Source organism: Salinisphaera sp. (assembly GCF_002729955.1).
Taxonomy (GTDB): domain Bacteria; phylum Pseudomonadota; class Gammaproteobacteria; order Nevskiales; family Salinisphaeraceae; genus Salinisphaera.
The window spans coordinates 1-57,671 of the sequence record NZ_PBYA01000056.1 but is presented as its reverse complement, the minus strand read 5'-3'; the positions used below and the strand labels follow the sequence as shown (position 1 = coordinate 57,671).

Here is a 57,671-nt window from a genome sequence, read left to right as displayed (position 1 = left end):
GGAACGGAAAGCTGGGCTCCTATCCGGTTTCTCTCATTCGTGTCTGTCATGTAACCCCCGTACCAATACGCGCCCAAGCCACGACTTTTACGTCTTTCAGAAATAGTAGTCCTTTAGGCTTTAGGTTCGTCACCTAGACGTTTGGCTTATAGTCGAGCTCTCTGCGCCAGCAGAGATGAACCGAGTAGCCCTTTGGAATAGGCACTCAATACTCGACTTCCCCACGCAAGCGGGGCCGCGAGGGGAAGAGCTTCTTCCCCTCACTTCTCACCTGCTTCGTAAACAAGCCCCAGCGCCGGGTCCAGATAGAGCGACTGACCGCCCAGCTCACAACGCCCGGCGACCAGCGGCATTGGATAGAGATGGCGCAGAAGCGGATGCTCATCGAATGCCAGTGGCCGCTCCGCCTGTTGGCAATGGAGCACGACCGCCTTGCGCGACACGCGCAACTGGCGCGCGTAGAGTTGGCGTGCAATATCGTCGGACGGCACTTTCTGTGGATCGATGACGGTTCCATCGACAGTCCAGGCGCCGTCGATGACATCGATGGGTACGAGATTCACCGAGTCCGGACCGAGCCGGGTCACATTACGCATGCCCTGCTCGTCATCACCGCCGAACGGCTTGTTCTGGTAGGCCCGAGCCGGCTCATCCTCCGGGTCCAATGAAATATCGATCGCCTGCTGGTGCTTGCCCTTCTCGGTACCCAGATGGGCACCATAGGATTCGATTTCGATGAAATCGCGGATCTTCGCGTCTATCGAAGCCGACAATTCCGAAAAACTGTAGACATGCTGAACCAGCGCATCGATATCGCCCGGCAGGTTGAGCAGTTCGCGCTCGCGAAGACAGGCCCAGGTATGTCCGAGCACGAGCGGGTCGTAGACGTATTCCCAGGCGGTCTCCTTGAGCGACGGCAAGCGATCGTGATGCAACCCCGCGACCCACAGGCGCGCTTGCTCATGCGAGGCCGGGCGCTGTCGGTCGTGGCGGTGCATGCGCCCCGCTCGCTGCAGAAGCAGATCGATAGGCGCGAGATCGCTCAGCATGAAATCGAAGTCCAGATCGAGCGATTGCTCGGCCACCTGGGTCGCAATCAGCAAGCCTTTGGCGGGCCGCCCCTCGGCGTTGGCACCGCTCGATTCGCCGAAGATTGCGAGCACGCGCTTTTCGATGTCGGCGCGCTGATCTGCCGGAAATCGCGCATGAAACAGCACTGTTTCGATACCGTTTGCCTGCGTGTGCGGCTCGAGCAACCGAAACAGTTGTTGCGCGCGATCAACCGTATTGACGATCACGGCCCCGCAACCACCCTCCTCAAGCAAGGCGATCGCCTGTTCCTTGATCGCCTCCAAGGACTCGTCGAGCCCATGTACCGTAATCGGCGCCTGCGGCCGGTAGCCAACCGTCATGCCGCGGACCGAGCGCGCATCGATTTGTGTCAACCGCGGGTAGTCGCTTTGGGGCAGCTCCTGCGGATCGGCACCCCAGGCCCGAACCAGCCGATCCCGTTTGGCTTGCGGCAGCGTTGCACTCATGAGCACGACCGAACTGCCCATGGCTTTCAACCAACGTACGAGCGCCTCAATCAACACGCTGGTGTAGGTGTCGTACGCATGCACCTCATCCAGCACGACCACTCGGTTTGCCAAGCCCCACAACCGTACGAAATGGTGTTTGGCATTGAGTACACCGAGCAGTGCCTGATCTACCGTGCCCACCCCGTACGGCGACAGCAATGGCCGACGCCGCTGGGAAAACCAGACCGACGCCGACACGCTTTCCTCTTTATCGTGCGCGATACCGCGCAGATGACGCAGCTGGTCCGCCATTGCTGCACCGCCATGCACGAGTTTCACGGTCGTCGTTTCGTCGAAGGCGCGCAGAAACGCTCGAGTACGGTCGAAAAGCGCGTTGCCGGTCGCCTGGGTCGGCAAAGCGACATACAGTCCGCGATGCGCGTTCATGGCCTGCAGGCGAAGATAGGCCAGATAGGCCAACTCGGTCTTGCCCTCGCCCATCGGCGCTTCGACCAAGAGCAACGTCGGCCCTTGCGCGTCTTGCAGTAACGCCTCGCCGGCCTGCTGCAACGGGCGCGGCGTCGTGGGTTTGCCGCGGATGCGGCCAAGGAGAGCGTCCACCTGTAAAGGCTCGGACAGAAGTCGTCGAAACCGCGGCCAACCGGCATCCGACAACGCGGCGCTCGCCAGCTCGCGCGCCGACTGGTAGTACGCCTGCAAATCGTCATGTCGCTCGCCGAGAGCGAACCACGCCACGTTGGAGGCGATCCAATCCGCGGTACTGGTCAAGCCGGCCAGCCAGTTCACCGCGACCAGATCCAGATCTTCGTGGCTTGGACCGCCTTGCGGATCGAGCGTGCGCCAATACACATCGAGTATTTCGCGGCGTGCGCGCGCCCACTCGGCAGACTCACCGATCGGCCGACCATGGCGGGTTTCGTCCGCGCGGAAGTGACGGCCGTGATGCGCGGCGATCGCCTGCACGACGGCCAGCACCCAACTCCACGGGGCGCGAGTCAGCTCGCCGAGCGGCTCTGCAAGGAGTGCCGCGGTGGCCAACGAATGGTTGCCCCGCTCCTCGGCCTGATCTGGAAAATCAAGACCGGCGGCCTCGGCACGCGCATGACCCGTTGGCCACTTGATGACGAAACCCGGAATGGCTTTACCGAAATCGTGCAACCCAGCAATCGCGGCAATCCACCGCGTACAGCTTTCCCCCGGCAATCCGAGCGCGCGGCTGGCCCAATCCAGGCTTGTGCGTGGCTCATGTTGAAGCAGTGTTTCCACCACCGCCGACACGTCCAGCATATGCGCCAGCAAATTGTGGCCGGCGCTTTCTTCATCCGCTGCGCTTTTCGACCAGATCGACCGCGCCTGCGGACTTAACGCAGAAAATGTGGCTATGGATTGGTGTGGGCCTTCTCGTTCTGACATGCCCTTGCTCTCTTTCTAGCCCGCATCGTCAGCATGCAACACGCGGTGGGTCAATTCGTGACCCTGCGAGAACAAACGCTAGAAAAAAAGTACAAAGAACGACGGACCCGAGCGCGGCTTCGCCACTTGATATGCAGCCACAACAAAGACCGACGTTCCGGAAAACGCAGGGCGACTAATCCCATGATCGAAACTGCGAATTACCCAGTCACGAGTGCGCGAGCCTCGGTTGGCAGACGGTTCATGCGCGCGGGCGGAGACCGGGCTTCTGCCAGCCTTCCGGGTCATCCGAAAAGTGGTTCATCCCCGGGTGTGCGGGGAAAGGTCGGCGCGTTCCTTACGCGGATAGACGTTTTCCGGTTCATCCCCGCGCATGCGGGGAACGGGGTTTAGCTCGTCGATGCGCCCGCTCTCGTTCGGGTTCATCCCCGCGCATGCGGGGAACGGCCGACAGCCCCCGGGCAGCCGTGGCTGCAATGCGGTTCATCCCCGCGCATGCGGGGAACGGGTACGAAGAAAAGTACCAGCAGCGCCTCGAATCCGGTTCATCCCCGCGCATGCGGGGAACGGGCGCGACACGCTGCGATACGGCCGTGATCTGGCGGTTCATCCCCGCGCATGCGGGGAACGGGTCGATATGCAAGCCGGTGAGTTCGGCAAGGACGGTTCATCCCCGCGCAGGCGGGGAACGGGCTGCGATGAAGGCGGCGGTATTGATTACCACCGGTTCATCCCCGCGCAGGCGGGGAACGGCAGCGCGTGGCCGGCAAGGTCGCCGGTAAGCGCGGTTCATCCCCGCGCAGGCGGGGAACGGGGCGATTTCTGGGCCTATATCCAGGACATTGTCGGTTCATCCCCGCGCAGGCGGGGAACGGCCATGCGTAGAGGGTCAGGAGTTCGAGGTGCGGCGGTTCATCCCCGCGCAGGCGGGGAACGGGGGTTCGGCACCGTCACATACGTGGGGATGAGCGGTTCATCCCCGCGCAGGCGGGGAACGGCTCGCTAGCAGGAGTGGCTAGCCTAAGAGGTTCGGTTCATCCCCGCGCAGGCGGGGAACGGTCTAATCATAACTGCTTATTTTTAAAGAACGAATCAAGGGCTGAAAGATCCACCAAGCTGAACGATCTGTTCAGCTTGGAAAATGGGAGCCGCCATGCGCCGGACAATGGCGCTATTCGAAGCGTGAAACGGCTTATTCATCCGGCATCAAATCAGCTGACACGGTCAACTGTTTGCAAGGCCATTGCAAAACAAAACGCCGGCGTCTGTCGGTATTTCATTTGCCAGTGGCTTCACCCCTTCAACCGCAACACCCAAGCGCGCCTACGCGCATTATTAACCCGAAAACCCCGGTTTTATGCGGCTTCATAAAGCGACGCACAAAGCCACCGGAGCATTGGCCACATGCATGCGATTAACTGTTTATACAGACTTTACAAAGTTGACAGAATTCATGGGTGGACGGACTATACGACTGTCAGACGTCACAAGGAGTTTGCGTCATGGCATCCGAAAACGTGAGCGATCGAGGCCATGGATTGACTTCGTGGCTCGAAAGCGAGTTCGACAAACTCGATAGCGACCGGCAAAAACTGATCGGCCGGTTGGTCATGCGTCTTGCGGCTGACAATCTCAGTCACAAGCATGGTGCGTTCGTTAGCAGCACCAGCCATGCGAAACGGGCTCTTCGTCGCGGCCGGAACGACTTCATTACGGAGGTCATGCGGCTTGAAACGCTCATGAATCCGCCGGAGGACGAGGAAGTCGTTTACTTGGCGTCCACGAACGCGCCGGTTGACGCGTTCTTCGAGTCCGAGTTCGAGCGTGTACCTTTCGCCCACAGCGTCCGGCTACCCGACACTGGGTTTCAAGCACCCTCGCGTTCACAAACCGGTGAGCTGATTGAAGCGCTGAATGCTAGCGGCCCTGCGGCGCCGCCGGACAATGTGAAACCGGGCATTCTTACGTGCGAGCAGGCTCAGGCGAGGATGGCCGAGCGGACATTTGCGCCTGACCCGGCCCGCAGCCAAGGCGACGAGATGCTCTCCGCCCGGGCAATGGCCGACTACCTGAATGCATCGCACACCACGATCTACAACCGCTATAGAGACGGTCGAATTATCGGCTTGTCGCAAGAGGTCGGCGGCGTGGTGTTCCCCAAGACCCAGTTCGCCGAAGACGGTAGTCCGCGTGGCCCTGTCTGGTTGCCCGGCCTGGACAAGATCGTAGCCATCCACGGCAATGGCTGGCCCGCGTGGCTTTGGCTGAACGAACCTCGCGATGAGTTCGGCGGCGAGACTGCGCTGGATCGCTTGCATGCCGGGGATCATTCCTCCGTGATCGTGGCTCTCAACCGCGAGGAAGAAGGGAGCTTCGGGTAATGGCGTACAACGCGCGCGATCTCAGGGAGATTGTGTGCGACTATTTATTCGACGGACGCTTCGTACGTATCTCGCCAGCCAAATACAGCCAGTCGCCATTGACCTATGGCCGTACGCCGAGCCGTTTCAGCGGACCGCCGACACCCACAGACCCGACACTCGCGACGTTCGGCGCCCTTTATCTCGCTGCCACAGTCAAAACGGCCACCTGCGAAACACTCATTCATACGAAATCTCGCCAGCGAGTTGCGCAAATATCCACGGCCCTGCTGACGTCGCGTGTTCTGTTCGTCTACAAACGAACCACCCAATCACTCAAACTTCTCGATCTGCGTCAGGACTACCCGGTCATCGCTGGAGTCACCCCGGACGTCATCCACCAGAAAGAACACGACCTTGCCCAGGCTCTCTCAGCGTTCGTGCGGAACCACCTCCCGGAGCTGGATGGCATCATTTATCCGTCGTGGTATACCGGTGAAGATTGCCTGGCGCTCTACGAATCGGGCGTGGACAAGATCGATCACGATTACACGATCGCGTTGACCCAACACGAGGGGCTCTATCAGGCGCTGGACCGCTATCGCGTTCGGTTGATAGAGCCGGCTGGGTGAGCTACTTCGTCTCGTATTGATCGCACGAGACGATTGTTACAACACACACCGGGACGATACGCCATGCCGAAAAGCATGCTTGATCGGCACCTTGCATCCGCGCGGGTGCGGGGAACGGAAGGCGAGGCCGCCTGGAAGGACCGCGAGAACGGTTCATCCCCGCGTGTGCGGGGAACGGTCCGGCCCCGCGTACAGCTCGAGGTCGTCCGCACGGTTCATCCCCGCGTGTGCGGGGAACGAAACACCAGGTCATACGTCGCCGGGTCCATCGTCGGTTCATCCCCGCGTGTGCGGGGAACGGGCGCACGTCGCTGGGGCTGGCCGTCAGCGCATCGGTTCATCCCCGCGTGTGCGGGGAACGGTGAGTCGAGCTTGGCGTTGCACTGCTTCAACGCGGTTCATCCCCGCGTGTGCGGGGAACGGCCCGTCACGGTGCCGCCATAGATCGGCAGGTACGGTTCATCCCCGCGTGTGCGGGGAACGGGTCAGACCAGCCCGAATCGAACTCAAGCCGCCCCGGTTCATCCCCGCGTGTGCGGGGAACGGCGGCACCATCTTAGTTAGTGCAATTTCATGCACGGTTCATCCCCGCGTGTGCGGGGAACGGTTCCATCCCGACAGGATGATCTCGATTCGACCCGGTTCATCCCGCGTGTGCGGGGAACGGGTATCTACCGCACGAATGCGAAACGGATAGGACGGTTCATCCCCGCGTGTGCGGGGAACGGCTGGCGTAGGCGCACCCGCAGGCGTTCGTCGTCGGTTCATCCCCGCGTGTGCGGGGAACGGGCGACTGCGCGTGTGACGATTACAACCCAGCGCGGTTCATCCCCGCGTGTGCGGGGAACGGCCGGGCCCGGTGTTCGCGCCGTTGTCCGCGAGCGGTTCATCCCCGCGTGTGCGGGGAACGGCCAGAACGAATAAGGGCGGCTAAGAAGCCGCCCGGTTCATCCCCGCGTGTGCGGGGAACGGGGTTCGTTGCTTGGCCTTGCGCCGTACCTCGACGGTTCATCCCCGCGTGTGCGGGGAACGGGGAATCGATCATGTCCGATAGCGTGCTCGAGCCGGTTCATCCCCGCGTGTGCGGGGAACGGCAAGGGCTAGTCCTCCCGGTCGTTTGCTGGCCCGGTTCATCCCCGCGTGTGCGGGGAACGGGTGGGCATGTCCAGCGCGTGGCCGTCGATGCTCGGTTCATCCCCGCGTGTGCGGGGAACGGGCCCCGGATTTCCTCGATATCGAACACGCGGCCGGTTCATCCCCGCGTGTGCGGGGAACGGTCGTGATGATCAAGGAAGGCGTTCTCAACGGCGCGGTTCATCCCCGCGTGTGCGGGGAACGGCGCTTTCCGGCCGGTCGAGCTGACGTGACAGCCGGTTCATCCCCGCGTGTGCGGGGAACGGCTGGCCAGAACTCGCGCCCGAGTCCGCCCGATCGGTTCATCCCCGCGTGTGCGGGGAACGGTCTAATCATAACTGCTTATTTTTAAAGAACGAATAGCGGGCGCGGATTTCCACCAACCTGAACAGGCCGTTCAGGCTCTTGAAACAGGCCGAAGCATCCTTCCGGACAAACTGGAACACCACGCGCTCTTGAAGGCAAGAACGGGGCAGCATGCACGCGGACAATCGCCGTCGACTTGCGACTGAATTCGAGTGCTGCTATAAATTGAACACCGTTTAATTACTTCGGATCGCGACATGGCTTCCGGACAGTTCAGGCTTCTTGGCGAGCGACGGTTTTCGCCGTTCTTCTTTACCCAGTTTCTGGGTGCGTTCAACGACAATCTGTTCAAGAACGCGCTGGTGATCCTGATCGCCTTTCAGGGGTCGAGCTGGGCGATGACCGAGGGCGGCATGAGCACGAACGTGCTGGTGAACGTAGCGGCGGCGCTGTTCATTCTGCCCTTCTTTCTGTTCTCGGCCACCGCCGGCCAGATTGCCGACAAGTACGACAAGGCCACGCTCATGCGCTGGATCAAGGCGCTGGAGATCGTGATCATGGCCGGGGCGGCGGTGGCGTTTGCGCTGCACAGCCTGGTGCTGCTCATGCTGCTGTTGTTCCTGATGGGCGCGCAGAGCACCTTGTTCGGGCCGGTGAAGTACGGTTATCTGCCGGCGCATCTGGATAATCGCGAGCTGACCGGCGGCAACGGCATGGTGGAGCTGGGCACCTTTCTGGCCATTCTGCTGGGCACGATCGCGGGCGGCCAGCTGGTGCATACGGTAGGCGAGAACACGCTGGTGATCGGCATCAGCGTGCTGGTATTCGCGGTGCTGGGCTGGCTGGTGAGCCTGTTCATTCCGCGTACGGCGCCCAGCGCGCCGGACCTGAAGTTCAACTGGAACCCGGTGACAGAGACGGTTCGCATCGTTGGCTATGCGCGCGAGAACCGCACGATCTTTCTGTCGATCATGGGCATCAGCTGGTTCTGGGCGGTAGGCGCAATCTATCTGGCCCAGCTGCCCAACTATGTGCGCGTGGACCTGGGCGGTGACGAAACGGTGGTCACCCTGCTGCTGGCGTTGTTTTCATTTGGTATCGGCATCGGGTCGATGCTGTGCGACCGGCTTTCCGGCGGGCGTATCGAGCTGGGGCTGGTGCCGTTCGGCGCGGCGGGCCTGGTGTTGTTCGGGGTGGATCTGGGCTTTGCCGGCGTGGCCACGCCCGCCAATGAAGTGGGCCTGGGCGCGTTTCTGGCGTTGGACGGCAGCTGGCGGGTGCTCGCGGACCTGGGGCTGATCGGCCTGTTCGGCGGTTTCTATATCGTGCCGCTGTACGCGCTCATTCAGGAGCGTGCGCCGCGCGAGCGGTTGTCGCGCATCATCGCGGCCAACAGCATCATCAACGCGCTGTTCATGGTGCTGGCGTCGTTGTATGCGGTGGGCGCGCTTGCCCTGGGGCTGAGCATTCCGGGGCTGTTTCTGGCCACGGCCATCATGACGGCCGCGGTGGTGGTGTTCATCTTCACGCTGGTGCCGGAATTCACCATGCGTTTCATCATCTGGCTGTTGGTGAGCACGATCTATCGCGTTCGCAAGCGCGGCCTGGAGAACATTCCCGAAGAAGGCGGCGTGCTGCTGGTATGCAACCACGTGAGCTTCATGGACGGGCTGATTCTGGGCGGCTCGGTGCGCCGGCCGGCACGCTTCGTGATGTATCACACCATCTTCGATATTCCGGTGCTGTCGTTCATCTTCCGTACCGGCAAGGCCATTCCCATCGCGCCTGCCAAGGAAGACCCGAAGCGTCTGGAAGCGGCCTACGACGCCATTGCCCGCGAGCTGGAAGACGGCCAGGTGGTGTGTATTTTCCCGGAAGGTGCGATCACCCACGACGGCGAACTTCAGACGTTTCGTGAAGGCGTTGAGCGGGTGGTGCGACGCACGCCGGTGCCCGTGGTGCCCATGGCCCTGCGGGGCATGTGGGGCAGCTTCTTTTCGCGCAAGGGCGGCCCGGCGATGAAGCGGCTGCCGCAGCGGTTTCGTTCGCGTATCGAGCTGATCGCTGGCGAGCCGATCGCGCCGGATGCGGTGGACGCCACCGACCTGCAACAGCGCGTACAGGGCATGCTCGACAACGGCGAACCGGCGGTGGCGGCTAGCCGCGCGAAGTCGTCGGCGCTGCCCGGCTGACCAGCCCGGCCAGATAGTGGGTGATCAGGTCGTCGGTCAGGTGTTCGGTCGCCTGGCCGCCGACCGTATGCAGCTTGCCGGTGAGGGTGAGGATGCACACGCCGTGCACCCCGCTCCACAACGACTGGGCCGCGGCGTTGAGGGCTGCGCCTTGCGCGCCCGACACCCGGGCCAGCGGCGCCATAATGAGTTCCACTAGCTGGGCGATGCGGGCGTCGATGAAGTCCGGGCCGGCCACATCTTCCGGCAGGCGATGCTCGAAACAGGCCCGCCACAGATTGGGGTGGCTGCGTGCGAAATCGGCATATGCGCGTGCAGCGCCCAGCAGCTGCTGCTCGGGGTCGTCAGTCGCGGCCACCGCGGCCTGCATGGGTACGCGCAGCCGGTCGAGCGTGCGAGCGTTTACGTGCAGGATGAGTTCGTCGAGATTGGCGAACACCAGGTAGATGGTGCCCGGCGTATAGCCGATCTGGCGGGCGATGGCACGGGCGCTCAGCCCGGCCAGGCCCTTGTCGACGATCAGCTGCTCGGCGGCCTCGAGCATGAGATCGCGCAGCTGTTCGCGGGTGTGTTCACTGCGGCGTGCCATGGATAATCGTCCGGCCAAATAAAGCCAGCATAGCGCGATGGTGAACGGCGTTCATTATCTGCCCCGCATGAACACCAGGGCTCGGCCTCCTGGCTAGAGCGTGGACTGCAGGTGGCCGCCGTCGACCGTGATGGTGCTGCCGGTCATGTAGCGCCCGGCGTCCGAGGCCAGCAGCAGCAGCGGGCCGATCAGGTCGTCGACGTGGCCCAGATGACGCTGCGGAATACGCTTGAGCATCTTCTGCCCTGCCTCGGTCTCGAAAAAGCCGCGGTTGATATCGGTGGAGATATAGCCCGGCGCGATCGCGTTCACGCGGATGCCGTGGCGGGCCCATTCCAGCGCAAGGCTGCGGGTGAGCTGTTCCAGCGCGCTTTTCGAGGCGGCATAGGGCGCCAGGGCGGCCGCCACGCGATGGCCGAGAATCGACGTGATGTTGATCACGCTGCCCGGTTTGTCGGCCTTGCGCAGGCGACGGCCGGCTTCGGTGGCCACCCGCCAGCAGCCGTTGAGATTCACGTCGATGGTCTTCAGCCAGTCGGCCTCCTCCATGTCCATGGCCGGGGCGGCCACGGCCACGCCGGCATTGCAGACCACGATGTCCACCGTGCCGAAGGCTTGTTCCGCGGCATCGAAACCGGCCGCGACCGACTCCACATCGCTGACGTCCATGGGCACCACTGTGGCTTCGCCGCCGGCTTCGCGTACCGTATCCGCGGTGGTCACGAGCGGGCCTTCGCGACGCCCACAGAGCACGACCTTGGCCCCGGCCTCGGCCAGCGCGGTGGCAAAGCCGCTGCCCAGGCCGCCGCCCGCGCCCGTGACCAGCGCGATGCGGCCGGTCAGATCGAATCGATCGGTCATGAAACTCTCCTGTTGTTCTTTGAAATCGCGGCCGAGGCCTGCCCGGCCGTCAGCTTAAATGTTCGCGGGCGATGGCGATAATGCGTTCGCGCAGCCAGCGGTGGGCGACATCGTGATGATCGAGCGCGCCCCAGGTCATGCCGATATGAAACTCCGGCAATTCCATTGGCGGGTCGAGCACCGCCAGGCCCAGATGCCGGGCCTGATAGCGGGCGATACGTGCCGGCAAGGCAACGATCATGTTGCTGTTGGCCACGAGCTCGCGGGGCAGCTGGTAGTGGCGCGTAAGCACGCTGATCTGGCGCGAGCGGCCGGTATCGGCCAGCACTTCGTCGATGCGGCCCAGGCCCACGCCGGTCTGGGTGATCAGAATATGTTTTTCCGACAGGAACGTTTCCAGGGTGAGCTCGCCGTTGGCCTCGACCAGTGCCGGATGGTCCTTGCGGATCAGACAGGCCATGCGGTCGCTCCACAGCTGTTGCTGGTGGAAGTTGGCCGGTAGTTTGCCGAAGCGGTTGACCAGCACATCCGCCTCGCCGCGCTCGATCTGGTCGATGGCATCGCTGCCCGCGCTGAGAATATTGAGCGCGATATTCGGTGCCTCGCGTTCGAGCACGCCGACGACATGCGGCATGAGTACGGAGGCCGCATAGTCGGTGATGAGAATGGTGAACAGCCGCTCGGCGGTGGCCGGCTCGAAGGCGCGGTTGGGGGCGATCGCGCTTTCCAGCTGGGCCAGCGCGTTGCGTACCGGACGCTGAAGCTTGAGCGCGCGGTCGGTGGGCTGCATGCCGCTGGCGGTACGTACCAGCACCGGGTCGCCCAGGAGCTTGCGCAGGCGGCGCAGCGCGTTGCTCATCGCCGGCTGGCTCAGATCCATGGCCAGGGCGGCCTTGGTTACGCTGCGCTCTCGCAGCAGCGCATCGAGAAAGACGAGCAGGTTCAGGTCGATGTCCCGAACATTCATTGCATGAATACGTGCGCCGGAGAATCAGGCGCAAGGATAGCATTGCCTGCCGGCGCGCCCCCTATCGTCGCCGCGCCAGAAACCGATGGCCGCAATCGATGCAACGATAGTAGTTGCGCAGATTCATTACCTTTCTGAACCCGTGCCGGCGCAAGGGAAGCACGCCGTAGCTCTCACAACGGGGACAGCGTTCACGATTGTTCTCGACAACTTGGGCCGTCATGGCGGGTATTGAATGGTTGTGGCAAGAGCAAGCCTCCGGCGGAGGCGTGAGTAGACGAGCGTACAACGTTTCCGCCGCAGGCATGACAACGCTTAACCCACAATTTAACTTGGCGACAATTCAAATACGGGCCGCTTCATTGTAGGTCAGACACTTAAGCAAAGAACGCTGTATTTGCAAATTAAATAAATTTCGTCTTGTCTCTGTTTTGATATGGCAGAACGATTACAAAACGATAACGACGCGCATTTTCTCGAGTGACTGCTGCACATACCACCCGTCAATAGATCCGCCCCTTGGCGTATGGAACCTCATTTCGAAACAGCTTTATTTTCTATTGGAGAGCCCAGACATGAGCGATCCCTGTTATCACGTCGTTGTCATCGCGCACGCGCCCTCGCCCAACACCCGCCGGCTGCGCGACGCGGTGCTGCGCGGCCTGAACAATCCGGATATAGACCAGGTCAGCGCACGCTGGGTCGCGCCACTGGAAGCCGGGCCCGAGGATGTACTGTCTGCCGATGCGGTCATCCTGGGCACGCCGGAAAACCTTGGCACCATGAGCGGCGCGCTCAAGGACTTCTTCGACCGCAGCTACTACCACTGCCTCGACCACACGGACGCCCTGCCCTTCGCGGTGTATATCCGGGCCGGCCATGACGGCACCGGCACACGTCGCGCTATCGAGAGCATTACCGGCGGCCTGCGCTGGAAAGCCATCCAGGCGCCGCTCGTCTGCCAGGGCGAATTCGACCCGGCCTTCGAAAGCCAGTGTGAAGAATTAGGGCTCATGATGGCGGCTGGTCTGGAATCCGGTCTTTTTTAAACGTGCGGCGTTCAAGCCCGCACAGATTACGGGCATTTCGAACCCGACTGCACCAGATTGGACCACCTCAGCACCGCCCGGCCTTTCACGAAGCACCCGCAAGCAAGGCCCTGAAAAGACGCGCAGAACCCGCAATAACAGCGCTTCGATAACCGCGATTCAGGTGGTCGCTTCACTGGCATAGCCGTTGCATAGCGGTTGTATACATCCCTGTATGCAGCTTCTATGACGATCTCGACCCTGGCCGACTGGCAGACCACTTACGCCGACCACGCCGATACGCCGCGTAGCGCGCTTCATGCCCTGCGCGAGACGCTGAGCAGCGACGACCCGGCATGGATTCATATCGTGAGCGCCTCCGAACTGGATGCCCAGCTCGATGCGCTCGATGCCCGTATCCAGAGCCTGGGCGGTGAGCGCGCGCCCTTGCCGCTCTACGGGGTACCGTTCGCGGTCAAGGACAATATCGACGTCGCCGGCCTGCCCACCACGGCCGCCTGCCCGGCCTTTGCCTATACCCCCGAACGCTCGGCCGCCGCGGTGGAAAAACTCCTGGCCGCCGGTGCAATCGTTCTCGGCAAAACCAATCTCGACCAGTTCGCGACCGGGCTGGTGGGCACGCGCTCGCCGTATGGGGCCGTACCCAACACCTTCGATCCTTCTTATATAAGCGGCGGCTCCAGCTCGGGCTCGGCGTCGGTGGTCGCCCGCGGGCTGGTGGCCTTCTCGCTGGGCACGGACACGGCCGGTTCCGGGCGCGTACCCGCGGGGTTCAACAACCTGGTGGGCGTTAAAGCCAGCTGCGGTGCCATCAGTACCCGCGGCGTGGTGCCGGCCTGTCGGTCGCTGGACTGCGTGTCGATCTTCGCACTGGATATCACCGACGCCGACGTCGTCCGTGGCGTGCTGACCGGCTTCGATACAGAAGACGCCTATTCGCGCGCCGTGCCCTATAGCGCCCCGGCTGCGGCGAGTTCGGCGGCCACGCCGCGGCTGGGCGTGCCGAGCCAGCCCGAGTTCTTCGACGACGACAACGCGCGGGCCGCCTTCGAGGCCGCCGTAGCCCACTGGCAAGCCGCCGGCGCGGAAATCGTCGAACTCGATTTCACTCCGTTTCACGAGGCCGCCGCACTGCTCTATCAAGGGCCGTGGGTGGCCGAACGCTATGCCGCCGTGGGCGAATTCATTGAATCGCATGCCGATGCGGCCGACCCGGTGGTCGCCGACATCATCACCGGCGGCAAGAACGCCAGCGCGGTCGAGGCCTTCCGGGCCCAGTACGCCCTGGCTGCGCTCAAGCACCAGGCGGATGCCCTTATCGAAACCGTGGATGCGCTGCTCGTGCCCACCGCGCCCAGCATCTACCGCCAGGACGAGATCGCGGCCGAACCCGTCGCGCTCAACAGCCGGCTGGGCACCTACACCAACTTCGTCAACCTGCTGGATTACTGCGCGCTCGCCCTGCCGGGCGGCTTTCGCGACGACGGCCTGCCCGCCGGCATCACCCTCATTGCCCCGGCCTGGCACGACGACCGCCTCGCCGCGCTCGGCGCCCGCTGGCAAAACCATCAGCCCTGGCCCCTGGGCACGGGCAAACGCCTGGCCGCACAGGTCGCGATCAAGCCCGACGCCTCCCCGGCCGACGACATGATCCGGGTCGCGGTGGTCGGCGCGCACCTGCGCGGCATGCCGCTGAACTGGCAGCTGACCGAACGCGATGCACGCTTCGTGGAACAGACCGAAACCACCCCCGAATACCGCCTGCTGGCCCTGGCCGGCACCACCCCGCCCAAGCCGGGGCTGATCCGCGGCGCGGACGGCGCGGCTATTCAGGTGGAGCTGTGGGACGTGCCCGCAAGCGCATTTGGCTCGTTCGTTGCACTGATTCCGGCACCGCTGGGCATCGGCACCTTGATGCTGGCCGACGGCCGCGAGGTGAAAGGCTTCATCTGTGAAGGCTGGGCCGCCGACACCGCCCGCGATGTCACCGCCTTCGGCGGTTGGCGGGCCTACATCGCAGATCAACAAGCAAAGGCGAACGACTGATGGCAGCACTGGATACCGTACTCATCGCCAACCGCGGCGAGATTGCCGTACGCATCGCGCGTACGCTCAAGGCCATGGGCGTGAAAAGCGTGGCGGTCTATGCCGACTCGGATCGCGACAGCGGCCATGTGGGCGCCGCCGATCAGGCCATTGCCCTGGGCGGCGACAGCGCCGCCGAGAGCTATCTCAACGTCGAGGCCGTGCTGGCCGCTGCCCGCGAAAGCGGTGCCCAGGCCATCGTGCCGGGCTACGGTTTTCTATCCGAAAACGCCGACTTCGCCCGAGCCTGCGAAGACGCCGGCATCGCCTTTGCCGGGCCCACGCCCGAACAGATCGAACAGTTCGGCCTCAAGCACACCGCCCGCGAGCTGGCCGAGAACGCGGGCGTACCGCTGGCCCCGGGTACCGGCCTGCTCGACAGCCTGGGGGCCGCGAAATCCGCGGCCACGGATCTGGGCTACCCGGTCATGCTCAAGTCCACCGCTGGCGGCGGGGGTATCGGCCTGTCGCGCTGCAACGACGAAGCCGAGCTGGAAGCCGCCTTCGAAAAGGTGGCCCGCCTGGGCCAGAACTATTTTTCCGATAGCGGCGTGTTTCTGGAACGCTTCATCGAGTCGGCCCGCCATGTCGAGATCCAGATCTTTGGCGACGGCGCCGGCACCGTGGCCGCCCTGGGCGAGCGCGACTGCTCGCTGCAACGGCGCAACCAGAAAGTCGTGGAAGAAACACCGGCCCCGCATCTGCCGCCAGCCACGCGCGAAGCGATGATGGCGGCCGCCGTCAGCCTGGGCGAGTCGGTGAACTACCGCTCGGCCGGCACCGTGGAATTCATCTACGACGGCGCCCGCGACGAATTCTATTTTCTGGAGGTGAACACCCGCCTGCAGGTCGAGCATCCGATTACCGAAGCCGTGACCGGTATCGACCTGGTCGAATGGATGGTGCAGACCGCGGCCGGCACGCCGCCCGACCTGGCTGCGTTCGAAGCCAACCCCAAGGGCGCGGCCTTCGAGGTACGCATTTATGCCGAGCAGCCGGCACGCGACTTCGCGCCCTCGCCCGGCACATTGACCGAAGTCATGTTCGCCGAGCAGGCCCGGGTGGATACCTGGGTGGCCGCCGGCACCGAGGTGTCCGCCCATTTCGACCCGATGATCGCCAAGCTCATCGTGCACGGCGATACCCGCGACGACGCGCTGGCCCGCCTGGCCAACGCCCTGGATGCCACGCGCCTGTCCGGCATTGCGACCAACCTCGACTACCTGCGCCAGATTGTGGCCAACGAACGCTTCGCCGCCGGTGAAGTCTCGACCGCGTTCCTGGCGGATTTCGACTATGCCCCGCCGTTTCTGGAAATCGTCAAACCCGGCACCTATACCAGCATTCAGGACTACCCCGGGCGCACCGGCTACTGGCATATCGGCGTGCCGCCCTCCGGGCCGATGGACGACTACGCCTTCCGGCTGGGCAACGCCATCGTCGGCAACCATGCCTCGGCCGCAGGCATGGAATGCACCATCCTCGGGCCGACCATTCGTTTTCATAGCGATGCCACCATCGCGCTCACCGGCGCGAAAACCGCGGCCACGCTCGACGATGCCCCGGTCGATTTCTGGGCGCCGATTTCGGTCAAGCGCGGCCAGACGCTCGTGGTCGGCAAGGCCGAGTCCGGCTGTCGCACCTATCTGGCCGTACGCGGCGGCTTCGACGTGCCCGATTATCTGGGCAGCAAATCCACCTTCGCGCTCGGCCAGTTCGGCGGCCATGCCGGCCGGCCGCTGCGGGCCACCGATATGCTGGCCATCTGCGATGCCGCGAAACCCAATGCGCCCACGCCGGCACCCATTCGCGAACCGCAGGCTGCCCCCCGGGATCTGGTGCCGAACTACGCCAACCACTGGGAAATCGGCGTGCTCTACGGCCCGCACGGCGCGCCCGATTTCTTTACCGACGAGTCGATCACCCAGTTCTTTGCCACCGACTGGGAGGTGCACTACAACTCGAACCGTCTGGGCGTTCGCCTGAACGGCCCCAAGCCCAGCTTTGCCCGCGAGGACGGCGGCGAAGCCGGGCTGCACCCCTCCAATATCCATGACACCGAATACGCGGTGGGCAGCATCAACTTCACCGGCGATATGCCCGTGATCCTCACCCGCGACGGCCCGAGCCTGGGCGGCTTCGTCTGCCCGGTGACCATCGCCGCGGCCGAACTGTGGAAGGTCGGCCAGGTCGCCCCCGGTGACACCATTCGTTTCGTGCAGCTGGGCTTCGACGAGGCCGCAGCCCTGCAACGCGAACAGGACGCCGCCTGCGACGAGCTGGCCGTACCCGCAGCGCGCGACGCCCTACCCCTGCCCGCGCCGGCCGATACCGTCTCGCCCTGCGTGCTCGCCGAGCGCGCCGCCGAGGGCAGCCGGCCGGCGGTGGCCTACCGCCAGGCCGGCGATCGCTACATCCTCATCGAATACGGCCCCAACGTTCTGGACCTGCGTTTTCGGCTACGCGTTTACCTGCTCATGCAGGCACTGGAGGCAAACCCGATCGACGGCATTCTGGAACTCTCGCCCGGGGTGCGTTCGCTGCAGGTCAACTACGACGGCCAGCGTATTCACCAGCGCGAGCTCATCGATGCGCTGCTGGCCATCGAGGCCGATCTGCCCGAGGTGGACGAACTCAAGCTAAACACCCGCGTACTGCATCTGCCGCTGGCGTTCGAAGACAGCGCCACGCTGGACGCGGTTTCGCGTTATCGCCAGTCGGTGCGCGATACCGCGCCCTGGCTGCCCAACAATGTCGACTTCATCCAGCGCATCAATGGCCTCGAGACGCGCGAACAGGTACAGGAAACCATCCTCGCGGCCAGCTATATGGTGCTCGGTCTGGGTGATGTCTATCTCGGCGCGCCCTGTGCCGTGCCGGTGGACCCGCGCCATCGGCTGGTCACATCCAAATACAACCCGGCACGCACCTATACCGCCGAGGGCACGGTGGGCATCGGCGGCGTGTATATGTGCATCTACGGCATGGACTCGCCGGGCGGCTATCAGCTGGTCGGGCGCACCCTGCCCATCTGGAACAAGTTCGGTCACAACGCCCAGTTCGAACCCGGCGAACCCTGGCTGCTGCGCTTTTTCGATCAGGTGCGCTACTACCCTGTAGACGAAGACACCCTCACCGATATGCGGGCGGAATTCCGGGCCGGCCGGCTGCATGCCGAAATCACTGAAGAAGTCTTCGATTTCGCCGAATACCAGCGCTTTCTCGACGCCAACGCCGAAGATATCGCCGCCTTTCGCGAGTGTCAGAGCGAGGCCTTCGCCAAAGAGGTCGAACACTGGCAGGCCGAGGCCGACGCCGAGCCCGAAGCCAAGGCGGGCCCGGCCGCGGCACCCGCGGGTGAAGACATCGATGGCGAGGCCGTGACCGCCGATGTGTCCGGCAACGTCTGGAAGCTGCACGTCGACGAAGGCGCAAGCGTTGAAGCCGGCGATCCGCTGGTGATTGTCGAGGCGATGAAAATGGAGTTCGCGGTGGATGCCCCCTGTGCGGGCAACGTGAAGGCCCTGCGTTGCAAGGAGGGCACGCTGATTTCGGCCGGCGACGTACTGCTCGTGATCGAGCCGGCCGGCGATTGAGCATGGCCGCCCCGCATGTGGGCCGGCCTGGCGGGCCGGCCCGGCGTTCAAACCTGGCCGACCGGATCTATGCCCGGATCAAGGCCGAGCTGTTCGATTTCGAACTCATGCCCGGCGATGCGCTATCGGAAAACGAGATCGCCGCACGCACCGGGGCAAGCCGTACGCCCGTTCGTGAAGCCCTGTTTCGCCTGCAGCGCGACGGTTATGTCGACGTAAGAGAACACAGCGGCTGGTACGTCCGGCCGCTGGACTTCGACGTCTTCGACGAACTCTACGACGTGCGGATTACGCTCGAATGCGCGGCCGTCGCGCGCCTGTGTGCGCTCGACCACCGCCCACCCGAGCTGGCCGAGCTGATTGCCATCTGGCAGATCGAGCGCAGCGAACGGGAAACCGACAGCACCACCCTCTGGCAGCTCGACGAACAGTTTCATGCCGGCCTGCTTGCTGCCGCGGGTAATCGCGAAATGGCGCGTATCCATCGCGACGTCACCGAACGCATTCGTATCGTGCGCAGGCTGGATTTCGTTCAGCCCGCCCGCGTGGAGGCCACCTACGAAGAACATGCCGAGATCCTGAACCGGCTGGCCGAGGGCCACGCCGCAGCCGCCCAGAAGGCGCTCGAACGCCATATCCGCGCCAGCCGGGATGCGGTCCGCCAGATCACGCTGCACGGGCTTTTCGAAGCCCGCGATGCACTTCGTACGCGCGAACGCTGAGGCGCAGGCCGCCCGTACCCGCTAGCGCACGGCCCCGCCTTCACTGTCCTGGCTGCATTCGGCCACGCCGGGGTCGGTGGAACAGCGCACCTTCTTGAGCAGCTTCTGCATGCGATGGTCGTACCAGCCTTCATCCCATAGCCGCTGGCGGATTTCGCCGAGCATGCTGCGGTACTTGGTTTCGCGCTCGCCATCGATACGCACCCAATAGCGATCGGGAATCTCTTCGTCGGACTGACGGATCCGCGCGATCACGCGATCCCAGGCGTTATCCACCGCCCAGCGACGCGAGGCGGGGGCAAAATCGGCCGGAAACCGATCCCGATGCACCACCATCTGCAGCGACAGCATGCCGAGTACGAAATCGGCCACGCCGCCGTTCTCGCCCAGGCCCTTGTAGAGCTCCAGCGGCTTGTAGGCGATGGCCGGGGCATAGGCCATATCCACGCTGTGGTTGTTGAACAGCGGCCCGAAGCTGGCGATGGTTGCCGACACCGGCGAGGCCCCGGCCACGTTGGCGACCACCCGTGCCTGTTTGTCGTAGCCAATCACCGCAACTTTCTTGCCGGCGGCGGCCTGCAGGCTGTCGAGAAAGCGCTTCTCGCGGGAGAACAGATACACCTTGCCGCCCGGCACCACACCGGCGATTTCGTAGTTGTCCGTGCGCATGAGTGGCGCGGCCTTGGCGCTGGCCATCACGCGGATCGCGGTATGCAGTTGGTCGTAGGTCTGCAGGCCGCCGACCATATCCAGGCTGCCCGCGAAGGGCACGAACTGCTGCATGCGGATGCCGGTCAGCCCGGCGGCGTCGCAGCGCCCGGTCTTGAAGTCGGCGGCGACGACGTCCTCGCTGGTGTAGGCGCGTAGATCCAGCGCCACGCCGTGTTCGCGGGCGAAGATGACGTAGTCCTTGAATTGCTCCATCACCGGCCCGCTGGCGCCGACCGGGTCGTAGACACAGATCGAGCGTGTGACCACATCGTCCGCGGCCGCGGCGGTCAGTGCGGTCCAGGCCAGCACCGCGGCCGCTGCCCATTTGCCCAGAACCTGCGTGATTGCTGACATGCTCTTATCCTATCCAGCCCTAGTTCACCGGCCCGCCTTCGGTATCCAGGCTGCATTCGGCCAGGCCGCCGTCGCTGTTGCAGCGTACCTTCTTGAGCAGCGTCTGCATGCGATGGCTGTACCAATTCTGCTCCCACAGTTTCTGGCGCACTTCGCGGAACATGTTGCGGTAGTTGGTGGTGCGCTCGCCGTTGATGCGCACCCAGAACCGCTCCGGAATCTCGGCTTCGGCGCCGGTGACCTGGCGCAGGGTGGAATCGAACATGTTCTCGAACACCCAGCTGCGTGATTTCTGTGCGAACTCGTCGCTGAAGCGATCATCGCGGGCCACCAGCTGGCCCGAGAGCATGCCGAGCACGAAGTCGGCAATGCCGCCGTTCTCGCCCAGGCCCTTGTAGAGTTCCAGCGCGTTGTAGGCAAAGGCCGGGGCATAGGCCAGGTCCACGCTGCCGTTGTTGAACATCGGCCCGAAGGAGGCGATGGACGCGCCCACCGGCGAAGCGCCGGCCACGTTGGCCAGCGTCGATGCCTGCTTGTCGTAGGACAGCACCGCGACCTTCTTGCCGGCGATGTTGTCGATGCTGTCCAGCCAGCCCGCATTACGGGAAAACAGGAAGGCCTTGCCCAACGGCACCACGCCCAGCACTTCGTAACCACCTTCTTTCATGTAACTGGCGGCCTTGGGGCTGGACATCACCCGGATGGCGGTGCGTTCCTGATCGTAGGTTTGCAGCCCACCGGCCATGTCGAGGCTGCCGGCGAACTTCACGAACCGAATGGTGCGCACGCCGGTAAGCGCTGCGATATCGCACTGGCCTGCCTTCAGATCGTTGGCGGCAACGGCTTCGTCGGTGTAGGCCCGGGTATCGAGCTTGTAGCCCCAGGCATTGGCCTGCAGCACGTAATCCTGCAGCGCCTGAAAGATAAACCCGTTGGCCCCGATGGGGTCGTAGATACAGAATGTCCGGCGCTCGGTCTGGGCCGATGCCGTGGTGGCGGCAAACAAGGCCACGATCAACAACGCGGCGAGCAAGCCGCGGCGCGCGAGAAACAACTTCAGCTGGGTCATGACAGGACTCCGGTTCGTTCTAATCGAGGGTTTTCGGCCGGGATTGCGTGAACGTCGACGTGGCTTGGCGTTCGGCGACGATCGTCTGGCAGCCACAGCTCGAACATACCCACGCCGTCGTGCGGTCTTCATCAAGCGGCACCGCCTTGATGTCTGGCGCACCACAACGCCGGCACGCCGCGCGACGGGCGGCTCGCTGCCCGCCGGGTGCCCGACAGCCCGGCGTTTTCACGCCGAAGCTGTCGTTTACCGGCTTCGTGCCCATAGCCGTGCCCGAACTCAGCCCGCGCTATTCCAGAAAGCTGCCGGCATCAAAGTCGTCGTCGCTGGCCCCGCTCGAGTCACCCGGGAAGCTGCCCAGGGCGATCAACGGCGTGCGATGGCCTTCGGCCTCCATCCAGATACGATCGCTGAGATACTGCGCCTGGCTGTAGGCGACCTCGTTGAGAATCTGGAAACGCCCGGCGGTGTCGTTCTGGTTGTAGATTTCGGCCACGGCCTTGATGGCCTGTTTTTCGCGGGCGGTATCGGATTGGCCGTAGGCCGCGATGGCGTACAGCATGGCGGGCAGCGCCATGCCCTGTTCGCGGCCGATGGCCACCGAGCGTTCGAGCTGGCCCCAGGGGTCGGCGCCGTCGGGCTGGTTGCCCGGGACCGACAGCCAGACCACAGCCTCAAGCGCATCGGGCAGGCCCCACCACTTGCGGTTGTCCAGGCAGGAGACTGCACGTCCCGCCTCGGCCGCGACGTTCTGTGGAATCCCCACCGACGAATTGGCCCGGATATCGCTCAACAACCCCTGCACCGAGGTGAGCACGCCCGTCATGAACTGCAGTTCGTCGAGGTCGGTACCCATTTCGTTGCTCAGATCGGGGCAGCTCTGGCCGCCGAAATCGCCGTAGGCATCCACGGTATCGCGATAGACCTGGTAACGGCGCAGCGCGGTGATGCGCTCCCAGCGTTGGGCGATGATCCGGTCATCGCGGGCGGTGTCGGTCTCGCCGTTGTGCAGGGCGCGCAGCACCAGCAGGTGGGCATCCTGAGCCTGGGCTTCCGAACACATCGCGGCCAGCAGATTGGTGGACAGCAGCGTACGCGACGGCCGCGAAATCACCCGCGAAAACGAGCCCATCAGCTGGGAGAGCGCCAGCCCGGTACCGCAGGTGGTCTTGTCGAGGTCGCCGCTGGACAGTGCATAGGGCACGGCCTCGTCCAGCGAATAATGATTGAGCGTATGCCCCACCGGCTTGTAGATCAGCCCACAGCCGGATAGCAGCACGGCCGCCAGCGCTGCTGCGGCTGTGCCCGTGGCGATTTGACGTGCGGTCTTGATGTTCATGTCGTGCCCTTTTTCATGGGGGTTCGTCCTGCGAACCCATCCGAATAAAAGATGGGCCAACGCCTGTGCAATGAAGTGGCAGAGGAGACTGAATTCACTTCACGGGGAGATCGGCGCCGGCCCAAACCGAATCGCGGTCCCGAACGTCCGGCTAGAACTGAATGCCGAAAGACGCCTGGTACAGAATCGCTTCGAAATCGTTTGTGCTCGAAATCGTGCCGATATCGATGGGCCCGAACTGGTCGGAAAGGTTCGGCGCGCGCACGTTGATGTTGTTCAGCTCGGCCTTGACCTCGGCACAGCCGATGTACTCGGCCGACAGGCTGAAGAACAGCTGATCGGTGATATCGACATCCACCCCCGCCTTGGCGGTACAGGCCAGCGGCTTGCTCAGGTAGAGCTGGGGCTCGTTCTGCGAGTTGAGAAACTGGTTGGAAATATCGGTATCGAAGGTGTAGAGATACATCGCGCCCACGCCCACGAACGGGCGCACCGCGGTATCCACCCACGGCCGATAGACGAACGAGATATTCGGCGGGAAGGTCTTGAGCGTGCCGATGTTTTCGCCCAGCGGCGGTACGCCGGTGGCAATGGCATTGCCGGTGCCGTCGTCCAGCACGGTGGGCACCAGCGACTCGGACGCCGCACGACCCGTGACCTGAAAGTCCAGCTTGATCGGCGCCGAAATGGTCACTTCGGCGGCCAGATGCCGGCCCGTCCAGGGCATGTACAGGCCGATGGTGCCGGCCGGGAAGGTCTTGTCGCCCAGGCTTGAGCCCGTATTCTCGAGCGTCGACGTACCGGGGCCAAACGCCTGTGCGGCCAGGCCGCGGGCGTCTTCCACCTTCAGATTGCTGGAATCGCCCTTGTAGGCCAGATGGCCGACGCCCAGGCGGATGTAACTGTTGTTCTTGATGAAGTCGAGCGCGTCGCCAAACAGCGTGTTGGTATCTTCCTGCAGCTGCATGTCGCGCATGGCGCCACCGCCGCCCTGGGCATACACCGGCGCCGAGAGCGCCAGCCCCACGCAGGCGGCCATCGCGCCGGCCGCAGCCCGGTAGGTGAATGAAGTCGTCGTGGTCATAGGTCTCCCCCTTTTTATCGTCCGCTTGTAATGCGTTGTGCCGGTCGAAGGCAGGCTGCGCCGTTCACATGCCTTGGCATGTGCGTCGGTACGGATGTGATCGGAATGCCGCCGATGGGCGGGCCGGCCCGTCGCAAGCACGCGCCGTCGCATGCAGGACATGGCTGGGTCGGTAGCCCCCTCGTCGATTCGCCGATCGCGTCGCTGGCCCTGTGGCCTCCCCTCGTGATTGCAGAACGCGTTAGACAGGATTCATAAAAACGGCGGCGACACGCCCTTACAAGGACGCGACTGACACAGGCGGATGTCAGTAGCGTCCCCTAATCGCAAACCATTGTTTTGTATTTTTATTTACCAGATATTCCGCCGGCTTTTTACGCCAACAAAACCACACCGGCGCAACAAAACCACGTTGTGCAATGCGGCACCGCGCACGCATAAACACCGAACGACCGATAAAAATTCAAAGTCGCGCGCCAGGCATGTTGCAGCGCGCAAGCAGCGGCAGGTTCGCCGATGGCCCGCAAGCCAACATCAGACCGGTGCAGAACACGCTGGGCCTGCGCGCTTGATCGCGGCACGAATGCCGCCTTTCGAATAGCCCAATTCTTGATTGTGTAGGAAACTTCGCCGGCCGCATTAGGGCAAGAAACTGGTCCGCGAATGGACGCGAATAAGCGCAAATGAACCAGATGGTCGGCAGCGGACATCAGGGGTGATCCGCGTCTCAAACCGGATGCTTAGCATCTCGCCTAATCGAAACGTGACGTAAGCATTTGATCGGCATTCACGCCGGGCGCGTCTGCGATCGATGACTGCACCTGCGTTAGGCGCGCGAGAGTCTTTCGCCTCGTTCAGGCCCAACCGAGGCGGCCGCATCGATCTCGCGCAGACAGCGGGTATACCAACACAAAAAAACCCGACACGCGCATCGCACGTGCCGGGCTTGGGCCGGCCCTGGCCTGTGGCGCAACGTTCATGCACCGCGAGGCTGGACCTTATTCACGACGCCAAGTCTGGGACTTACTGCGTGACGTTGACGTCGGTCTGGGCGCTAACCGAACCCACCACACCGCAACTACCGATATTGGCGTTGAACGTGAACGAGGAGGGATCGCTGATCGGATCACCATTCGAGTACATGGCGGGGATACTGACCGGCTGACCGTTGGTACAGCTCATGCCCACCACGCTTACCTCTACGTTATCGAACATGATGGCCACTGGCTGTGTTGGATCGGCCGGGATCTGAGCAGCCGACACGTTAGCCGTCCACGGGAACTCGAAGCCAATGATATTGCAGAAGCTGAAAAAGCTGCCGCTTGCGGAGCCGTCGGTTACGGTGACAACAACACCGCCGTTACCATCCTTCTGAACGTCGCCGACGAGGGTAAGCGTACAGCTAAAGTTATTACCGAGCCCACTCAGCGTCGACGGCCCCGAGAACGTGTACGTACCCACGCCCGGCGTCACCGTTGCTGCCGACGCCGCACCCAAACTACCGGCGGCAATACCTGCGCACGCTAAAATGGTCTTGAATCCGTTTTTCATTATTCCCCCTTTTCGAATAAAACGAAGTGATTAACGTATTGCGGCTAAACCGGCTTCGATCGACATGATTCAGCCTGTATAAGCCGGAAGGATTTGGAGTCCACATCACCCCCTTCCCAGCGCTATAACTGGAAACCGTTGACGGGATTTAATCAAACAACAAAAGCGATGGAATCAAGCGCGGTCGCACGATCAATTCCGCGCTGGCAGAAGACCCGACCCGCGCGTCGCGCGGGCCGGGCTTTATCGTCGCCTGTAATTCGGTCAGGCCGCGGTACGCCCATATCGAACGACGCAAGGCCGACCCCTTTTTCTAAGCTAACTCGCGGAGGCTAGGTTACTGCGTGACGTTGACGTCGGTCTGGGCGCTGACCGAACCCACAACGCCGCAACTACCGATATTGGCGTTGAAAGTGAATGAGGAAGGATCGCTGATCGGATCACCGTTCGAGTACATGGCCGGTACGGTGGCGGGCGATGACGTACAGTCGGTTCCCCCGGCCGTTACAACCACGTTTTCGAACATGACCGGCACGGGCTCGGTTGGATCCGCGGGAATCTGGGCCGCAGATACGTTCGCGGTCCACGGGAATTCCAAGCCGACCAGACCGCAGCCACTAAACAACGAACCGGTCGCGTCGCCGTCCGTGACTGTAACGACAACGCCGCCGTTACCATCCTTCTGAACATCTCCAACGAGTGTCAGAGTGCAGCTCAGATTCAGGCCGAGCCCGCTTAGCGTAGTCGAGCCGGAGAAGGTATAGGTCCCAACGCCCGGCGTGACCGTGGCCGCTTGAGCCACACCGATGCTGCTGAGTACGACCGCACTACCGATAACCGATTTCTTGATGACATTTTTCATGATGACTCCTCCCTTGGAGTTTTCGCGTTTGTTGCGTTATGCAACGTTTTATTAATCCCGGCATTTGCGGCGCCTTCTGTGATAAACGCTGCATGCGTCGATCACTTCGACAAACCGCTTTTGCCGAGACCACGCCGACTTCGGGCATCGGCATGTTCAGTTAGAGTGAATAAATACCTGCTGTTTCGATGGCCGGCCTTCGCGGCGCAGCCACGGCGCTTTAAGCGCCGGCTGCGACGAGATTGGAGGCGTCAGATCATTCGGACGGGTCGAACGACAACCCGCCATGCAGTGCCGGCCCCACAAGCTGTAACGTTTGATAGCCGGGGGGCGTGGGCGCAGACAGCGGAATATCTCCGCCGAAAGCTCCTAGGAGACTTACGGCGATCGAGAACTCTTGCGTGTTACGCGTAGAGATCACGAGACGGCCGTTCTGCTCGAAGGCCACCGGGCCGAAGACCGGTACATCAAGGTCCTGCTGCACAAGCTCCAGCCCCTGTCCGGCAACCACACCGGTGTCCGGCCCATTGACGGTGAGCTGCAGCGCCGCGACGAAACAGGGCGCATAGTTATAGTCGATAGCGGGCAGTTCGCCCGACGCAGGGAAGGTGCCGCTGCATTCCGGCACGATGTACCCGCGCTGGGGCTGGTCGGTCGCTTCGCCATTGACCACACGATTCGGGAAACGCAGAAGTAGACGGCCAGTGGGCGCGCTGTAAGTCGCAGGTAGCGAAGTGACGGTAGTCAACCCGCCAGACGGCAGATCGACCGGTATACAACGGGTCGGTGCATTCGTGCCTACAACGGGTGTTCCGTTACTTAACCGAACCGCGGACACCTCGCATTCCGAGCCAGTAACGGCCGGCCGCAATGCGATCGGCCGATCTCCGCCGAGGAAGCCAGCCTCGGCGGGTGCTAGTGGTCCCCCAAAATATATCGGGGCAGCAGAGTTAAGAGTCCGTGAGTAGACCACGTTGGCCTGCTGGACGCGCTCGCGGCCGAGCGCGTCGTTAAAGTCTGTCAGAAAAGGACCAGGCTGCGACGTGCGGTCATTACCGGTATTGAACCCGCCGATTAGTCGACTGCTGGGATCGCCGCCGAGTTGGGCCTCTGAATAAGGGGTATTGTCGAAAAAGCCGTTACCGTTGGTATCGGTCTTGGGCAATGCACGGAGAATCGTGGCGTAATCCGTACTTGGCTTACTGCCGGTGAACGGCATCAGGATATCTGGGCCGCCTTGTTCCTCATTGGTTAGATAACAGGAGATCACACCTGCAACGTTTGCGGTACAGTCGGGCGTACGGCCACCTGTGGCGCTGCTTGAGCCGTCCGGAGCTGTGCCCGTACCCCTTAATGGATCGGTGTTGAGCGCTAAGCCGCTTTGACCGATGATCGTCTGGCCCGTGCTGCAACTGTTGCCTGCGGCGACGCTATTGTCGTCACCGTTGGCACGACCACAAATCACGATCCAGTAGCGCTGGCCAAGTTTGAACGGTTCTGCCGGCTCGAAGGTAAAGCCTTCGGTTAGTGCCGCACCTGCCCCGCCCAAGGTGGACAGCGTGCCGTCGACAACGCCTAAGCACTGACCGCTGTCGTCCATGCGCTGGATTGCGACGGTGGCGTTGTCGGTCGTATTCCCCGACCCGCGTACGAGACAACCATCGGCCAACGCGATAGAGGCCGTGCGTACCGGCTTGGAGAAATAGGCCTGGACGGGCGCATTCGCCGGTTGCGACGCCACCGAGTAGACACGGGCGGGGCTCGCCTTGCGGGTCACGTCCTCAGTGACAAAGCCGAGGGCAGGTATCGTCGTATCCTCCGCGGATGGGTTATCGCCAACACAGCGGCCGGCGGTATCACCGCCATCCAGATAGTCGCCGCTTTCAGCCAGCAGCGGACAGGCCTGGCCGGGGGTGAGCGCGGTAATGAAGGGCGCGGTCTGGAATACCGCTTCGCTGGTGTTGTCGTCCACGTCGGTCGGTTGGCCGGACGCGTCGGTTGGAACCACCATGGGCTCGGTCGTGAAGGTGACCCGGCTGACGATCGTGCTATCGGGGAAATTGCCCGCCAACGGGTTGCCGGCCAGGTCGGTTATGCCGCCGTCAACCGTGAGCGTGTAATTGGTATCGGCCTGGAGCGGCTGTTTCGGCGCGACCACCACACTGGCCCCTTCGGCGCGCAGATTCACGGGCACCGTCATACCCGTGCCGTCGTCGGCCGCCAGCGAGATATTGCCGGCCAGGCTGACCGGATCGACCGGTTCCGAAAAAAGGATGGACGCTTCGCCGTTAAGCGGGAAACTGTCGGCCCAGGGGTTGGTGAAGTTGTATGTGGAATCAGGGTCGCCGCCAGCCCCTTCGCCGGTGGCGAGCACGCGACGCTCGTTCAGGGCGGCAATACAATCGGCTTCGGTAGCCGAGAGCGTGGTCGTTCCGTTGACGCCGCCCACGATCGCGCCGCTTTCGAAGGGCAGATTGCCGGCATCGTCGACGATGTTGAACGTATAGCTACACGCACTCGGGTACTGCGCCGTAATACGCGGCGGCGTGGCGTCGTTGGCGACGGTCACCCGCGTGCCTGCGCCGGGGTTGGGCAGGGTCAGTTCCAGCTCGAAATCGGCGGTGGCACTACCATCGCGGTTGACGGCGACCGGGAAGCTGCCCAGCGCGGTGAGCTTGATATCGCCGTTGTCTTGCGGGATGGCCTGGCCGGCGGCGACGACGTTCATCACCGTCTGGTTGAAGACGCCGTTGGAGAGCGAGTCGATGGCATCGCCCGAATCAACTTCGGTGCTGATGCCCAGATCCAGGCGCAGCAGCACGAGCGTGGGCCCGTCGATACCGGCCAGCGGCGCGTTGCCGGCGAGATAAATATCGCCGTCGTTGATCAGGCGAGCCTGAATGGGGCCGCTGGTGACGGGTGTGTCGATCGCGCCGCCCAGGCGCAGGTCGATGCCGTCGAGCTCGAACTGCTGGCCGGCCGGCAGTAGCGCCGGAAAGAGGTTGTTGTAGCGCCCGCCGGAGGTGGTGCCGGCCAGGCGCGTGAGCAGGCCGCCGCGGTTGGCGTTATTGCGGGCGTTAAGCACGTTTTCGCCAATGAGCTGCGAGGCGATGCGGGCCACGTTGCGCGCTTCACCGTTGAGGGCGTTGTCGCCATCGCCGCCGGTGATGGTGAGCGTTTGTACGGTATCGACGCTGCTGCCGGCACTGATAGCCACCGGGGTGACCCGGAAGCTGTCGTTAAGCTCGGCGCCGGTGACCGAGCGCAGGCCGTCGAAGGCGACGGTATAGCGCTGCCCGGCGACAAGGTCGCTGCTGTCGTAGTCGCTGGCATTTCGGGTGTTGGGGGTGCCGTCGCCCATGTCGCTGCTGGGATCGAACGTCATGCTCGTGCCTTGCACGGTCAAGCGGCCGGCGACCGGGCCATTGGGGCCGGTGACCGAGACGGTGCAGTCCGTGCCCAGGGTTTCGCCGGCCAGACACAGGTCGGCACTGCCGGCGTCCACGGCCTGGCTGAAGCCGGCACGAATGGGGTTGAACTCGGTGAGCGGGATACGCCGATCGCCGATGGTGCTGCGACGGGTCACGGTGAAACTGTCGCTGCTGGCCGTACCCGCGGTGCTGAACGAAAACAGCGTGTTGCCGGCGGCGTTGACAACGCTGTAGTCCGCGTTGGGCGCGAGAGCCGCGCGTTCGACGCCGGTGTTTTCGGCCGCCACTCGCAGGCGAAAGATGTTGGGCTGATTGCTGTCGCGCTCGACCGTGGTGGGTACGGTTTCGCCGTCGCGCACGAGCGTAAGGCCCGGGTCGCTGCCGACATCGCCGCGAAAGGCCACCGCGATCTGCGATTTGACGTAGACATCGTCCTGGCCGTTGAGCGGGTAGCTGAACGCCAGGCTGGAATCGGCACCGCCGCCGACGATATCGCCGGGGTTGGGGCCGTCGCCGCCCTGGCCGCTATCGCCGCCGTCGCCGGACGAACAGGCCGTGAGCGCGCCGGCCACGCACAGGCCGATAAACATCGCGCGAGCCACACACACCGCACCCGAGCGGTTGCCGGGCACCGTGAAATCCCCTCGTTTTTTGGTCATAAGCGTTATTGGCCCTGCGGCCATCTCCCCGTTTTCGTTGTCCTGTCCCGGAGGCGTTCCGGGCTGGCCTTTACAGGAACCGACAGGCCACGCGGCGTACAAGGACGCGACTGACAGACCCAACTGTCAGTAGAGTCCCCCTGTCGACATAACGCTGTTTCGTATGTGGTTTTTGCCGCACCGGAGGCAAGATTTTTTTCCCGGAATTCGCGTTTGCTGCGGTGCGAGATCGACGTATTCGCAGGCGAAACGCGCGCTATTTGATGACTGGCGAGGGCGCCGCCGAGGGCATCAAAACGTTGTTTCGCTGGCGTTGCTCCGAACGCACATCGACCCTTGGCAACGCACACGCATACCGCTGCCGATCGCGCTGACAGACGCAGCGCTGGCAGCGGCTCATATCGAATTACGCGCCACCCACGCAACGATTGCGGCCGCGGGTATGCGCTGGGGTGAGGTCTGGCAGACGGACAATCAGCCCGGCGATCGTGCTCGCCGGCAGCCGCGACCGATACCGCCGCGACGCGCCGGACGGCCGCTCAGCTGTCGATGGACATCATGCGTGAGAGCACCTGCCAGGGGTCGCCCTTGCGCTGACACTGATCGCATTGGGCCTTGCGATATGCACCCGGTGTGACCCCGCTCAGAGACTTGAAGGCGCGACGAAACGAGCGCTCCCCGGAGAAGCCGAGCATGTCGGCAATGGTCTCGGTACCGGCATTGGAACGGGTAAGCAGCCGGCAGGCCATGTTGAAACGCACATGCTGCACGAGCGTACGAAACGAGGTGCCCACGGCGGCGAGTTCGCTGCGCACATGCCGGCCGTGATCGCCGATATCCCGGGCGATATCATCCAGCTCGATATCCACCCCTTCCGAACCGGGTAGCCGCCGCATGATCGCGGCGCGTAGCTGGTCGATCATGTCCTGACGCTTGAGGCTGGTGAACTCGCGGTCGGCATGCTCGCAATGGATCTTGAGCATGTCGGGGTTCTGGTACTCGCTTTCCAGATCGAACAGGGCGGCATCGAAGCGGATCTCGCTCTTGCCGGCGCCGAACGACACGGGACAGGCAAAAATGCGCGCATAGTCGTCGCGCGCGGGGCCAGGGTCGCAGCACAGGTGCACGCTCTGGGCCACGAACGCGCCCTGGGTCATATGGGCGAAGAAGTCGATCACGCCGTAGACGAAGCAGACTTCGGAATGGCGCAGCACCGAGTCGCTGCCGTTGGTGCCGGTGATACGGACCACGCCCTGGCCGCCTTCGATATCGATAGCGCCGCGGAACGCGTCGCTGACCAGTCGATCGTAGCGCAGCGCGAGCCGGCAGGCCTGGCCGAAGGTACGGCAGCTCAAGAACAGATACTCGATGGCGCTGTTGCGAAACAGCGGCAGGTGCGGGCACAGGTGAATGCCGATATCCGCATCGCCCGAAACCTGCTCGACGGCATGCCAGAAATTGACCTGCCATTCATGGCGCGAGCGCCGCGACGGGTCGCTCATCTGCTCGCAGGAGAACTCCAGAATTTGATCGATGGCATCCAGATCGATATCGGCAGCCACCAGCGCGCCGTAAATCAGACGTAGAAGCTCCTCTGAATCGCGCATCCCCCACCTCTTTTGTTTTTCGTTATGCAGCTCTTCGGCCGCGTATAGCGACACTATTGCGTTATACAACTTCTTGCAAGACCCCTGCCGCCGTTCCTACGACAGACAAGCGAACCGGCATCAAAGCCGCTTGCAGATACGCGGCACAACGCGCCAGCTGGCGTTTTAGCAACGGATCTGACCGGGTAAAAGCCGCATCGCTATTGAGTTGTGCACGGGATATCGCCTCACCGCGCGGTCGACGCGCTCGTACGCCGATTACCCGCGCCCGGAGCAATACAGCCAAGCCGGTAGAGCGGTCTCGGGGAGCGGATAAAGCCGGGCCTGCGCCTTCGCACCAGCCTATTATCGAAATTTCATTTCGTTTTTAAGAGCGCTTTTCCCTGACTCGGGAATATTACCCGATTAATGCCAATTTGTCGGGATTCCCCTGCTGTTCGCGATTGCCTCGATACGCGCCACGAAGCCGCGGGCGCCGCAGCAGCGCTCACGCTCAAGCGCTGCAAGTGGCCGAGCAAAATCGTGTTGCGCGATATAGCATGCGCCTCCCCGGTGCGATGCCGACTTTGGGCATGTTTTAGGACAGACTCGATTGATGAACAGTTTCCGCTCGTTTGGACGATGCACGCGGCGGCTGGCCGCGCTCGCCGTGACCGTTTTCAGCGTCGGCTGTGCCTGGCACCCGCCCGCACAGGATTTCGCCGTGCCGCCGGCATCAATCGCCGACACGGCCGCGCGTTTTTCCAAGCCCGTGGCGCCGTTCACTGAGCCGGACGACGACGCCTTTCATGCCCAGCCCGTGGAAGCCGAACTGGCCGCGGCCGCGCCGGGCACGATATTGCGTTACCGCCCCGTATCGCCCGAGGCGTATTACTTTTTCGGGGTCAATGCGAGGGCCTGGCAGGTGGCTTATGCGACCGCCGATGGTGACGGAAAACCCCAGGTCGATATCGCCACCATTCTGGTGCCGGACGACCCGCAGCCCAGGCTGTTGTCGTATCAGGTCGCCTACGACGCGCTCACGCGTCGCTGTGCGCCCTCCTACACGATGCTCAGCGGCTCGATGGTGGAGCACATGCTCATGGACAAGGCGCTCCGTCGCGGCTGGGTGGTGGTGATCCCCGACTACGAAGGCCCGGAATCGCAGTTTCTGGCCGGCCGTAATTCCGGCCAGGGCGTGCTCGACGCCATTCGTGCCACCCAGAACTTTCTGCCCGATAACTGGGTGAATACCGATACGCCGGTCGCGCTGTGGGGCTATTCCGGCGGCGCGTTCGCCAGCCTCTGGGCGGCCGAAATCGCGGCCGACTATGCGCCGACGATTCCGCTCGTGGGCGTGGCCGCCGGCGGGCCGCCGGCCGATCTGGCCAGTTCGGCCGAAGCCGTCAACGGCGGCGTTTTTGCCGGCATGTATTTCGCGGCCGTGGTGGGTCTGTCGCGCGCCTACGATTCCATCGACACCGAAAAACTCATGAACGAGGACGGCCGCGAGATGCTGGCGGACGTCGGCGAGAGCTGCATCGGCCAGGAACTTGCCTGGGTGAAGGATCCGGTGCTCTCCTACGCTTTCGACGACATGCAGGACTACACCACGGTGGACAATTTTCTCGCCGTCCCGGCGGTGCAGAAGGTGACCGCCGAGAACCGCCTGGGCCAGCAGGGCTTTGCCGCGCCGCTGTTCTACTACCAGGCGTTTTTCGACCAGGTCACGCCGCGCCGGGATGCCAAGACGCTGGCGGCCACCTACTGCGCGGCCGGCGTGCCCGCCGTGCGTTTCAGCTATGCGCTGGGCGAGCACATCAGCGCAACGCTCACCCATGCTTCCGCCGCCGTGGATTATCTGGCCGGTCGCTTTGCCGGCGAGCCGCCGCCCAACGAATGCGCCGAACTCATGCAGATGCTTGCCGCGCCCGACTGAGTCGAAGCCGGACCTGCCCCTCGCCGGCGCGCCTTCTCGCGGCACGCGTTGCGCGCTTAGCCGCCGCCGTCGCCCCGGGCGACGATGGCGGCAATCATCGCCTGCCAGGTGTCGCCAACCGGCAGGCCGAAGGTTGCGGCAAGCGTATCGGCCAGCGCCGTCTCGTCGAGGACCCGTTCCTGCGTCATGCCATGGGCAAAACGGGTGGTGAAGCGATTATTGGATAGGCTGTAGCGCACCTTGTCTTCGGTGCGGGCGATCATGAGTTCGCGCTTGAACAGCGATTGGGGGTGGGTGGCGACGTAGTGGTTGGCCATCTCGAAATCGATTGGCTGCCAGTCGAAGTCCAGTATTTCGTAAAGCGGCGACCAGCCGTCCTGATAGCGATTTTCGAGCATGTAGCCGTCGCGGGTTTCGACCAGCCGGAACGTCCCGAACGCGGTTGGCTGTGCTTCGTTGGGCCGCCAGGCCAACGGCTGATTCGACAGGAAGCCGCCAAAGCCGACGTCGACCAGCCACAGCCGACCGTCTGCCTCGACCTTGAGCGAGGCGTGGGTGGCGGCCGGGGCGTCGCTACCGCCATGAATCCACACCCGCGCCAGATGCGGCTCCAAGGCAAAACCGAGCGCCTGCAAGACGCGCCGGAACAGGCTCGTATGCTCGAAACAATAGCCGCCGCGGCGGCCGTGAATCATCTTGCGGTCGACCGCGCCCGGGTCGAGGTCGACGCCCTGACCCCGCATCACGTCGACGGCCTCGAACGGGATCGAGGCCATGTGGTGGCGCATCAACGCCTGCAATACCTCGAATGTGGGTGCGCAGAAGCCGTGGTAGCCGATGCGCTGGAAATAGGCGCCCAGGTCGATTGCCTGGCTGGCCGGCCCGTGCTGTGGCGTATCGGCAGATGAACTTGGTTTCATGGGCCCTATTCCGTGTTTGGGTTCGACACCGGCATCGACGATGCATGCCGCGATGCATGCATGGCCAGTGCCAACGATCGCTCGTCCACTCGAAGCAATGGCAAGAGCATGCAACCTAAAGTAAAATTGAGGTCAACGGATCGGGCAAATTTTCTCGACGCGCGGCCCTGCGCGCGGTGAGGCACCGCATTACGCATGAACCTCGACACCTCCATACCGCCTCGCAAGACTTTATCGGTCGGCGAAGTCGCGCGCCGCAGCGGCGTCGCGGTTTCCGCCCTGCACTTCTACGAAACCAAGGGCCTGATCCGAAGCCGCCGAAATGCCGGCAACCAGCGCCGTTATAGCCGCGACGTGCTGCGCGTGGTGGCACTTATCAAGGCCGCCCAGCGTGTGGGCATTCCGCTGGCGGACATCGGCCAGGCGCTGGCCACCCTGCCGGACGGCCGCGCGCCGTCGGCCGAGGACTGGCGGCGGCTGTCGGACGGCTGGAAGAACCAGCTCGAAGAACGCATCGCGCAGCTCACGAAGCTGCGCGATCAGCTCGACGGCTGTATCGGCTGCGGCTGCCTGTCGCTGCAGGCCTGCCCGTTGCGCAACCCCGACGATATCGCCGCTCAGGCCGGCCCCGGCGCCCGCCTGTTCGACGCCAGCGCGCCGGGTGACGATCCATCAGTCGATTGACGCCGGCTTCAGACCCAACGCCAGCCGCGATAAAGCGTGTCGAGGTCGCTCGACAGCGACCACACCTCGCCGGCCACGCCCAGCTCGGCGATCGACAGCCGCCCGCCCATGAAGGCGCCGGTATCCAGCCAGCGCGTGTTGGCACAGGCCATGGCGTCGCGCATGGGTGTATGCCCGAAATAGATCACGTCGACGCCGTCCACGGCGACCTGCCCGGAGCCCCTGCCGTTGAGCGCATCGGCCCGATCGCGATTCCATAACAACAGGGACAGCGCCTCGGCCTCGGCCGAGGCAGCACCCAGCAACGCCCCGGTACGGGCGAAGCTATGGTCGATTACATTGGCATGTACGAGCGCGGCCGTCCCGCCTTCGACCAGCTCGATCGCCGCCGCGAGCGGCAGCTGGCGTACTCGCTCGGTCAGCGCGTCGGCCGCAAGAGGCTCGACGGCCTCGAACCAGTCGCCGCCGTTCATATGCCAGAGGGCGCGGTCCTGCCCGCCATGGTCGACCGCATCGAGCAGCATCTGCTCGTGATTGCCGCGAATGGCATGAAACCAGGGCGCATCGATAAATTCGGCCGCCCGCTCACTGTCCGGGCCCCGATCGATCAGATCACCGACCGAAAACAGACGATCCTTCGCCACGTCGAACTCCAAGCGCTCGAGCAGTGCATCGAGCATGTAGAAGCAGCCGTGGATATCGCCCACCGCGTAATCGCGGCCCGCGATATTGGCATCGAAGTCGTGGATCAGCTCGGGCATGGCCGTCGCGCCGGTGCGCTCACCTGAGTCGTTCGAAGTGTGGAGACAGACTGCGACCGTGCCAGAATCGAGGCCATCATTCATACCAGGACAGGGTCATGGCCCAGAGCGAAGACGAAAAGCGCAGCAGCATCAAGGATCCGGAACAGTACGAAGCGCTGCGCGACGAGGGTATGAGCAAAGAAAAAGCCGCGCGCATCGCGAATACCTCACGCAAAAAGGCCGGTAAGAAAGGCGGCAAGCATCCGGAATACGAAGAGTGGACGCGCGAGCAGCTCTATGAAAAGGCGCAGCAGATCGGCATCGAGGGGCGTTCCGACATGTCCAAGAATGAGCTGATCACGGCGCTACGATCGCACTGAGCCCCGCCCGGCCTCGACTGCGCCCCGCGCGTCGCTTTACGGCGCCGGGGCGGGTTGCTGCTGGCCTACAGCCGACGAACCAGGGCAACCCACGCGGCTGAGTATCGCGCGGCGTGCGGCTTAATGCCCGGTTAATAGAAATCGCCGTAGCCGCTGCGCGCGCGGCGCATGGCGTAAGCGATCCATATCAGGATGACGAGCTGCAGGGGCAGCCGCGCGTACAGCAGCCAGGGCGCGAACTGACTGAACTGTTCCGGGTTCTGGGCCATGTAGATATTGGCCGGGAAAACCGCCAGCGTGAGCAGCAGCAGCCCGAAACCGGCGAGCCGGCGCGTACGCCGCATGAGAATGCCGATCGCGCCCAACAGCTCGCCGAGGCCGCTGATGGCCACCATCAGCGCCGGCATGGGAATGTAGTCCGGCACGATGGCCAGAAAGAAGTCCGGGAACATGAAATGCCCGATGCCGCTGGCCATGAAGAACACGGCGATGCCGAGCAGTGCCAGCAGATGGGATCTGGAATGGGTCGACAGGGCATGGCTCATGAACGGGTCTCGTCGAATCGCGAAAAAGCGGGCTGGCTGCATAGCCTACGCGCTGTCGCCGGCTTTGCCATGCCCACAGGCAGCTAGCGCAGGGTGGTATTGGTGACACTGCCCGGCCGGTAACGCGACACTTCGCTTGCCGGCGCGGGTTCTTCGATGACGTTGCGATGCTTCCAGCTGCCGCGCGCAAACCAGATCACCACGATCAGCGCGGTAAGCACGTTCTGGATCGGGTAGGCAATCCAGATACCGGTCGCACCCAGGCCGCTGCGCTCGGCCAGCAGCCAGGCCAGCGGAAACTGCAGCATCCATTGCGAAACCAGCGCGATGGCCATGGCCACCAGCGTATTGCCCGAGCCGCGAAACGCGCCGGTGAGCACGATCTGGGCCCCCACCACCCCATAGGCCAGCGCGGTGATCCGCACGAAGAGGCTGCCCGTTTCGATGACCGCGGGCGCGTCGGGCACGAACAGGGTCACGATGGGCCGCGCGAAAACGAAGGTAACAACGCCCACCAGCGACAGCAGCACGAAGCCGATCGCGGCACTCAGCCAGGCAGTGTGTTCGGCCCGGTCGATACGCTGGGCGCCGATATTCTGGCCGATCAGCGCGGAGCTGGCCTGCGACAGCCCCAGGGCCGGAATGATCACGAAGCTGAGCATGCGCGTGCCGATCCCGTAGGCCGCCAGCGTGATGGTGCCGAAGCCGGCCACCAGTATCGTCATGAGCATGAGCCCGAGCGCGCGGGTGGACTGCTCCACCGCCGCGGGCAGCCCGAGCTTGAGCAAACGCCAGATCAGGGCGAAATCCGGCACCAGATGGCTACGCTGCAGTCGAATGCCATAGCGCCCGGAAAACAGCATGGCCAGGCCCACGACCGCGGCCAGCCCCTGGGTGATGACCGTGGCCAGCGCCGCCCCGCTTACGCCCATGCCGGGCACCGGCCCCCAGCCCAGAATGAACAACGGGTCGAGCACGAAGTTCAGCGCCACCGTGCCGGTGACGATCAGCAACGGCGTACGCGCATCGCCCACCCCGCGCATGAGCGACTGGAAGATCACATAGGCAAACAGAAACGGCAGGCCAACGAACGACACGCGCAGATATTCCGTGGCCAGCGGCAGTACATCCTCCGCCGCTCCCAGGAAGGCGACCACCGCATGCGCGCCGAGCACGCCGAGCACGGCCAGCACCAGCGATATGGCCCCCACGCCGATCAAAGCCTGGGCCGAGACGCGGTTGACCATCGCCGTATCGCCGCGGCCCTGGTACTGGGCCACGAGGATGGTGCCGGCCACCGCCAGGCCGAGCCCCAACGAGATCAGAAAGAAAATCACCGGAAAGCTCAGCGACACCGCAGCGACCGCGCTCGCGCCCAGCCGGCCCACCCAGAAGGTATCGATAAGCTGGTAGGCGGTCTGCAGCAGGTTGGCAAATACGATCGGTACCGCCAGCGAGAACAGCGCTCTTACGATCGAACCTTCGGTGAGCGCGGGGGCTACGCGTGGCATGCCTGCCCCTGTATGCCGCCGGGGGACGCGGCTTGCTGGCACCAGACGCCGTATTGGCTAGAGCCCATGCTTCAAGCGCGTGTCGTGAGGGTGAGGCGCTCGTAGTCCTTGCAGACGCGATCGGCCGCGATGGCGCGCCCGTGCATCACGGCATAGACCCCGGGCGCAAGCAACCGCGCTGCCATGAGCGCCTGGGCAACGTTCTGCAGGCCGTCGCTTGCGGCGACCCGGTAGGGGCGCATGGCACCGGTGAGCACGACCGGCGCGGCCGGTGCGAGCGCCGCATGCAGCGCCATCGCCGTATCGGCCAGCGTATCCGTGCCGTGGGTGACGAGTACCGCATCGACCGTTTCCTCATCGAGTATGCGCTGTACCTCGGCCACGATCGCCTGCCGGTCGGCATCGGTCATGTCGAGCGAATCCTTGGCCATGAGCCGTTCCACCCGGACCGCCACATCGGGCATGTCGAGCTGTTCAAGCAGGCCGTCGATCACCGGCGCGGCCAGCGACAGCTGGCCCGAGCGTGCATCGTAGCTCTTCTCCAGCGTGCCGCCGGTAGCAAGCACGGTCACACGAAACGGTGAACGGTCAACGAAGTCGGTGGGGCTCATGCGCGCGGCTCGCTACTCGACAAGGGTTCAGATCGTAATACCGATCTTGCCGAAATGCTGGCCGCTTTCCTGATAGCGGAAGGCATCGGCGAGTTCTTCCAGTGCAAAGCAGCGGTCGATGACCGGCTCGATACCGCTGGCCTCGATCGCGCGCACCATATCCTGTTGCTGGGCGCGGCTGCCGACCGTGATGCCGGTCATGTTGAGGTTGGAATAGAAAAACGCGGCCGTGGGCACTTCGCCGGCCAGCCCGGTGAGCACGCCGATGAGGCTGATATGCCCACCCATGCGACAGGCGGCAATCGACTGCGCGAGCGTGCCGGGGCCGCCGATTTCCACCACCGCATCCACGCCGCGCCCGTCGGTGAGGCGTTTCACGGTCTTGCCCCAGTCGGGGTCGTCGACGTAGTTGACCGTGGCATCGGCGCCCAGCTCGCGCAGGCGTTCGAGTTTGGCGTTCGAGCTGGAAGTGGCGATCACCCGGGCCCCGGCCGCGCGGGCGAACTGCAGGGCAAAGATCGAAACACCGCCGGTGCCCATCGTCAGCACGGTATCGCCGGGTTTGATGCGTGCCTCGACCATCAGTGCACGCCAGGCGGTAAGCGCGGCACAGGGCAGCGTGGCCGCCTGCTGCGCGCTGTAACCGGCCGGTGCCCGGGTGAACGCGGTTACCGGGGCAGTGACGTATTCGGCGGCCATGCCCTCGCCGCTGTCGCCCGGCGTGCCCTGGCGTTTGGCCGGGGTGATGGCGCCGTCCTGCCAGTTGGGAAAGAAGGTCGAAACCACCGGATCGCCCACGGCGAACTCGCTTACCTCGCTGCCGGCTTCTACCACTTCGCCGGCGCCGTCGGACATCAGCACGCGGCCGTCGGGCACCGCAATGCTGCCGTTGGCCACAGCATAGTCGTGGAAATTCAGCGAGCTGGCGGCAATGCGTACGCAGATCTCGCCGGCCTGCGGCGAGCGCGGCTCATGCCGAGCCGTCTCGATACGATCCAACCCGCCCGGTTTGCGCAGTACGACTGCTTTCATGGCGTTTCGTCCTTAACAAAAATTTTACGCCGCCAGCCCGGGGCTTTTAGCATAGGCGCTGACCTTAGCAGTTCGCCGACGCCAACAGCGCGCAACAATCCAGCAATCTGCTAGATTGTTGCAGCGATTTGGCACGAGGGGCGGATCGCGCTTCCACTGTGTTCCCGTCCCGAGGTTCGGTATGTCGCCGCCTGTGCTGTCTGCGCCTAATGCTTACCGTGCAACCACCGCCGAGCGGTGTGCATGGTGGCTGGCCAGCCTTTTTCTGGCCCTGTTTCTGAGCTGTCTGCGCCTGACCACGACCCGCCCGTTCGAACTCACCACGTTCGATCAGCTGGTGCATTTCCAGGCCGTAGAGCCCTTCCAGCATCGGGTACTGCTGCCGGCGATCGCGGCCGCGATACAACAGGTTGCCCCCGTGGGCGAGACCCTGCTGTTCGCACTCATGGAAGTCGCGGGCTGGATGCTGCTCATCGCCCTGGCCTATCGCGCGCTGGTGGTATTCAACGTAGGCCGCAGCGAACCGGTACGCCGCCTGCTCGCCTTTACCGTGCTGGTACCGATGTTGCTGCACCTGATCGCGCCCGATCTGCAGATGGCCGCGGCCCTGTCGTCGGACAGCCCGCCGCTGGATATCGGCGGCTGGGAGCCGCGGGCGATCTTCTATTACGTCTACGACCTGCCGGCTGCGATGTTCACGCTGGCGCTGATTCTGTTGATGGTGCGCCTGACGCGTACGCCCGATCTGCGAAGTTTCGTGCTGTACCTGGCCGTGTTTGCCCTGGCTACCGTCAACCGCGAAACCACGCTGTTTCTGGTACCGGCTTTCGCGCTGGTGCTGTGGCCGGTGGTGGGCTGGCAACGCACTGCGCTGATGGTCGCAGCCCAGGTGGCGGTATTTCTTGCCATCCAGCTCCCGCTGACCGCGCTGTTCGCCGGCAACACCAACCCGAACGCGCATATGGGCAACACGGCCTACGAGTTTCATCTGCTCTACAACCTCGAGGCGTTGTCGAACCCGCTGTATCTGGTTACCTACATGGCGCGATTCACCGCCGCGCTCTATCTGCCGGTGTTGCTCTGGCACCGCTATCTCGACCGGCGGCTGGCGATGAGCCTGCTGTTCTTTGCCCTGCCGCTGGCGCTGGTGGCGATCGTGGTGGGCCGGATGGTCGAGCAACGCATCTTCATCGAAATCGTGCCGCTGGTGTGGCTGGCCGCCCTGCAGGTGATTGCCACCCGTACCGCGGGGCTGGAAAGCCCGTCCGAGCCGGCGCACGCAGCCCCCAGGGCTAGCCCGCGCCGGCGCCCCGGGCTTTGAAGCGAATCCGGGCGGCGCCTGTAGCCGCTCAGGCAGTCGAGCGCTGGCCGCGCCGGCTCAGCCACAGGGCCAGCACGATGATCGCCGCGCCTGCGATTAGGCGCAGCACGTCGGCGTCTCGGTTCCACAGCAACAGGTTCACGGCGAGCCCGGCCGGTATCAGCGCATTGTTCATCACCGCGAGCGTCGCCGCATTCACCCGGGTGGCGCCGATATTCCAGGCATAAAAACCAAACCCCGAGGCGCCCAGACCAAGCCATAGCAGCACGCCCCACTGCAGCGACGTGCTGGGCAGAGCGTCGGCGTCGCCCAGCAGCCAGAACAGCAGCAGCGACAACGGCCAGGCGCCGGCAAAGAACCAGCCGAACAGCGCCCGCCGCGGCATATCGCCCGGCAGAACCGCGTTCAGGCGTCGATAGCCCACCTGGCCGGCGGCGAAGCACAGATTCGCGCCCTGGACGATCAGAAAACCGTGCCAATAGTCGGCACTGAGCGGCTGGTAGCGAATCACGGCAGCACCAGCCACCGCACCGAGCGCCGCGAGCATACAGCGCGGGTCGAAGCGGCGTTCGAGTGCATCCTCCAGCAGCGAGATATACAGCGGCGTGAAGATGGTGAACAGCAGTACCTCGGGCACGGAGAGCCAGAGAAAAGACTGGTAGAAAAAGAAGTACATCAGCCCGAGTTCGACCGCGCCTACCGCCATCAACCCCGTGGCCAGTCGCCAGCCCAGCCCGCGCAGGCGCATCATGGGCGCAAACACCAGCAGCGCGAGCGTAATACGCGTCAGCACGGCAAAGGTGGCATCCACCTGGCCGGAGAGATAGACACCGATCAGACTGAACGAAAACGCCCACAGCCCGGTTACGCCGACCAGTATCCCCATGCCTCGATCTGCCTCGTCCATTGCCGCAAAAACCGCGATTATAGAACTGCATTCGCGCCTGTCCGATATCCGTAGGCTGCGCTTTCAAGCCACGCCCGGCGACGGGTCGCAAACCGGCTGGGCCGGCCACGGCGAGGCGGAGGTCGCCGTAAGCCTCGATGCCGACGGCCTGCGCTTTCACGAAAGCGGCGAATTCACGCCCGCCGCCACAGGCGCGGCGGTGGCCTTTCGTAACGTCTATCGCTGGGTGACACAGGGCGATCGCATCGCGCTGTGGCACGAGCGCTTCGGGGCAAAGGACGCTGTCTGGTTATTCGATCTGGTGGCGGCCGGCCCCGGCGAACTGGTGGCGGCCGAACGCCACGTCTGCGGCGACGATCGCTACGACGCCCGGCTGCGGCTCGTCGAGCACGGCTTCGATCTGAGCTGGTCGATCACCGGGCCGCGCAAGGACGAACGGCTGGCGTCTCAGTATCGGTTCTATTAATCCGGCAACAAAAACAGCTGACTACGTCAGCTGTTTTCAACGCCATCGAACGAAACACCGGCACATATCCGTCGTTTCCTCCAATGGCTTCACGGCCGTTGGCCGTGGCGTGCGTGCTTTCGCACACACGCGTTATCAACCCGAACCCTCATCTATTTTTATGCCGGGTTAATAAGCGCCCGGCAACGGCCACAGACAGTAACCTCACGTACCGATAGGCGGCATGCCCGAAATTCGGCATGCTGGATTCGGCGTATGCCGACAACGGCCGCCAGTTATCGATCCGGGGGCCGATACGAGGCCGTGGACACCCAACAAACACAACGAGATATCGACCATGGCCGAGCCAGACGCCGACAAGACCCTGGAATTCTTCTTCGATTTCGGCAGCCCGAACGCCTATTTCGCCTACGTCAGGCTGCCCGAGCTACTCGAACGCACTGGCGCGCGGCTGGTCTGGCGCCCGATACTGCTGGGCGGGGTGTTCAAGGCAACGAACAACGTCTCGCCCGCGCTGATCGAATGCGCGCCCAAACGCGAATACCTGTGGCGCGACATGCAGCGCTTTGTCGACCGCTACGATATCGATTTCCAGCCCAACGACGCCTTCCCGATCAACACCCTGCCGCTGATGCGCGGCGCGATGGCCTACCTGGGCACGCCCAACTTCGAGCCCTATGTGAGCGCCGTCTTTCGTGCCCTGTGGGCCGACAACCGCAACCTCGGCGACAGCCACGAACTGAAGTTGACGCTCACCGAAGCCGGCCTGGACGTCGCGAACTTTCAAGCGCAGGTCGAGGACGACACCATCAAGCAGGCGCTCAACGACGCCACCGCAGCCGCCGTGAGCCTGGGCATATTCGGTGCACCCAGCTTCATCGTGAACGGCGAACTGTTCTTCGGCCAGGATCGACTGGATTTCGTCGAGCGGGCGCTTGCCGACTCCTGAACACAGCCACGCGGCGGTTGCAGCCAACGCGCAGGGCCGCAATAGTGGGCCGCTGAATATGGACCCACCGACGGGGTGGCGAGATGACGCAGCCGCACAGTGAAACCGTCCGCCGGGTCATCGACTCGGGCCAGGCCGTTGCCCGCGAAAGCGGTGAGCGACTCATCCGCAAATCGTGGTTACGATGCGCGCGCGAATATGGCCTGCAGCCCGAGCACAACCCCGGCATTCGTCAGGTGAGCGCGGCTGATTTGCAGCAGCGCCGCCAGCGGGTAGGCGAATACCTGGATGTCGCCCGTACCGGCATGGACCAGCTTTATGGCCATATCGCGGGTCAGGGCTATATCACCATGCTGGCCGACAGCGACGGCATCGCCCTGGAATGCCGCGGCGGCGAACGCGCCGATCCGGCACTCGAGGCCGCGGGTCTTCGGGCCGGCACGGTCTGGGACGAATGCACGGTCGGCACCAACGGCATCGGCACCTGTATTGCCGAACAAAAAACGCTGACCTGCCACCGCACCGATCATTTCTATGCCGGCCATCTCGATCTGAGCTGTACCGCTGCCCCGCTCCACGACCCGCACGGCCGCGTGGCCGCGGTACTGGACATATCCGCGTTGTCGGTGCCCGGCGCACGCGAAGGCCAACAGCTCGCCCGGCATCTGACCTCGCTATATGCCCGTCTTATCGAAGACAGTTTTTTCAGCCATCATTTTCGCGATCACTGGCTGCTACGGCTGGGCCGCAGTGCGGCATTCGTGGATAACCACGCCGATCTGATTCTGGCCCTCGATGAAGACGGCATGATCGTGGGCGCAAACACCGGCGCACGTCGCCAGCTCCAGCCACCCACCGGGCAGACGCCGGTCGGGCATGGCATCGGTGCGTTCTTTCGCGACGGCAACGCGCAAGTACACTCGCTAAAACACGACCGCGACGGGGTACGCCTGCACAGCTGGGCACACGACAGCTTCCATGCGGCGCTATCCAAGCCACGTCGCCCCCGCCGTGTCCACGCCCGCTGCGCCCCGGCAGCAACCGGCGCCCTGCAGGCGATGGCGGACGACGATAGCCGCATGCAGCGTCTGATTGCCCGCGCAGAACGACTGGCGAGCAAGCCGATCGACCTGCTCATAGAAGGCGAGACCGGCACCGGCAAGGAGGTGCTTGCGCGCGCCCTGCATGCCAGCAGCCATCGTTCGAGCGCGCCATTCGTGGCGATCAACTGCGCAGCCCTGCCGGAGTCGCTGATCGAAAGCGAACTGTTCGGCTATGCGCCCGGCACGTTTACCGGCGCGCGTCAGCAGGGCATGAAAGGCCTGTTGCAACAGGCCCACGGCGGCACGCTTTTTCTGGATGAAATCGGCGACATGCCGATCGCACTGCAAACGCGTCTGCTGCGGGTTTTGGCCGAACGCGAGGTCTTGCCGCTGGGCAGCGATACGCCGATCGCGCTCGACGTGCGCGTGATTACCGCAACCCATCGCGATCTTGCCGCGGCGGTGGCCGCAGGGGCATTCCGCCAGGATCTCTACTACCGCTTGGCCGGCGGTACGCTCTCCCTGCCCGCGCTGCGTGACCGCAGTGACGTGGACTGGCTGATCGGCCGCCTGCTCGAACGCGAAGCCGAGACGCTGGGGTGTCGTGCCCGCATCCAGAGGGGCGCACGCGAGCGCCTGCTTGCCCACGACTGGCCGGGCAACATCCGCGAGCTGCGTAACGTGCTGCGCTTCGCACTCGCGCTGGCCGATGACGACGGCATCGACATCTCGGACCTACCCGCAGCGCTGGCGAGCGCCATGCCGGCACGCCTGCCGAGCGTCGCCGACAAACACGGTGATCCCGAACCGGGCGAAACGCCTCGTAAACGCCTGCTTGCTCATCTGCAACAGCGGCGCTGGAATATCGCGGCCGTGGCACGCGATCTAGACGTTGCCCGCTCCACCGTATATCGGCGCATGGCACGGCTGCATATCGTCGATCCGAAAAACCAGTCCTAGGGCGGCCGCAAAAAAAGGGCCGCGTCGAACGACGCGGCCCTCGGTCAGCGTAGCTAAGCCGACAATCTATTGATCGTCGCTATACTCCTCGTCGAGCAGATCATTGGCCCGCTTGATGAGATAGGCATGGATCTTGTCGATCTCGGCCGGCTCGAGCACGCCGGCATAGGACGGCATGCCCTTGCTCAAACGCGCGCCCATCACGATCGCCTTGAACCGGTCGTGTGTGTCCGCCGACAGACGCCGTAGATCGGGCGTCACGCCGCCGCTGGCGGCATTCATGCCGTGACACTGGCTGCAGTGGCCGTTCATCAACTCCTTGCCTTCGGCAATGTCCGCCGCGCTAGCCGTCTGCTTCGGCGGCTCAGGCTTGGCCAGCGGCGGGAAGTTCGGCTCCGCCAGTTTTTCGTCGCCGCCGATCTTGAACGTCAGCACCTCGGCATAGGGACGCACGCCCGCATTCTTGGACTGACCGCCCGCGAAGGTGGAGAACGCACCACCCCAGCCGACCATGAAGGTGACGTACTGTTCGCCGCCGGCCTTGTAGGTGACCGGCGCAGCCATCACGCCGCTGTTGGCCGGCGATTCCCACAGCTTCTTGCCGTCGGTGGCGCGATAGGCAACCACACGCCCGTCGGCGGTGCCCTCGAACACGAGGTTGCCCGCCGTCGACAGCGTGCCGCCGTTGAAAATGGTCTTGTGCGGTACTTCCCAGACCTTTTCCTGCTTGACCGGGTCCCAGGCCAGCAGGCCGCCGGTCCAGCGATCGGCCCAGGACTGCATTTCCTCGGCGTCGTCGGACATGGCCGCGGCCTTGGTGCCGAGCTGGTAGAACCCCTTCTGCGGCGTCCATTCCGGATCACGCACGTCTTCGTAGGTCACCTCGAAGTAGTGCTTGGGAATATAGACCAAACCCGTGTTGGGGTTGTAGGACATCGGCTGCCAGTCGTGGCCGCCCCAGAAGCCCGGCTGCACCACCACCGGGCCATCCTGCTTCCAGTACTTGGCATGCTCGGTGAACACCGGGCGCCCGGTTTCCAGATCCACCTTCTCGGCCCAGTTCACGGGCGCATATTTCTCGGCCGAAATCACCTTGCCGGTCTTGCGGTCGAGCACATAGAAAAAGCCGTTCTTGGGCGCCTGCATGATCACTTCACGCTGCTCGCCGTCGATTTCGAGATCGGCCAGGATCATGTGCTGGGTCGCGGTGTAGTCCCAGGCATCGCCGGGCGTGGTCTGGTAATGCCAGACATACTCGCCGTTGTCCGGGTTGATGGCCAGAATCGACGACAGGAACAGGTTGTCGCCCTTGGCATCGGAGCGTGCCTTGTAGTTCCACATCGAGCCGTTGCCTACACCGACATAGAGCAGGTTCAGGTCGGGGTCGTAGGCCATGGAATCCCAGGCCGTGCCGCCGCCGCCCTGCTCGATCCAGGCATCGCCGTGCCAGGTCTTGGCCGCCATTTCGAGGGCTTCGTTTTCCTGCGGTTTGGCCGGGTCGCCGGGCACCGTGAAAAAGCGCCAGGCCTTGTCGCCCGTTTCCGTATCGTAGGCGGTGATATAGCCGCGCACGCCGAACTCGGCGCCGCTGTTGCCGATGATGACCTTATCCTTGACGATACGCGGCGCGCCGGTAATCCCGTAGCTGCGATCGTGGTCGATGATGGTATCCACCGACCAGACTTCCTTGCCGCTGGCAGCGTCGATGGCCACCATGCGCCCGTCCAGCGTGCCCAGAAAGACCTTGCCTTTCCATACCGCCACGCCGCGGTTGACCACACCACAGCAAAAGCTTGCCGCCTTGGTGCGATCGACCTTCGGGTCGTGTTTCCACAGGAGCTCGCCCGAAGCGGCATCGAAGGCGTACACGATGCTGTAGGCACCGGTGGTATACATCACGCCGTCGACCACGATCGGCGTCGCTTCGACGCCGCGATCGACGTCCAGCTTGTACTGCCAGGCCAGGCCGAGCTCGTCCACGTTGTCTTCGTTGATTTCGTCAAGCGGGCTGTAGCGCTGCTCGTCGTAGGTCCGGCCCGTGCTCATCCAGTTGCCGGGTTCCTTGTCCGCCTTTATGATGCGCTCGCCGTCGACATCGGCCGGCCCGCGTGTACCGCTGCCGGTTTCGGCGAAAGCCATGGGCTGGCAGAACGCGAACAGCGCCAATGCCAGGCCGGCACGCCGTTGCCAGGCGAGCGTGGAATTGAATCGTGTCGTTTTCATTGTGCTTGTTCTCCTCGGTGCGGTTAGCCGTGCTGCATGTAGACGACGTGCGTCTCCATGAACTCGTAGAGGCCGTGCTTGCCGTCGGCACCGCCGATGCCGGACTTGCGACGGCCGGCATGAAAGCCCTGCATGGCCTCGAAATTCTCGCGGTTGATATAGGTTTCGCCGTACTGCAACCCGCGCACTGCCTGCATCGCCGCATTGATGTTCGTGGTGTAGATCGACGAGGTCAGGCCGTACTCGGAATCGTTGGCGAGCGCGATGGCTTCATCCAGCGAGTCGACGGTCTGCATGGGCAGTACCGGGCCGAAGATTTCGTCGCGCATGATCGCCATGTCGGCCCGGCAATCGGTCAGCAGCGTGGGCAGGTAGTGATAGCCCTGGCCGAGATCGGCGGTGCTGCCGCCGGTCACCACCGTGGCGCCGTCGGCCTGGGCCTGCTCGACCATGGCAGCGACCTTGTCCAGCCCGGCTCGGTTGATGAGCGGGCCCATGTCCAACTCGTTTTCGACCGACGGATCGCCGTAGCGCGTAGCCTTGAGATGAGCCGCGATCTTTTCTGCCAGCGGTTCGGCCACGCTCTTCTCGACATAGACGCGCTCGGCGCAGTTGCAGACCTGGCCGGTATTGATGGTGCGCGAATCGCAGATCGCCTTCGCGGCCAGATCCAGGTCGGCATCGGCGAGTACGATCGCGGGCGCCTTGCCGCCGAGTTCGAGGTTCACGCGGGTGAGGTTCTTCGCCGCGGTGGCCATGATCCGCGAGCCGGTGGCCACGCTGCCGGTAAAGGTGATCAGGCGCACATCCGGGTGGGCACACAGCGCATCGCCGGTGCTCGCCCCGCGGCCGCCCACCAGGTTGAAGACGCCGGCGGGCAGATCGATTTCGGCAACCAGCTTCGCAAACGCATAGGCATTGAGCGGGGTTTCCTCGCTGGGCTTGATGACCACGGTGTTGCCGGTCACCAATGCCGGCGCCATCTTGCGGGCGATCAGAAAGAAGGGGAAATTCCAGGGCAGGATGCCGGCGACTACACCCACGGGCTTGCGCAGCAGGAAGATGCTCTCCCCTGCGCGGTCGCTCTCGATGACCTCGCCCTCGATACGGCGCGCCCACTCGGCCATATAGTCGATATAGTCGGCGGTGAAGTTGACTTCCACCTCGGCGAGCGCGCGCACCTTGCCCTGTTCGCGCACGATGATGTCCGCGAACTCGGCTACGCGCTCTCGCAGCTTGGCGCTGATCTGGCGTAGAAAGCCCGCCCGTTCGATGGCCGGGCGCTTTTCCCAGGAAGGCTGGGCACGCCGCGCCGCAGCCACCGCCGTATTGACGGCCTCGGCATCGCTGTCGGGAATGTGGCCAATCGTGGTGTGGGTGGCCGGGTTCTCCACTGCAATGGTTTCCCCGCGGGCGGCCACGAAACGGCCGTCGATGAAGTTCTGCTCGGATTCTGCCGGCTGGCTCATGAATAGCGCTCCTTTTGCTAAGAAAACGCTCGAGGCCGGACATCGACGCGGTACAGGCACGCGGGCCCAACCGCTACAGCGGCCGAACCGACATCGCGCAGGCACGCCGTTTCAGGGATCTCCTCGAACGCTACTTTTATGCGGCTGTCACGCAGGCCGCGTTTTATTGAGCTTCAAGGGAGCAAGCGCCATGCCAGTGCCGTTGCGAGCGGTCCGGCCGCCCAAAAACCGCAGCAAGCATTTTCCAGAACGCTATTTTTGAAAGGTTTTTTATTAAACTGGCCGTATCGACCAACGCATGGCGCGAATGCGGCCGTTGGCAACAGCTGTTGCATTGCGACAGCCTGCACGCTCCATGTGTTGCAGCTCATGCAACACATGGAGCATGTATGCGCTGGGGCCTTTTAACGCCAATGTGTATTCGCGTTATTAACCCGATAATTCGTCTATATCCGTGTCGGGTTGAACAGGCTCTATCACGTCGCCAGTTGTTCGAACAGCCGGGCAATTGCTTCAGCGCCCGGATCGGTGAGCCCGCGCAGTGCGTTTTCGGGCACATAGGCCGACCGGCCGGCGCGGGCATGGGTGATGGATTGTGTGGCGTCGGCCCCTTCACGGGCGGCCCGGGCCGCCGCAGTCAGATCACCGCCTTCGACCAGGGCTTCGACGGCAGGAATCAGGGCATCGAGGAGCGTGCGATCGCCCCGGGCGGCGCCGCCGTAGTGCTGCATGCGCTCGATACCGCGGCCGAGCGCTTCGGGCCAGCTGCGCCCGTCCGCCAGCGCCGCGCCGGCGGCGGTGCAAAGGATCGACAGCAGCACGCCGCTGGAGCCGCCCATGTCGCGGGCCAGGATATCGCCAATCTCGTAGGCCAGGCGGGCATCGTCGCCGCTGGAAAGCGACTGTGCCTGTACGGCATCGCCGATCGCCCGGGCACCGGCTGCGAAGGTGGTGCCGGTATCGCCGTCGCCGGTCTTGGCATCGAGCGCGTCGAGCGCGTCCTTCGACTCGACCAGCCGTGAGACCACGTCTTCGATACGCCGCTCGCGTTCGGCGTCGCGGGCACCGACGGCGTTTTCCGCGCGCTCGCTCAATTCGACGGTGAAGGTTTCGACGGCTTGCGCCCGGTAGAGCCCGGGCCAGGCGAGCGCGGCCACCGGCGATTCCAGCGCCTCGACGAAGTCGTCTTGCGCGGCCAGCAGGGTGACCGAGAAGCCGTGCATGTCCATCGAGGTCATCAGCGGCGCCGGGGCCACGACCCGGGACACGCGCTCGGCCGGCAGGCGGGTCAGCAATTCGTTGAGCAGCACGCCCATTTCCTGGGTGGCACAGCTGCCGAGGTTGTTGAGCATGATGATCAACGGCGTATCGCCGCCGCTGCGGTCATCGATGGCTTCGAGCAACGGCTCGAGCACGAGTTGCATGGCCTCGCCGGCATTCGCGGGCGCCACCTCGCGTACGCCCGGTTCGTTATGGATGCCCAGACCCAGTTCGGCGCTGCGCCGATCGATGGCATGGCCGGGCAGCGTACAGCTCGACAGCGACAGCCCGATCGAGCACAGGCCATCGCAGACGCGCTGGGCGATATCGGCCACCGTATCGAGATCCGCGCCGGCTACGGCATGGTGGCCGGCGATCTTGTGTACCAATACGGTACCGGCCAGTCCGCGTTTCTGGGTGGCGTCGGCGAGCGCGATATCGTCGGCGACGATGACGCTGCGTACCCGATACCCTTCACGGGTGGCCCGCTCGGCGGCCAGACCGAAATTGAGCCGGTCGCCGGTGTAGTTCTTGATGACGAGCAGACAGCCGGCCTCACCACAGGTGGCACGAATGGCGGCCAGCACGGCTTCCACGCTGGGCGAGGTGAAGATATCGCCGGCAATCGCCGCGGCCAGCATGCCTTCGCCCACGAACCCCGCATGTGCCGGCTCGTGCCCGGCGCCGCCGCCGGAGAGCACCGCCACGCCCTGCTTGTTCCAGTCGCGATCGACGATCACCCGCACGCCGTGGGTTTCGGCGCTGCGCTTGACGGGGGCCACGCGTGCGAGACCGTCGATGGTCTCGTCGACGACGCGCTCGGGAGCGTTATAGAAAAAGTCCATCGCGTATTCCTTGCTTGGCTGACACGCTCGCCGCTCGATGGCGCCTTGCCTCGATACGGGCCGAGTCCACCGTGGCGGACGATGACGGCGGGCGTGTGCTGCGGTTATCTAAGAATCGGGGGAATTGTCGCATCGTGGCTTGATTTACGCGGCTACAACATCAGACTATGGCCGCCGACGCCACCCGCTATCGCAGCGTATCGACTAAGACCCGACGTTCCAGGAGCCGCCATGCCGGCATATTTCGACGGCCGTATCGAATTGCAGGCACACCCAACGCCTGTGTATGCATATGCCGGCAACCAGGCAATCGGGCATTCCGATAAGGCGCTTCGCCTGAGAGAACGCGGCTATGCGGATCGTTTCTATCTGCCCTGGCACGCAATCGCCTCGGACTGCCTCCAACGCTCGGACAGGCAAACGCATTGCCCGTACAAGGGCGAGACGCGTTACTACCATGTGGTGGTCGACGGCGTGCGTTACGACAACGCTGGGTGGGTCTATCCCGAGCCACGGGCGGAGATGGCCGCGATCGCCGGGCATATCGCCTTTGATCATCCGCAGATCACGCTCGCCGACGCACCGCGCGTCTAGGCATCGCCGCGAACGCGGCCGTCGTTCGATTTTTTGTTTTCATTTGCACGCTTTGGTTTTGGTTGTTCGATGACACGTTTGGCCACCTCTCTGCTCGCGCTCATTGCCAGTATCATTCTGTTGATCAGCGGCAACGCATTTCTGATGACCCTGCTCGGTCTGCGTCTGAGCGTGGAAGGTTTTTCCACCAGCCTGATCGGCTGGATTCTGGTGTGCTATTCGATCGGTTTCACCCTGGGCACCGTGTTCGCCGAACGGGTGGTCGAGCGTGTTGGCCATATCCGTGCCTTTGCCGTGTTCGCGGCGGCGCTGGCGGTGACCATCCAGATCTACCCGCTGGCGGTAAACGCGCCGCTCTGGGCCGGGCTGCGTGCCTTTGCGGGCTTTGCCATGGCCGGGCTGATGATCGTCATGGAGAGCTGGTTTTCCAGCCGCGCGACCAACGACAACCGGGCCCGGCTGTTTGCCGTCTACCAGATCGTGTTCTTTCTCTCGACGGCCTCGGGTCAGCTGCTCATCAACGTGAGCGCGCCGGAGAACGTGTTTCCGTTCACGCTGGCGGCAATGCTCGTGACCGTGGCGGTGATTCCGCTCTCATTGACGCGCATGGATGCACCGGCTGTCGAGGGCACCGAGCGTTTGTCGCTGGTGTCGCTCTATCGCACGTCGCCGGTGGGCGTGAGCGGCGCCCTGATCGCGGGGCTGCTGGTGAACGCCTTCTATGCGATGGCCCCGGTATATGCCGATCGCATCGGACTGCCGACGGATCGTCTATCGCTGTTCATGGCGAGCGCCATCGTGGGGGCGATGCTCCTGGCCTGGCCGATCGGGCGTCTGTGCGATCGGTTCAACCGTCGCCGGGTGCTCATGGGCGTGCTCGTAGTGGCCGCGATGACCAGCGCTGCCATTCCCTTCGTGGGCAATACCCATGCGGTGGCGCTGATCTGCGTGGTCGGGCTGTATATGGGCTTGTCGGCGGCGCTCTACCCGGTCTCGGTCGCGATCACCAATGATCAGATGCCCAGTCATCGGATTACCGCGGCCAGCACCACGCTGCTGCTGGCCTATGGCATCGGCAGCTGTATCGGGCCCGTGGTGTCGGCCACGGCCATGGACGAATTCGGCCCCAACGGCCTGTTCTATACCAACACCGTCTTTCTGGTCGTGCTCGGCGTTTATCTGCTCTATCGTCTGCAACACCGGGCCGACGTGCCGGTCGAAGAGCGTGTGGACTACTACACGACATCCCCGCAGGGCGGGTATCATCTTTACGAGATCGACCCGCGCAATACCGATTTCAATCCGGCCAACCAAGGCGCACGGGCGGTCGGAATACGCATCGGCCGTACCGTTTTCGGCGCGGCCGGGCGCGCGCATGCCGCAACCCGCGGTCGCTGACTTACCCGGCCCATGGCGACACCGATGACACGATTCAGCCCAGCCCCTATTCAATCCTGCGCCCAGGCGGCCGATAGGGGCGCTACCATCAACCCGATCGGTACCCGCCTACGCGGTTGCGAACGCAAGTGGTAGACGCTCCCCGAATCGAAATCAACGACGGCGACCGCGTCGCGAGCGCGTTCGAGGCCATGCAGGAGCGCCCCTACTGCGACCTGCGCCTGGAGTGCGTGGCCACCGGCGAACGCTTTGATATCCAGGAATTCCGCATCGAGGCTGCCGGCCAGCGTATTCGGCTGATGATCGACGTGCTCGGTCTGGCCCGCGATCGCTTTGCTGCGGGCGTGCGCCTGCATGCCAGCCTGGGTACGGAAGCCCTGTTGTTCAGCGGGATCGCGGTCGAACAGTTCAGTATCGAGGCCGACCCGCCCGAGCTGATCATCGCCAAGCCGGAACGTGTATATGTCTCCAACAAGCGCGAATCCACGCGGGTTCGACTCGTACGGGGCATGCGCGCGCTGGTACAGCTGCAGGTGCACGAAAACCAGGAACCGATCGACGCGCGGCTGATGGATCTTTCCCTGGGCGGCTGCGGTATCGAGATCGAGCTGCGCTCGGGCATGCTGCTGACCTCCGGCCAGCAGGTCGCCGCCCTGCTCATCGAGTTCCCAAACGGCACCCGCGCTTCGATGGCGGCCGTGGTCCGCCATGTCCAGATGGCCGAACGTAACGCCTATGCCTACGTCGGCTTCGCGTTTGCGACGTCTGGTGGCATCCGACAGACCGAAGTACCGGCCTTGCTGCGCGAAATGGAGCGCGAGATCGCCTTTCGTGCCGGGCAGGGTCGAAACCACATGATTCAGCCGTCGCGGCTGTTCATCGGCGGTGCCGAGTCACCGGTGGCGGTTCGCCTGGATCAACAGGAGAAAGCCCTCTACGCCAGCACCACCTCGATGGTGGGCCCATTGCGCCAGATCGCCCATACCCTGGGCGCCGCCGCGATCGCGTTGCGCCACGGCCGTGAGCTGCCCATCGACGAACTCGAAAAATGCGCGGATACGCTCTGCGCGCTGCTCGCCGAGGACCGGCCGGCGTTTCTCTATGCGCTGTGCTGCCTCACCGAGCAGCCGGCCCTGCTGCACCACTGTATCGTCGTGGCCGGTCGCCTGGCCGATCTTGTCCAGACCGAGGAAACTCTCGTTCGCAATCTGCGCGATATCGTTCTCGCCGCACTCGTGCACGACCTCGGCAACATCCGCCAGGCCGGGCCGCAAACCGCGGCGAGCGATTCGCTGATCACCGACCCGAGCGCACCCACCAACAGTCATGTAGAGCTCAACAAGGCCCTGGGATCGGCTGGCTCCTGGGCGGCGAGCGGCGCACGCCGGGCGGTGATCGAAGGCCTGAACTCGACCGACGCGGCCGATGCCGCCAATCTGCCGGTCGCGCTGGCCGCGCTCGCACGTGCCGCGCGCATCGTCGATCTGATCGAAGTCAAGACCCGGGGCGGGATCGGCGCCCACGAAGCCGGCACGCCACTCGAGGTGTTCCGCAGCCTTTATCACAGCTGTGACGAGGCAGATCGCGAGTGGCTACAGCGCTACATGAAGCGCCAGGGCATCTACCCCATCGGCAGCCTCGTGCACTGTTCGAGCGGCTTTCTCGCCTGGGTACTGCGCCTGGGCGACGACGGCCAGCCTGCGCGCATCCGCGTGGTGCGCAGTACGGACAGCTCCCGCCGGCTCAACCAGATTCTCGGCCGCGCGGACTTTGCCCAGATCGGCAAGATCGACGAACCCGCGCTGCCACAGAGATTCGGACTCAAACCTTTTTGACGCCCCGCACGCTGCGCGGTCCGGGCAAACGGCATCGCCTCGATCGCTCGCCTACCGCGGGCCGGGCGGCAAACGCCGGATGCGCTGCGGTATCACCGAGCACTACGACAGCGGGTACCATGGATTGGCGCGCGCCTGACTCGGGCGCTTGAACCTTTTGTTTCGGGAAAGGCCTCGATGATCGTCACGATTCTATTGATAGCGGTGACCTGCGCTGTCTCATTCACCGCATTCCAGAACCGCGACATGATGGAGCGGTTGATCTTCTGGCCGCCGGCGGTCAATCGCGGCGAATACCAGCGCCTGCTGACCCACGGCTTCATTCATGCCGATGGCCAGCATCTGCTGTTCAACATGATCACGCTGTTCTTCTTCGGCCGCGCGATCGAGGGGTTTTTCGAGCGCTACATCGGCGCTGCTGGGTTCGCGATCTTCTATCTGGTCGGCGTGGTGGTGGCCATCATCCCCAGCTATCTGCGGCATCGAAACGATAGCCGCTATCGCAGCCTGGGGGCCTCGGGCGCGGTGTCGGCGGTGTTGTTCGCCTATGTGCTGATCGCGCCCTGGTCGACCATCTATGTCTTCTTCTTCCCCATTCCCGCAGTCGTCTATGCCGGTCTGTTCACTGCCTACGGCCTCTATGCCGGGCGTATCGGCCACGATCACATCAACCACAGCGCGCACCTGTGGGGCGCAGGCTACGGCGTGCTGTTCTCGCTATGCATGGAACCGCGCCTGGCGGGCGTGTTCCTCGGCAACCTGATGAAACCATTCGCCGGCTGAGACGCGGGGTGGTTGTCGCCGATGCCGGTTTCATCAAAAAGCCATGCGGGTATGCCGAAATCGGACCCGACGCGACGCGCGTCCTTACGCGCCCCGGCCGTATGCGCATGGCCATGACACATCTCAAGATACGGCGATGAAACTGCTGTTCGGATTGCTGCTGTTTTCGTTTCTCGGCTGGCTCGCGGTGCGACTGCTCATCCTGCGCCTGCGGCGACTGCGCGGCGAACCGATCCCCGAAAGCAAGGGCCCGCGGGCGGTCACGATCGTATGCTGCGCGCTGATCGCGATCTATGCGGTCCTGCTGCTCTGGCGGCTCTATGCCGACGGGCTATCCGTCGCCAACTGATCGTCGCGACAAAAAATCACTTGAGCCGCGCGCGCTTGTCGCTATACTGTGCGGCCGATCGCTGCTCCCTTCGTCTAGCGGTCTAGGACGTCGCCCTCTCACGGCGAAAACACGAGTTCGAGTCTCGTAGGGAGCGCCATCCCCCGTTTTCCCATGCGCTGACAGCGCATCGCGCGGCCCCCATGCTGCGCCAGCATTGCGCGGCTGAGGGCTTTCGGCCCGGTCTCGCTAGCCCGCTTCGACCCGATCCCGACCCTTCGAACGCGCCAGATGGCGTGCGATATCGGCACGGTGCACGATCACCTGGGCATTGGACTCCCCCTTGGCTTCGATCACGCCGGCACTGGCGGTCACGTCCATGGGTCCTGCTGCGCCCGGGGCGTGGTTGTTGCGCACTAGCTGGAGCAGACGCTCGATCGTAACGAGCGCCTGTTCGCTGGTGGTGTCGGGCAACAGCAGCAGTAATTCGTCGCCACTCCAGCGCCCGACCCGATCGCCTGCACGCAGCGTATCCCGACAGATTGCGGCGACATGGCGCAGTACGGCATTGCCCGCGCCGTCGCCATAGCGCGCGTCGAGCGTGTCGAAATGATCCACGGCCAGCAGCACGACGCTCAACGTACGTGACGGCTGCCCGCGCAGCCGGTCGAGTTCGTTGTCCAGCTCACTGGCGATCCCTTGCCGATCGTCCAGCCCGGTCAGTTCGTCTCGACCGCCAGTGTGGCCCAGCCGATCCTGCGCCTGCCGGAGCGAGCCGATACAGCGCTCCATCTCGATCTCCTCGCCCACGCAGCGTGCCAGCACGGCGATG

45 protein-coding genes, 1 tRNA gene and 2 CRISPR repeat arrays (1 of these 48 running past the window's edge) are annotated in these 57,671 nt (G+C 63.8%); of the genes, 20 read left to right on the top strand and 26 right to left on the bottom strand.

Annotated features, from left to right (window positions below):
- Together casA and cas3 are read right to left on the bottom strand one after the other, a co-directional pair.
- A protein-coding gene (gene casA / locus CMN27_RS15765; protein WP_293627957.1) for a type I-E CRISPR-associated protein Cse1/CasA crosses the window boundary here: on the bottom strand, positions 1–77 show its beginning. 1,558 nt of this gene lie to the left of the window's left edge; the window shows 77 of its 1,635 coding nt (coding positions 1–77); the start codon lies at positions 75–77; the stop codon falls past the left edge of the window.
- A 183-nt stretch (positions 78–260) separates the two neighbouring features.
- A complete protein-coding gene (gene cas3 / locus CMN27_RS15760; RefSeq protein WP_293627955.1) occupies positions 261–2,954 on the bottom strand; it encodes a CRISPR-associated helicase Cas3' in 2,694 nt (897 codons plus the stop codon).
- A gap of 296 nt (positions 2,955–3,250) precedes the next feature.
- Positions 3,251–4,013: a CRISPR direct-repeat array (repeat unit 29 nt; unit sequence CGGTTCATCCCCGCGCAGGCGGGGAACGG).
- A 443-nt stretch (positions 4,014–4,456) separates the two neighbouring features.
- Here cas3 and CMN27_RS15755 point away from each other — a divergent pair.
- The 3 genes from CMN27_RS15755 to CMN27_RS15745 all read left to right on the top strand — a co-directional run bounded on the left by CMN27_RS15755 (position 4,457) and on the right by CMN27_RS15745 (position 9,578).
- A complete protein-coding gene (locus CMN27_RS15755; RefSeq protein WP_293627953.1) occupies positions 4,457–5,335 on the top strand; it encodes a hypothetical protein in 879 nt (292 codons plus the stop codon).
- Positions 5,335–5,946: an RES family NAD+ phosphorylase gene (locus CMN27_RS15750; protein ID WP_293627952.1), complete on the top strand. Its 612-nt coding sequence runs from the start codon at positions 5,335–5,337 to the stop codon at positions 5,944–5,946. The genes CMN27_RS15755 and CMN27_RS15750 overlap by 1 nt, the downstream gene beginning before the upstream one ends.
- An 89-nt stretch (positions 5,947–6,035) precedes the next feature.
- Positions 6,036–7,407: direct repeats of the CRISPR family, unit length 29 nt; unit sequence CGGTTCATCCCCGCGTGTGCGGGGAACGG.
- Positions 7,408–7,643: 236 nt separating this feature from the next.
- Positions 7,644–9,578, top strand: a complete 1,935-nt coding sequence (locus tag CMN27_RS15745) for an MFS transporter (RefSeq protein WP_293627951.1) — start codon at positions 7,644–7,646, stop codon at positions 9,576–9,578.
- Here CMN27_RS15745 and CMN27_RS15740 read toward each other — a convergent pair.
- The 3 genes from CMN27_RS15740 to CMN27_RS15730 all read right to left on the bottom strand — a co-directional run bounded on the left by CMN27_RS15740 (position 9,544) and on the right by CMN27_RS15730 (position 11,995).
- A complete protein-coding gene (locus CMN27_RS15740) occupies positions 9,544–10,167 on the bottom strand; it encodes a TetR/AcrR family transcriptional regulator (RefSeq protein WP_293627950.1) in 624 nt (207 codons plus the stop codon). The two genes, CMN27_RS15745 and CMN27_RS15740, sit on opposite strands and share 35 nt — an antisense overlap.
- A 93-nt stretch (positions 10,168–10,260) precedes the next feature.
- Positions 10,261–11,028: an SDR family oxidoreductase gene (locus tag CMN27_RS15735; protein ID WP_293627949.1), complete on the bottom strand. Its 768-nt coding sequence runs from the start codon at positions 11,026–11,028 to the stop codon at positions 10,261–10,263.
- A gap of 49 nt (positions 11,029–11,077) precedes the next feature.
- Complete coding sequence (locus tag CMN27_RS15730; protein WP_293627948.1) at positions 11,078–11,995, bottom strand: LysR family transcriptional regulator; 918 nt, start codon at positions 11,993–11,995, stop codon at positions 11,078–11,080.
- Positions 11,996–12,570: 575 nt separating this feature from the next.
- Here CMN27_RS15730 and CMN27_RS15725 point away from each other — a divergent pair.
- The 4 genes from CMN27_RS15725 (at position 12,571) to CMN27_RS15710 (ending at position 19,447) form a co-directional block, all read left to right on the top strand.
- Entirely contained in the window at positions 12,571–13,044 is a 474-nt protein-coding gene (locus tag CMN27_RS15725; RefSeq protein ID WP_293627947.1) for an NAD(P)H-dependent oxidoreductase, read from the top strand.
- A 225-nt stretch (positions 13,045–13,269) separates the two neighbouring features.
- Complete coding sequence (atzF, locus tag CMN27_RS15720) at positions 13,270–15,090, top strand: allophanate hydrolase (protein ID WP_293627946.1); 1,821 nt, start codon at positions 13,270–13,272, stop codon at positions 15,088–15,090.
- Positions 15,090–18,725: an urea carboxylase gene (gene uca / locus CMN27_RS15715; RefSeq protein ID WP_293627945.1), complete on the top strand. Its 3,636-nt coding sequence runs from the start codon at positions 15,090–15,092 to the stop codon at positions 18,723–18,725. Before atzF ends, uca begins: the two co-directional genes overlap by 1 nt.
- 2 nt (positions 18,726–18,727) lie before the next feature.
- The gene (locus CMN27_RS15710; protein WP_293627944.1) at positions 18,728–19,447 is read left to right on the top strand and encodes a GntR family transcriptional regulator; all 720 of its coding nucleotides are present in this window, start codon (positions 18,728–18,730) and stop codon (positions 19,445–19,447) included.
- A 21-nt stretch (positions 19,448–19,468) separates the two neighbouring features.
- On the opposite strand, the gene CMN27_RS15705 is transcribed toward CMN27_RS15710, so the two are convergent.
- From CMN27_RS15705 to CMN27_RS15660, 10 genes are all read right to left on the bottom strand, one after another.
- On the bottom strand, positions 19,469–20,512 hold the full coding sequence (locus tag CMN27_RS15705; protein WP_293627943.1) for a putative solute-binding protein: 1,044 nt from the start codon (positions 20,510–20,512) through the stop codon (positions 19,469–19,471).
- A 19-nt stretch (positions 20,513–20,531) separates the two neighbouring features.
- On the bottom strand, positions 20,532–21,581 hold the full coding sequence (locus tag CMN27_RS15700) for a putative solute-binding protein (protein WP_293627942.1): 1,050 nt from the start codon (positions 21,579–21,581) through the stop codon (positions 20,532–20,534).
- Between the two features lie 19 nt (positions 21,582–21,600).
- Complete coding sequence (locus CMN27_RS15695) at positions 21,601–21,846, bottom strand: hypothetical protein (RefSeq protein WP_293627941.1); 246 nt, start codon at positions 21,844–21,846, stop codon at positions 21,601–21,603.
- 24 nt (positions 21,847–21,870) lie between these two features.
- Positions 21,871–22,920, bottom strand: a complete 1,050-nt coding sequence (locus CMN27_RS15690) for a hypothetical protein (RefSeq protein WP_293627940.1) — start codon at positions 22,918–22,920, stop codon at positions 21,871–21,873.
- A 151-nt stretch (positions 22,921–23,071) separates the two neighbouring features.
- The gene (locus tag CMN27_RS15685) at positions 23,072–24,004 is read right to left on the bottom strand and encodes an OmpW family outer membrane protein (protein WP_293627939.1); all 933 of its coding nucleotides are present in this window, start codon (positions 24,002–24,004) and stop codon (positions 23,072–23,074) included.
- A gap of 374 nt (positions 24,005–24,378) precedes the next feature.
- Positions 24,379–24,714 (bottom strand): hypothetical protein, encoded by a 336-nt coding sequence (locus CMN27_RS15680; RefSeq protein ID WP_293627938.1) that lies wholly within the window; start codon positions 24,712–24,714, stop codon positions 24,379–24,381.
- 313 nt (positions 24,715–25,027) lie between these two features.
- A complete protein-coding gene (locus CMN27_RS15675; RefSeq protein WP_293627937.1) occupies positions 25,028–25,555 on the bottom strand; it encodes a hypothetical protein in 528 nt (175 codons plus the stop codon).
- Between the two features lie 337 nt (positions 25,556–25,892).
- Positions 25,893–26,417, bottom strand: a complete 525-nt coding sequence (locus CMN27_RS15670; protein ID WP_293627936.1) for a hypothetical protein — start codon at positions 26,415–26,417, stop codon at positions 25,893–25,895.
- A gap of 256 nt (positions 26,418–26,673) precedes the next feature.
- Positions 26,674–30,507 carry an Ig-like domain-containing protein gene (locus CMN27_RS15665; RefSeq protein WP_293627935.1) on the bottom strand — a complete coding sequence of 1,278 codons (3,834 nt, stop codon included), beginning with the start codon at positions 30,505–30,507 and terminating at the stop codon, positions 26,674–26,676.
- Between the two features lie 539 nt (positions 30,508–31,046).
- The gene (locus CMN27_RS15660; RefSeq protein ID WP_293627934.1) at positions 31,047–32,114 is read right to left on the bottom strand and encodes an AraC family transcriptional regulator; all 1,068 of its coding nucleotides are present in this window, start codon (positions 32,112–32,114) and stop codon (positions 31,047–31,049) included.
- A 595-nt stretch (positions 32,115–32,709) separates the two neighbouring features.
- On the opposite strand from CMN27_RS15660, the gene CMN27_RS15655 reads away from it, so the two are divergent.
- Positions 32,710–34,032, top strand: coding sequence for a lipase family protein (locus CMN27_RS15655; protein WP_293627933.1), 1,323 nt, complete (start codon positions 32,710–32,712; stop codon positions 34,030–34,032).
- 56 nt (positions 34,033–34,088) lie between these two features.
- Here CMN27_RS15655 and CMN27_RS15650 read toward each other — a convergent pair whose 3' ends face one another.
- Complete coding sequence (locus tag CMN27_RS15650; protein ID WP_293627932.1) at positions 34,089–34,952, bottom strand: arylamine N-acetyltransferase; 864 nt, start codon at positions 34,950–34,952, stop codon at positions 34,089–34,091.
- 195 nt (positions 34,953–35,147) lie between these two features.
- Between CMN27_RS15650 and soxR the strand changes: the two genes are divergently transcribed.
- Positions 35,148–35,636 (top strand): redox-sensitive transcriptional activator SoxR, encoded by a 489-nt coding sequence (gene soxR / locus CMN27_RS15645; RefSeq protein ID WP_293627930.1) that lies wholly within the window; start codon positions 35,148–35,150, stop codon positions 35,634–35,636.
- Between the two features lie 8 nt (positions 35,637–35,644).
- Here soxR and CMN27_RS15640 read toward each other — a convergent pair whose 3' ends face one another.
- Complete coding sequence (locus CMN27_RS15640) at positions 35,645–36,397, bottom strand: metallophosphoesterase (protein ID WP_293627929.1); 753 nt, start codon at positions 36,395–36,397, stop codon at positions 35,645–35,647.
- 98 nt (positions 36,398–36,495) lie between these two features.
- On the opposite strand from CMN27_RS15640, the gene CMN27_RS15635 reads away from it, so the two are divergent.
- Positions 36,496–36,759 (top strand): Rho termination factor N-terminal domain-containing protein, encoded by a 264-nt coding sequence (locus CMN27_RS15635; protein WP_293627928.1) that lies wholly within the window; start codon positions 36,496–36,498, stop codon positions 36,757–36,759.
- A gap of 131 nt (positions 36,760–36,890) precedes the next feature.
- Here CMN27_RS15635 and CMN27_RS15630 read toward each other — a convergent pair whose 3' ends face one another.
- From CMN27_RS15630 to CMN27_RS15615, 4 genes are all read right to left on the bottom strand, one after another.
- On the bottom strand, positions 36,891–37,304 hold the full coding sequence (locus CMN27_RS15630; RefSeq protein ID WP_293627927.1) for a hypothetical protein: 414 nt from the start codon (positions 37,302–37,304) through the stop codon (positions 36,891–36,893).
- Between the two features lie 83 nt (positions 37,305–37,387).
- Positions 37,388–38,815, bottom strand: coding sequence for an MATE family efflux transporter (locus CMN27_RS15625; protein ID WP_293627926.1), 1,428 nt, complete (start codon positions 38,813–38,815; stop codon positions 37,388–37,390).
- A 71-nt stretch (positions 38,816–38,886) separates the two neighbouring features.
- Positions 38,887–39,426 carry an asparaginase domain-containing protein gene (locus CMN27_RS15620; RefSeq protein ID WP_293627925.1) on the bottom strand — a complete coding sequence of 180 codons (540 nt, stop codon included), beginning with the start codon at positions 39,424–39,426 and terminating at the stop codon, positions 38,887–38,889.
- Positions 39,427–39,453: 27 nt separating this feature from the next.
- Positions 39,454–40,458 (bottom strand): NAD(P)-dependent alcohol dehydrogenase, encoded by a 1,005-nt coding sequence (locus CMN27_RS15615; RefSeq protein WP_293627923.1) that lies wholly within the window; start codon positions 40,456–40,458, stop codon positions 39,454–39,456.
- A 181-nt stretch (positions 40,459–40,639) separates the two neighbouring features.
- On the opposite strand from CMN27_RS15615, the gene CMN27_RS15610 reads away from it, so the two are divergent.
- Positions 40,640–41,779 carry a hypothetical protein gene (locus CMN27_RS15610; protein ID WP_293627921.1) on the top strand — a complete coding sequence of 380 codons (1,140 nt, stop codon included), beginning with the start codon at positions 40,640–40,642 and terminating at the stop codon, positions 41,777–41,779.
- Between the two features lie 28 nt (positions 41,780–41,807).
- Here CMN27_RS15610 and CMN27_RS15605 read toward each other — a convergent pair whose 3' ends face one another.
- Complete coding sequence (locus CMN27_RS15605) at positions 41,808–42,665, bottom strand: EamA family transporter (protein ID WP_293627919.1); 858 nt, start codon at positions 42,663–42,665, stop codon at positions 41,808–41,810.
- Here CMN27_RS15605 and CMN27_RS15600 point away from each other — a divergent pair.
- From CMN27_RS15600 to CMN27_RS15590, 3 genes are all read left to right on the top strand, one after another.
- On the top strand, positions 42,664–43,152 hold the full coding sequence (locus CMN27_RS15600) for a DUF6314 family protein (RefSeq protein ID WP_293627917.1): 489 nt from the start codon (positions 42,664–42,666) through the stop codon (positions 43,150–43,152). The two genes, CMN27_RS15605 and CMN27_RS15600, sit on opposite strands and share 2 nt — an antisense overlap.
- A gap of 337 nt (positions 43,153–43,489) precedes the next feature.
- Positions 43,490–44,101 carry a 2-hydroxychromene-2-carboxylate isomerase gene (locus CMN27_RS15595; RefSeq protein ID WP_293627915.1) on the top strand — a complete coding sequence of 204 codons (612 nt, stop codon included), beginning with the start codon at positions 43,490–43,492 and terminating at the stop codon, positions 44,099–44,101.
- A gap of 83 nt (positions 44,102–44,184) precedes the next feature.
- On the top strand, positions 44,185–46,104 hold the full coding sequence (locus tag CMN27_RS15590) for a sigma-54-dependent Fis family transcriptional regulator (RefSeq protein ID WP_293627913.1): 1,920 nt from the start codon (positions 44,185–44,187) through the stop codon (positions 46,102–46,104).
- A gap of 66 nt (positions 46,105–46,170) precedes the next feature.
- On the opposite strand, the gene CMN27_RS15585 is transcribed toward CMN27_RS15590, so the two are convergent.
- The 3 genes from CMN27_RS15585 to CMN27_RS15575 all read right to left on the bottom strand — a co-directional run bounded on the left by CMN27_RS15585 (position 46,171) and on the right by CMN27_RS15575 (position 51,901).
- Positions 46,171–48,243, bottom strand: a complete 2,073-nt coding sequence (locus CMN27_RS15585; protein ID WP_366515475.1) for a PQQ-dependent dehydrogenase, methanol/ethanol family — start codon at positions 48,241–48,243, stop codon at positions 46,171–46,173.
- A gap of 107 nt (positions 48,244–48,350) precedes the next feature.
- The gene (gene aldA / locus CMN27_RS15580) at positions 48,351–49,796 is read right to left on the bottom strand and encodes an aldehyde dehydrogenase (RefSeq protein ID WP_293627911.1); all 1,446 of its coding nucleotides are present in this window, start codon (positions 49,794–49,796) and stop codon (positions 48,351–48,353) included.
- 476 nt (positions 49,797–50,272) lie between these two features.
- A complete protein-coding gene (locus tag CMN27_RS15575) occupies positions 50,273–51,901 on the bottom strand; it encodes a dihydroxyacetone kinase subunit DhaK (RefSeq protein ID WP_293627910.1) in 1,629 nt (542 codons plus the stop codon).
- 231 nt (positions 51,902–52,132) lie between these two features.
- On the opposite strand from CMN27_RS15575, the gene CMN27_RS15570 reads away from it, so the two are divergent.
- The 6 genes from CMN27_RS15570 (at position 52,133) to CMN27_RS15545 (ending at position 56,999) form a co-directional block, all read left to right on the top strand.
- Positions 52,133–52,495 carry a DUF427 domain-containing protein gene (locus CMN27_RS15570; RefSeq protein ID WP_293627909.1) on the top strand — a complete coding sequence of 121 codons (363 nt, stop codon included), beginning with the start codon at positions 52,133–52,135 and terminating at the stop codon, positions 52,493–52,495.
- Between the two features lie 69 nt (positions 52,496–52,564).
- Complete coding sequence (locus CMN27_RS15565) at positions 52,565–53,893, top strand: MFS transporter (RefSeq protein WP_293627908.1); 1,329 nt, start codon at positions 52,565–52,567, stop codon at positions 53,891–53,893.
- Between the two features lie 128 nt (positions 53,894–54,021).
- A complete protein-coding gene (locus CMN27_RS15560; RefSeq protein WP_293627907.1) occupies positions 54,022–55,728 on the top strand; it encodes a PilZ domain-containing protein in 1,707 nt (568 codons plus the stop codon).
- Positions 55,729–55,905: 177 nt separating this feature from the next.
- On the top strand, positions 55,906–56,511 hold the full coding sequence (locus tag CMN27_RS15555; RefSeq protein WP_293627906.1) for a rhomboid family intramembrane serine protease: 606 nt from the start codon (positions 55,906–55,908) through the stop codon (positions 56,509–56,511).
- 136 nt (positions 56,512–56,647) lie between these two features.
- Positions 56,648–56,860 (top strand): hypothetical protein, encoded by a 213-nt coding sequence (locus tag CMN27_RS15550; protein WP_293627905.1) that lies wholly within the window; start codon positions 56,648–56,650, stop codon positions 56,858–56,860.
- A 63-nt stretch (positions 56,861–56,923) separates the two neighbouring features.
- Positions 56,924–56,999: transfer RNA gene (locus CMN27_RS15545), tRNA-Glu, on the top strand.
- Between the two features lie 89 nt (positions 57,000–57,088).
- Here the strand turns inward: CMN27_RS15545 and CMN27_RS15540 are convergent.
- On the bottom strand, positions 57,089–57,671 hold a 583-nt coding region (locus CMN27_RS15540), incomplete at its 5' end, for a GGDEF domain-containing protein (protein WP_293627903.1).

Coding starts and splice junctions, on each gene's coding strand:
- cas3 (WP_293627955.1), bottom strand. CDS start 2,954: ATGTCAGAACGAGAAGGCCCACACCAATCCATAGCCACATTTTCTGCG.
- CMN27_RS15755 (WP_293627953.1), top strand. CDS start 4,457: ATGGCATCCGAAAACGTGAGCGATCGAGGCCATGGATTGACTTCGTGG.
- CMN27_RS15750 (WP_293627952.1), top strand. CDS start 5,335: ATGGCGTACAACGCGCGCGATCTCAGGGAGATTGTGTGCGACTATTTA.
- CMN27_RS15745 (WP_293627951.1), top strand. CDS start 7,644: ATGGCTTCCGGACAGTTCAGGCTTCTTGGCGAGCGACGGTTTTCGCCG.
- CMN27_RS15740 (WP_293627950.1), bottom strand. CDS start 10,167: ATGGCACGCCGCAGTGAACACACCCGCGAACAGCTGCGCGATCTCATG.
- CMN27_RS15735 (WP_293627949.1), bottom strand. CDS start 11,028: ATGACCGATCGATTCGATCTGACCGGCCGCATCGCGCTGGTCACGGGC.
- CMN27_RS15730 (WP_293627948.1), bottom strand. CDS start 11,995: ATGAATGTTCGGGACATCGACCTGAACCTGCTCGTCTTTCTCGATGCG.
- CMN27_RS15725 (WP_293627947.1), top strand. CDS start 12,571: ATGAGCGATCCCTGTTATCACGTCGTTGTCATCGCGCACGCGCCCTCG.
- atzF (WP_293627946.1), top strand. CDS start 13,270: ATGACGATCTCGACCCTGGCCGACTGGCAGACCACTTACGCCGACCAC.
- uca (WP_293627945.1), top strand. CDS start 15,090: ATGGCAGCACTGGATACCGTACTCATCGCCAACCGCGGCGAGATTGCC.
- CMN27_RS15710 (WP_293627944.1), top strand. CDS start 18,728: ATGGCCGCCCCGCATGTGGGCCGGCCTGGCGGGCCGGCCCGGCGTTCA.
- CMN27_RS15705 (WP_293627943.1), bottom strand. CDS start 20,512: ATGTCAGCAATCACGCAGGTTCTGGGCAAATGGGCAGCGGCCGCGGTG.
- CMN27_RS15700 (WP_293627942.1), bottom strand. CDS start 21,581: ATGACCCAGCTGAAGTTGTTTCTCGCGCGCCGCGGCTTGCTCGCCGCG.
- CMN27_RS15695 (WP_293627941.1), bottom strand. CDS start 21,846: ATGGGCACGAAGCCGGTAAACGACAGCTTCGGCGTGAAAACGCCGGGC.
- CMN27_RS15690 (WP_293627940.1), bottom strand. CDS start 22,920: ATGAACATCAAGACCGCACGTCAAATCGCCACGGGCACAGCCGCAGCA.
- CMN27_RS15685 (WP_293627939.1), bottom strand. CDS start 24,004: ATGACCACGACGACTTCATTCACCTACCGGGCTGCGGCCGGCGCGATG.
- CMN27_RS15680 (WP_293627938.1), bottom strand. CDS start 24,714: ATGTCCGCTGCCGACCATCTGGTTCATTTGCGCTTATTCGCGTCCATT.
- CMN27_RS15675 (WP_293627937.1), bottom strand. CDS start 25,555: ATGAAAAACGGATTCAAGACCATTTTAGCGTGCGCAGGTATTGCCGCC.
- CMN27_RS15670 (WP_293627936.1), bottom strand. CDS start 26,417: ATGAAAAATGTCATCAAGAAATCGGTTATCGGTAGTGCGGTCGTACTC.
- CMN27_RS15665 (WP_293627935.1), bottom strand. CDS start 30,507: ATGACCAAAAAACGAGGGGATTTCACGGTGCCCGGCAACCGCTCGGGT.
- CMN27_RS15660 (WP_293627934.1), bottom strand. CDS start 32,114: ATGCGCGATTCAGAGGAGCTTCTACGTCTGATTTACGGCGCGCTGGTG.
- CMN27_RS15655 (WP_293627933.1), top strand. CDS start 32,710: ATGAACAGTTTCCGCTCGTTTGGACGATGCACGCGGCGGCTGGCCGCG.
- CMN27_RS15650 (WP_293627932.1), bottom strand. CDS start 34,952: ATGAAACCAAGTTCATCTGCCGATACGCCACAGCACGGGCCGGCCAGC.
- soxR (WP_293627930.1), top strand. CDS start 35,148: ATGAACCTCGACACCTCCATACCGCCTCGCAAGACTTTATCGGTCGGC.
- CMN27_RS15640 (WP_293627929.1), bottom strand. CDS start 36,397: ATGCCCGAGCTGATCCACGACTTCGATGCCAATATCGCGGGCCGCGAT.
- CMN27_RS15635 (WP_293627928.1), top strand. CDS start 36,496: ATGGCCCAGAGCGAAGACGAAAAGCGCAGCAGCATCAAGGATCCGGAA.
- CMN27_RS15630 (WP_293627927.1), bottom strand. CDS start 37,304: ATGAGCCATGCCCTGTCGACCCATTCCAGATCCCATCTGCTGGCACTG.
- CMN27_RS15625 (WP_293627926.1), bottom strand. CDS start 38,815: ATGCCACGCGTAGCCCCCGCGCTCACCGAAGGTTCGATCGTAAGAGCG.
- CMN27_RS15620 (WP_293627925.1), bottom strand. CDS start 39,426: ATGAGCCCCACCGACTTCGTTGACCGTTCACCGTTTCGTGTGACCGTG.
- CMN27_RS15615 (WP_293627923.1), bottom strand. CDS start 40,458: ATGAAAGCAGTCGTACTGCGCAAACCGGGCGGGTTGGATCGTATCGAG.
- CMN27_RS15610 (WP_293627921.1), top strand. CDS start 40,640: ATGTCGCCGCCTGTGCTGTCTGCGCCTAATGCTTACCGTGCAACCACC.
- CMN27_RS15600 (WP_293627917.1), top strand. CDS start 42,664: ATGCCTCGATCTGCCTCGTCCATTGCCGCAAAAACCGCGATTATAGAA.
- CMN27_RS15605 (WP_293627919.1), bottom strand. CDS start 42,665: ATGGGGATACTGGTCGGCGTAACCGGGCTGTGGGCGTTTTCGTTCAGT.
- CMN27_RS15595 (WP_293627915.1), top strand. CDS start 43,490: ATGGCCGAGCCAGACGCCGACAAGACCCTGGAATTCTTCTTCGATTTC.
- CMN27_RS15590 (WP_293627913.1), top strand. CDS start 44,185: ATGACGCAGCCGCACAGTGAAACCGTCCGCCGGGTCATCGACTCGGGC.
- CMN27_RS15585 (WP_366515475.1), bottom strand. CDS start 48,243: ATGGCTTTCGCCGAAACCGGCAGCGGTACACGCGGGCCGGCCGATGTC.
- aldA (WP_293627911.1), bottom strand. CDS start 49,796: ATGAGCCAGCCGGCAGAATCCGAGCAGAACTTCATCGACGGCCGTTTC.
- CMN27_RS15575 (WP_293627910.1), bottom strand. CDS start 51,901: ATGGACTTTTTCTATAACGCTCCCGAGCGCGTCGTCGACGAGACCATC.
- CMN27_RS15570 (WP_293627909.1), top strand. CDS start 52,133: ATGCCGGCATATTTCGACGGCCGTATCGAATTGCAGGCACACCCAACG.
- CMN27_RS15565 (WP_293627908.1), top strand. CDS start 52,565: ATGACACGTTTGGCCACCTCTCTGCTCGCGCTCATTGCCAGTATCATT.
- CMN27_RS15555 (WP_293627906.1), top strand. CDS start 55,906: ATGATCGTCACGATTCTATTGATAGCGGTGACCTGCGCTGTCTCATTC.
- CMN27_RS15550 (WP_293627905.1), top strand. CDS start 56,648: ATGAAACTGCTGTTCGGATTGCTGCTGTTTTCGTTTCTCGGCTGGCTC.